We start from the raw sequence: 56,605 nt of genomic DNA, 5'->3' as shown, positions 1-56,605 counted from the left end.
CCGAGGCATCCGGAGATCGCGCAGAATGGCGCCGAGTTGATGAGAGCGGCCAGGATGGTCGGCGGACGCTTCACGGGCGTTCGGTATGCGGGAGGGATGCCCAGATGGAACCGTTCGTGCCGAAGTTTCAGGGGCGGCGATGGGTGGACGGCATGCGGGTCCTGCATGTGTACGTGCTGCCTCGGGCCGGCGTGGACGATGAACTACTTGAGATGGCTCAGGCGTGTCGGCCGCATCTGACCAGCTACCCGATCGACCCGCAGTACGGCAGCGACCCGACGGATGCCGGGGTGCTGCATCTGACTGCGGAGATGCTTGCTGACGTTCCGTCGGCCGAGTACGACGAGGCGGCACGGGCGGAGGTCGCGGAAGCTCTGCGCTCCGAGCTGGCTGACGTGCCTGCGTTTTCGGCGGAAGCGGGGCCACCCATCGGGAATGTAGCGGGTGCGGTGTTGGATGTGTGGCCGGAGGAGGAAACGCTGGCCCTCATCGAGAAGATCAGGACAGCGGTCCGCAAGACCCGCGGCGACAAGGCGCTCCAGCACTCCAGTGGGCGCCCGCACATCTCGCTGGGCTACAGCTACGGCTCCGCGTCGTCCGACCCGCTCAACACGGACCTGCGCCTCCTGGTGAGGCCGCGCCGAGCCACCCTGCACGTCGACCGGGTACACCTGCTGGACGTGGCGTGGACGTTCGACGAAGACCTCGGGGGATGGCGCATGTCGTGGGAGCCGGTAGCGGAGATCCCATTGGGGCGCTGACGGCCCTGGCGAGGGCAAGGTCCCAGCTCGGGCTGGTGGGCGAGGCTTCGCCTGCACGTTCGAGCAGTCGCCGGCCGGGGCGTCGGTACGAGCGGGCTTCCCGGAATTGATCATCGTGCATCTTGGAGTGCCCGGTTGACTGCGTCGCCCGTTGCGGCCACGGATAGCGCCACAAGCTGTCCCACCAGGACCGTGGCTGCTGATCGGCCCGCGTTGTGGCAGCTGTGGGAGCTCCGGTAGACAAGCGGTAGGACGAGCACTGCTGGACAGGGGGAACGGATGCCCGACTGGTTCAACCGGAAGGCGTTGCGGTGGGAGCGGCAGCTGGCGTGGCGTGCGCAGGTAGCCGTGGCGACCCGTGCACCGTTCCTCAAAAGTGCCCACGGGGTCGACCCGGATTCGCACATCGGGGAGGTGGTGTACGACAGCAAGGCAGTGATCACGGCCTTGCGGGAGCCGGCCACCGGCATCAATCCCAGCAGGCAGCTCGTCCCGACGCTCATTGAAGCCGCGGCGGCGGTCACCAAGCTCGGTGACCTGTGGCCGTCCTGGATCGACTATTGCAACGGTCGCTCGAAGCACGTCCACTCCACGCTGGCCGCCACGACCGAGGAGTGCCGCTGCGCGATACAGGCGATAGGGGACGCGCGATGAGCACAGGGTGGCTGCTGCTTGTTGCTCTCGTAGTGGTCGCGCTCGGCTGCTTTGTGGCCGCTGCATACCGTGCGGCGGCGAGGACGGCGCGGGCGGACACTCGGCAGGATCTGATCAAGCTGAGCAGCGTCCCGCAAATGGCCACGACATTGACGGCGACGAGCGGCCAGCCGGCGTATGCCTTCACGGCCCCTTTCGCAGAGGGCCGGTCGCACCCTTTTGGCTGGCTGTGGTGGCGGGTCGAGCGCGCGGCCGACGGCACGCCGCGGCAGGAGATGGGGTGGGCGCTGACCTATCGCAGGGCCCGGAAGGCTGCGGGCCTGCCGCTTTCGATCCGGGCGCAGCATACGGAGATCACCGTGGCTCTGGGGCACGGAGCCCAGAGGGCCAACGACTGATACCCGGGTACTTTCTCACCCGTCCCATCGGGCGGATCGCCGGCACTTCTAGCCGAGGGTTCACCTCTTTCGGGTCTGGCCGGGCAGGCTCGACCGGACCTGTGGTGTGGTGGCTACCGGGGTGCGCGTGCAACGCTGGGCCGTGCCGGGATGTAGTGGGCGTCGGGTGCCGGTGCCGTGTGCAAGTTCTGTGGCCAGGCCGGCGAGCATTGAAGCCGGCGCGTGTGGTGAGGTGTGCAGCGCCCAGATGGGATGGTCGACGCTTGGGCCCGCCCAGAGGGTCCAGGTGGCGAGGACGCTGCTCGGCTTCTGAGCAGCGAAGGCGTCGAATAGAACTCCCGCGTCCCTTGACGGGTTCGTCCAGCGGATCCAGCGCCCGTCGACCGTGTGCGTCCAGCCTGCCTCCACGAGCGGCTTGGTGGCGGCGGTGACGGACTTCTCGTCCACGGCGTCGCCGACGGTGGTGTCCCATCCGTCACCGTCGGCGAGGTGGTCCAGCAGTTCCTGCACCATGGGGGCGGGGGTTGCGCCGGTCGCGGTGAGGTGCCACATGAAGTCTGAGACGGACGTCTCGTAGGCGGCTACGGTCCAGGCGGTCTCGTGGGCGGGGGTGTCGTGGATGCGCTCGATGCGCAGGGTCTGGGATTCGTGGATGGCGTGGGTGACCTCGTCTGACCAGGTGCGCCACTTCGACCATTCGCCGTGGGCGTCGAGGAATTCGTCAAGAAGGGCGTCATGGTCACCGGGATCGGCGGCGTAGGCGGGTACGGTCTCCGGCTCCGGGCTGGGCGGCTCGGCCTCGGCGGGAGGTGCGTTGAGGGAGGTCCGGGCTTCGGCAGCGGCGTGCTCGGTGTCGGTCATCGGCGCGGGGCCGGGGCGCATGGTGTCGCCGTGGAGCTGCTCGAAGGCGACCAGCGCCTGGGCGGGTGAGCCGAAGGTGTGTTCCACCTGTCGCCGACGGTCCTCGCCGTGGAGATGGACGCTCTTGCCGCTGTCGAGGTAGGTCCCGACCGCGACCGTGGTGCGGCCGTCCAGGGCGTGGGCGTGAATGAGGAGGCGACCGTGACGGATGTCGTCAAAGATCGCCTGTGCCTCGGCGAAGATCTCCCGGAGCTGGGCAAGGGTGCTCCAGGGCTTTGCGTCGGTGGCCAACGCCCACTCACCGTCGATGGCTTCCCGGAGCCCGGGCGCGATCTCGACGCTGATCCCTTCGGCGATCAGCTCCCGGGCGGCATCCGCAGCCCAGTAAGGCTCGTCGTGGTCGATGCGGGCCAGGACCAAGGTGTTCTTGGCCACGACATGCCAGTTGGCGGCCTCCAGACCGACGTGGGGGATGTGGGCCTGGGTGCCGGTCAGAGTGGCCGTCACCGCGCTGGGGTGCGTGGGGTGGGGGGCGAGGCGGACGTGGGCGTCAATGGAGGGGGGTGTCACCAGGGAGTGCTCTTTCTGCCGGTGGCCGGGCAAAGGGAGCCGGCCAGCGGCGGGCTTGGGTCAGCGGACGATGCGTGCTGCGGGCGGAGCCGTGGTCCGTGGTGGACCGGCCCGGGGCGCCGCCATGCCCCTGGTGCGTGCGGGCCTGCTCTCCGGCGCGGGTGAGGTGGCGTGCTGCCAGCGGGTGCGTACGGCGGACAGGTCGGCGAGCGCGCGGCGGCTGCCAACGACGAGCTGGTACGGCATGGTGGCCGGGTCCTCGGTGAACGCCCCGATGCGCCGACCGGTGTGGTGGGCGACCCCGAGGAGGGAACGCTGGAGGACCCGCTCGCCCCAGCACTCCGGGGAGCCGACCGGTCCGGCGAGGAGGTCGAGCAGCTCACTTGGCTCGGCCCCGGCGCCAAGGAGGCCGCGGTGCTGCGCCTCCCATAGGACCGTCACGGGGTCGACGGGGGTGTCGCGCCGTGTCAGGGCGACCAGGCACTGCCACAGCCCGGCATGCAGCGGGTGCGTGAAGTCGTCAGGCTGCAGCCACCGCATGGTCGTCACTTCGTTGGGGTGGGCGGTGGCGGTGGCGAGCAGCAGGCGTTCCTCGTCGAGAGCCTCTTCTCCGCCCCGGGCGGGGGCGGCGGTGGTGCGGGGGTGCGCGGGAGGGAGCCGGGGTGCGGGGCGAACTGGGCGGCGAGTTCGTCGAGATAGCGGCCCAGGGCATCGGCCTGCGCGAGGACGACATCGGCCGGGTCCGGCAGCGTGGTGTCCGTGGCGACCTGGCACAGCCGGTCGGCGTGCTCGCGCAGCGTGCGGCGGGCGTGATCGGCTCGGATCATGCCCGCATACGCCGCGGCGTGCTGGCGCCGGGGGCAGCTTTGGATGAGCGTGTGCATGTAGGAGGCGGTCAGCCCCGGCGCCTCGGGCCGCGCCTTGGCCAGAACCGCGCTGAGCCAGGCCGTGTCCTTCGCGTGCTGTTTCGGGTCGGGGGCCGGCACGCTGAGCAGGGCGGTGAACAGGGCGCCGTGGGCGTGGTTGCCGAAGTGGTGTGGCTCCAGGTGGCCGATGGTCTTCAGTCGGTGTGGTTCGAGCAGGAGGGCGCCGAGCAGGGCTTGTTCGGCGTAGTGCACGGGTTGTGGCGGTGGCAGGTCGTCCAGGTCGTTGCCCTCGTACGGGTCGGCGGGGTGGGGCATTAGGCGGCCAGGGTGAAGTCGTTGGGGGTGAGGGTCTTGCCGAGGTGCGGGGCGAGGAGGTGGGCTGCGAGGCGGGGCGGTACGGCGTTGCCGATCTGGCTGAAGACTTGGCCCTTGTTGCCGGCCCAGGGGTAGTCGGCGGGGAAGGTCTGCAGAACTCCCGCTTCCTGTGCGGTGATCCGGATGGGCGCCGGGACTGCGGGCGATTCCGCGTCGCCAGCAGGCGGGGCGACGGGTTCGGCGACCCAGGTGCATTCGTTCGAGCGGTGCCCGAAGAACAGCGTTCCCGCGGGCTCGGACATGGGCCGGACGGTGGCATGGGCCTGGTTGTTGCTCCGCAACGACCACGACCAGTCAGCCTCCGACACGGGACGACCTCTGGCCTGTCCGCCCTGAGCGCTGGGCTGGGCGGCAGGCTTGGTTCCTGCCCGGCCGGAGTACTGGATGGGGGTGTCCGGGTGGGGTGTCCAGGTGCCGCGGTCGCGGGCTGTGGACAGTGCCTTGCGGGAGCCGGAGGGGAAGGGCTCTGCGCCGCCGCCGGGTCCGCCGCCGGCGCAGACGGTGGGTACGGGCCGGTCGGTCGCTCCCCAGCCCAGGGCCTGCGCCATGCTGACCCAACGGGTGCGGCCCGGCCCGAACAGCCCCTCGGGCTCTTCGGATCTGGCGTGGGTTGGCGGGGGTGGCTGGGCGGTGCGGACTCTGGAGGCGAGCAGGATCGCCCTCCTCCTCGTCTGGGGCACCCCGTAGTCGGCGGCGTTGAGGATGCCGGTCCACACGGAGAACCCCCAGCGGCGCAGGACCACTGCGTACTGCTTCCACAGCGGGAGGACGTCCGGTACCTCCTCCATGGCGACCCACTCGGGTTCGCCGACTGCGTGCAGGGCGTGGAGGTGAGTGAGCGTGAAGGGGGGTGAGTGAGGTACCGGCACACCCTGCAAGGCCGGTTTGTTGGGCCGGTAGACGCCCCGGTCCTGATCACGAGCAAGGCACCCGCGTCCGTACCGGCGGATCATGGTGAGCTGCGACGAGCCGGGTCATCTGGTTGTCTACGTCGTCTAGGCGGTGAGGCCCTGACCTGCGCAAACTCCGCTTCGGGCGTGGCCGGTGGGCACACTCCGACGGCTCTTCCTGACCCGGCTGTAAAGATCGCGTCAAAGAGTCGGTAGCGTGGCCGGGTGAGTGAGAAGACCCTGCAGCACCGGATCGATGGTCCTGACGACGCCCCCGTCCTCGTACTGGGCGCCGCGCTCGGTACCACCTGGCACATGTGGGACCGGCAAATCCCCGAGCTGACCCGTCACTGGCGCGTCATCCGTTTCGACCTGCCCGGACACGGCGGGTCCCCCGCCCACGCGGCGTCCTCCATCGCCGAGCTGGCCGACCGGCTGATGGCCACCCTCGATGCCCTGGGCGTGGACCGCTTCGGCTACGCGGGCTGCAACATCGGCGGGGCCATCGGCACCCAGCTCGCGCTCACCCGGCCGCACCAGGTCACCTCGCTGGCCCTGGTCTCCACGTCACCGCGCTACGGCACCGCCGACTCCTGGCGCCAGCGCGGCGTGGTCATCCGCACCAACGGACTCGACCCGATCGCCCGCACCGCGCCCGAGCACTGGTTCACCCAGACCTTCGCCGACGCCCAGCCCGCCATCGTCGAATGGGCCGTCCAGATGGTGCGGACCACCGACCCCGGCTGCTACATCGCCGCCTGTGAGGCGCTGGCGTCCTACGACGTACGCTCCTCCCTCGGCCGGGTCGGCGTGCCCACTCTCGTCGTCGTCGGCTCCGAGGACCAGGTCACCCCGACCACCGACGCCCGCACCCTCGTCGCGGGCATACCCGACGCGAGCCTGGCGCTGGTGCCCGGCACGTCCCACCTGGTGCCCGTCGAGCAGCCCTCGGCCGTCACCGAACTCCTCATCCGGCACTTCTCCACCGCCTGGCACGACAAGCCGGGCCCCGGCAGTCAGGCCGCGATCGGCGCCTCCGCCCCCAAGCCCCAGCTCGCACCCCCGCCGCCCCCGCAGGCGCCGCCCGCCGCCATAGAGTCCGGCTTCTCGGGGGCGGAGCTGGACCGCGGCGCCACCTACGAGGCGGGCATCAAGGTCCGCCGGGAGGTGCTCGGCGACGCCCATGTCGACCGGGTCGAGGCGGCCGCCGACGACTTTACCGGCGAATTCCACGACTTCCTCACCCGCTACGCCTGGGGCGAGACCTGGACCCGGCCGGGCCTGGACCGCCGCACCCGCAGCATCGTCACGCTCACCGCGCTGGTCGCCCGCGGCCACCACGACGAACTGGCGCTGCACACCCGCGCGGCCCTGCGCAACGGCCTGACGCCGATGGAGATCAAGGAAGTGCTGCTGCACACCGCCGTCTACTGCGGCGTCCCGGCGGCGAACTCCGCCTTCGCGGTCGCCCAGCGGGTGATCCGCGAGGAGACGACACCGGAGGGCTGAGCGGGCGGCGGCGCACGCGCGGCGTTCCGGCGGCCGACAGCCGTACCCGCCGCGCCGCCGTGCGTGCCACACCGGGCCCTGCCCCACGGCAAGATGGCGGGTATGGAACTCACGAAGAAGACCCATGCCTGTGTCCGGCTGGAGAAGGACGGGCGGACGCTGGTCATCGACCCGGGTGTGTTCAGCGAGGAGGACGCGGCCGTCGGTGCGGACGCGATCCTGGTCACCCACGAGCACGCCGACCACTTCCACGAGGACCGGCTGCGGGCGGGCATGGAGGCGAATCCGGGCGCCGAGATCTGGACCCTGGCCAGCGTCGCCGAGCAGCTCTCGGCCGCGTTCCCCGGCCGGGTGCACACCGTCGGTGAGGGCGACACCTTCACCGCCGCCGGATTCGACGTGGAGGTGCACGGCCAGCTGCACGCCGTCATCCACCCCGACATCCCGCGCGTGACCAATGTCGGCTACCTCATCGACGGCGGCACGGTCTTCCATCCGGGCGACGCCCTGACCGTCCCCGAGGGCCGCAGCGTCGACACCCTGCTGCTGCCCGTGCACGCCCCGTGGAACAAGGTCGCCGAGATCATCGACTACGTCCGCGAGGTCGCGCCGCGGCGGGCCGTCGACATCCACGACAGCCTGCTCCAGGACCACGCCCGCCCGATCTACGACTCCCTGATCGACAAACTGGGCGGCACCGCGCACGGGCGCCTCACCCCCGGCACCGGCACCACACTCGGCTGAGGGCCGCACTGTCGGTCCCCCGCTGTAGGTTTACAGACATGCGCATCGCGACCTGGAACGTCAATTCGATCACCGCCCGTCTCCCGAGGCTGCTGGCCTGGCTGGAGAGCTCCGGCACGGATGTGCTGTGCCTCCAGGAGACCAAGTGCACCGCCGAGCAGTTCCCGCGCGAGGCGCTGCGCGAGCTGGGCTACGAGGCCGCAGTGCACGCCGACGGCCGCTGGAACGGCGTGGCCCTGCTGTCCAGGGTGGGGCTGGAGGACGTCGTCACGGGGCTGCCCGGCGGCCCGGAGTACGACGGCGTGCAGGAGCCGCGGGCCGTCTCGGCGACCTGCGGCCCGGCCCGGGTGTGGTCGGTCTACGTCCCCAACGGCCGCGAGGTCGACCATGCGCACTACACCTACAAACTCGGCTGGTTCGAGGCGCTGAAGACGGCGGTCGCCGAGGACGCGGCGGGCCCCCGCCCGTTCGCGGTCCTCGGCGACTACAACGTCGCACCGACGGACGAGGACGTCTGGGACCCGGCCGTCTTCGTGGGCGCCACCCATGTCACGCCCGCCGAGCGGGCCGCGCTGGCCGCCCTGCGCGAGGCAGGCCTGTCGGACGTCGTCCCGCGTCCTCTCAAGTACGACCGTCCGTACACCTATTGGGACTACCGCCAGCTCGCCTTCCCCAAGAACCGCGGGATGCGCATCGACCTGGTCTACGGCAACGAGCCGTTCGCCAAGGCCGTGTCGGACGCCTATGTGGACCGCGAGGAGCGCAAGGGCAAGGGCGCCTCGGACCATGCGCCGGTCGTGGTGGATCTCGACGTCTAGGAGGCCGGCCGGCCGTCAGCGGCGCCCCGGAACCAGCTCCCGGAGGTCCAGCGCGTCGCCGAGCGCCCGGAGTCCGGTGTCGCCGGGGTGGAGATGGTCCCCGCTGTCATAGGCGGGCAGCATCCGCTGCGGCTGCCTCGGATCGCGCAGGACGGCGTCGAAGTCCGGCGTCGCGTCGAAGGCACCGCCGTTGCCGCGTACGAAGGCGTTGACGGCCTGGCGGCCGGCCTCGACGCCCGGGGTGCAGTCGGGGTAGCCCGCACAGGGCGCCACGGTCGCCACCAGGACCCGCGTCTCCGGGAAGGCCGTGCCGCTGATGTCCGCGGTGCGGTCCCTGCTGCCCGCCGCGCTCAGATACGACAGCCGGATCGCTGAACGCCTCGGCCCCCGCCGGGACCCGGACCCCGGTGCGGCCCGCCGCCGAAGGTCAGCGGGATCGGCGTGCGCTCCGCCGTCGCCCCCGCGCCGCGCACCGCGATACTGGCCGCCGCGATCTTCACGGGCGCGGCGGCGAAGGTGTTGGCCAGCCGTATCCGTGCCCGCGGGCCGCCCGCGCCGCTGTGCACCACCAGCCGCAGCGTGCGGTCCGTCCAGGGGCCGACCGCCCGGTAGCCCGCCGTGCTCGCCGCCCAACTCCCGGTCCGGCCGCGCCCGGTGTCCCGCACGGCCACCGCAAACACATGCAGCGCCCCCGCCCCGGACGCCGTCGGCAGTACCACCGACCGCACCGCCCGTTCGGCCCGCAGCGGGACGGTCACCGCGTACAGCCGCGCCGTGGCGGCCGACTGCCCGCCCGTGGCGTTGTTGAGGTGCGGCAGCGCCACCGCCTTGGTGCCGAGGGGCCCCGACCGCCAGTCGGGCGCGGTGAGTTCATAGCCGCCGCGTGAGCCGTCGCGGTAGCGGACGGTGCCGGTTCCGGTGGCCGCGCCGCCCGTACCGGCGACCAGGAAGGTGAGCGCCTCGCCCCGGCCGCGCAGCGCGACCTGCTGGCCGCGGGCCACCACATTGTCCGGCGCGCCGGCCGCCGTGCGCGGCAGGGCCAGCCGGGCCCCGTCGAGCGTCAGCACGCTCCCTGGCGCCCAGCCGGCGGCCGCCAGGTCCTGCGCGGACAGCGAGCGGCCCGCCCCGTCGAAGTCGGCCGCGTCCGGTCGGGCGTCGTCACTGACCGCCCGGTTGTCGAAGAGCGCCGACAGCGGCAGTGGGCGGGGCCCGGCGGGCGCGGCACGGGCCGGGCCGGCCGCGGTGGCGGGCAGCGCCGCCGCGGCGAGCAGCAGGAGCAGGGCGGTGGCCGCTCGTCGTGGACGCATCGGTCGGTATCCCTCCGGGTGGCGCCAACGGGCAGGGAGAGTCGCGGTCCCGCCGGAACCGCGAGGGGCGGGGGGCTCCCGTGGACCCGGCGGATCCGATCCGGGCGCCATGAAGTTAGGGACGCGTCGGGGGAGCGTCAAGGTGACGAACGGGCCATGTCCGCGCCGCGCGCCTGTGGCCCCGGCCACAGGTCGGGTGGGACCCTGCACACCATGAACATGTCTTTCCTGGACCGGTGGCGCAGGCGTCAGCAGGGGCACCGGTCCGTACCGCTCGCCGAGTCGGTGCGGGCCGACCCCGAGAGCGTCGTGGAGCTGCTGTCCGAGTGCGGGCTGCTGCGGGCCCAGGCCGCCACGGCGGGGGTGGAACTGGACGACTCCGTACGGTCGTTGGAGGCGCTGGACCAGCTGCAGCCCGTATGGCGGGACGATCCGGAGGTGCTGCCCTGGCTCGGCAACGACGCCGGTCTCTACCTCGGTACGGTGCTGGTCCGCACGGTGCGCGGCGCCGTGTGGCACGTCTGGCCGGACGGTCAGCCGGTGGTCCGGCTGGCGTCCGGCCGGGAGATCGATGTGGTGGCGGCGGGCCATGAGTGGGCCGATTCCGGCGCCCCCGAGCTGTCCCAGCTCTATGCCGAGGTCTCCGAGTCCTGACGGACGCGGCAGGCGCCGGCCGGGGCCGCGGCGGAACGCGCCCGCCGCGGTCCGCAGAGCTGCCCGCCCCGAGCCGCCGGGAGTTCCGCCGTAACCCTGAATTATGCTCCCATCTCTGTGCGTACGTGCGTGTCAGTGGGGAAGTGCCCCATTCGCCCCGGTAAGTTGCGGGTTCCGCGCTGTACGGATGAGAGTGGGCAGGTCTGCACATGGCCGGTGATGCGCTGATTGAACTGCGCGGGGTCAACAAGCACTACGGAACGCTGCATGTCCTCCAGGACATCGACCTCACCGTCGGCCGCGGCGAGGTGGTCGTGGTCATCGGGCCCTCCGGGGGCGGCAAGTCCACCCTGTGCCGGGCCATCAACCGTCTGGAAACCGTGGAGTCGGGCACCATCACGCTGGACGGCCGGCCGCTGCCCGAAGAGGGCCGGGCGCTGGCCCAGTTGCGTGCCGAGGTCGGGATGGTCTTCCAGTCCTTCAACCTCTTCGCCCACAAGACCGTACTGGCCAATGTGATGCTCGCGCCGATAAAGGTCCACAAGACGAAGAAGGACGAGGCCGCGCGGCGCGCCCGCGAACTCCTGGACCGCGTCGGGCTCGCCTCCCAGGCCGAGAAGTACCCGGCGCAGCTCTCCGGCGGCCAGCAGCAGCGCGTCGCGATCGCCCGCGCCCTCGCCATGGAACCCAAGGCGCTGCTCTTCGACGAGCCGACCTCCGCCCTCGACCCGGAGATGATCAATGAGGTGCTGGAAGTCATGCGGCAGCTCGCCCGGGACGGTATGACGATGGTCGTGGTCACCCATGAGATGGGCTTCGCCCGCTCCGCCGCCAACCGCGTGGTGTTCATGGCCGACGGCCGCATCGTCGAGGACCGCACCCCGGAGGACTTCTTCACCGCGCCGCGCAGCGAGCGGGCCAAGGACTTCCTCTCCAAGATCCTCAAGCACTGAACGGGGGCGCCGCGATGCCGCACCGTCACTCCTCGCCCCCGCGCCGCGCCCTGGTGGCGCTGGTGCTCGCCGTGCTCGCGCTGGTCCTCGCCGGCTGCGGCCGGGAGGGCAGCCCGCCGGTCAAGGGCCCCAAAGGCAGCGAACTCCCGCAGTACCCGGTCGCCAAGAACTTCCGGCTGCCCGCCTCCCCGACCTGGGTGCAGGCCAAGCGCCGCGGCCATCTCGTCATCGGCGTCAAGGAGGACCAGCCCTACCTCGGCGAGAAGGACCCGGCCTCCGGCCAGTACACCGGCTTCGACATCGAGATCGCCAAGATGATGTCCGCCGCGCTCGGCTTCCCGCCCCACACCATCGAGTTCAAGACGATCGCCTCGGCCAACCGCGAGACCGCCCTGCAGAACGGCCAGATCGACCTGTACGTCGGCACGTACACCATCAACGACAAACGCAAGAAGCTGGTGGGCTTCGCCGGCCCCTACTACATGGCCGGGCAGTCGCTGCTGGTGCGCGCCGACGAGAACGACATCCACGGCCCCCAGGACCTGGCCGGCAAACGCGTCTGCTCGGCGGCCGGCTCGACGCCCTACCAGCGCATCCAGGCCGAGTACCCCAAGGCGGTCCTGGTGTCCTACGACACCTACTCGGTGTGTGTGGACAACCTGCTCACGTACCAGGTCGACGCGGTCACCACCGACGACGCGATCCTGCTGGGCTACGCCGCCAAGGTGCCCGACGAACTGAAGGTGGTCGGCAAGCCGTTCTCCAAGGAGCCGTACGGCATCGGCGTCCCCCGCGGCGACCACGCGCTGCGCTTCGCCCTCGACGACGCCCTCGCCGCGAACGAGAAGAACGGCAACTGGAAGAAGGCCTACGACGCGACCCTCGGCCTGTCCGGAGTGCCCGCCCCCAAGCCGCCCCCGATCGACCGCTACCCGGCGTCCTGAGCCGCCAAGGAACCGACCGATGAACGTTCTTCTCGACAACCTCTCCCTCTACGGGCAGGGCCTGCTGGGTACCGTCGAACTCACCGTCTACGCCTCGCTGCTGGCCCTCGTCCTCGGCTTTCTGATGGCTGCCTTCCGCGTCGCACCGGTCGGCTCGCTGCGGGCCGTCGGCACGGTGTGGGTGAATGTGCTGCGCAACACCCCGCTGACGCTGCTGTTCTTCGCGGTGGTGCTGGGGCTGCCGCGCTTCGGTCTGGTGCTGCCCTTCAAGCTGTTCGCCGTCCTCGCGCTGGGCTGCTACACCTCGGCCTTCATCTGCGAGGCGGTGCGCTCCGGCATCAACACCGTGCCGACCGGACAGGGCGAGGCGGCGCGCAGCCTGGGGATGTCCTTTCCACAGACCCTCGGCGACATCGTGCTGCCGCAGGCCTTCCGGTCCGTCATCCCGCCCATCGGCTCCACGCTGATCGCGCTCGCCAAGAACTCCGCGATCGCCGGCGCCTTCAGTGTCGTCGAACTGCTCGGGGTCTACAAGCCGCTCAGTGAGATGGGCTACAGCATCATCTGGACCTTCGTCTGGATCGCCGTCGGCTATCTGCTCGTCACCCTGACCATCAGCGCGATCTTCCACGTGCTGGAGAAGCGCTACGGAGTGGCCCGATGACCACCGCCCTCTACGACGTCCCGGGCCCGCGGGCCCGGCAGCGGCACCGGCTCTACGGCATCGCCTCGACGGTGGCGATCCTCGCGGTGCTCGCCTGGATCGTCTCTCTCCTCTTCACCACCGGCCAGTTCACCGCGGCGAAATGGACTCCCTTCACCTACAAGGGAATTCAGGACCTGCTGCTCACCGGACTCGGCAACACCCTGCGGGCCTTCGGCTTCGCGGCCGTGCTGTCGCTGGCGTTCGGCGCGGTGTTCGCGACCGGCCGGCTCTCCGTGCACCGGGCCGTGCGCCGGCTGAGCGCCGTGGTGGTGGAGTTCTTCCGGGCCATGCCCGTGCTGGTCATGATCTTCTTCATCTATGTGGCGCTGAAGGCGGAGCCGCTGGTCGCCCTGGTCGCCGGGCTGACCCTCTACAACGGCTCGGTGCTCGCCGAGGTCTTCCGCAGCGGCATCAACGCCGTCGACCGCGGCCAGCGGGAGGCCGCCTATGCGCTGGGGATGCGCAAGACGCAGGTCATGACGCAGGTCCTGGCGCCGCAGGCGGTCCGGGCGATGCTGCCGGCCATCATCAGTCAGCTGGTGGTCGCCCTGAAGGACACCTCGCTCGGCTACCTCATCACCTACGAGGAGTTCCTGCACGCCGGCAAGCTCATCGCCTCCAACCTCGATTACGACCTGCCGTTCATCCCCGTCGTCATGATCATCTCGCCGATCTACATCGGGATGTGCATGCTGCTGTCCTGGCTGGCCAACTGGGTCGCCAGACGCCAGCGCCGCAACCCGAAGGTCGAGGCCGTCGAGGTCGCCGCCCCGGAGCCGGGCACCCTGCTGCCGGGAGGCCCCCGCCCACCGTCGGTGTGAGCGCATGGCCGGCCACGCGCTCAGATCTGTAGCCGCGAGGGGACGTGGGCGGGCACATCGTCGGCGTGCTCCAGCGCTGCGGCAATGGCGACACGGACCCCGGCGGTCGACGTGGCCAGCGACATGCTCGGTGCCCCGAGGTTGATGTCCAGGGCGGCAATCTCCGGGAGGTGGGGCAGATGGAGCCATCCGGTGCGCGGTGGGAGGCCGTGGGTGGCCACGTATCGCAGCACGCCGTACATGAGGTGGTTGCACATCAACGTGCCTGGCGCGTCCGAGATGTCAGAGGGGATGCCGGCCGCACGCATCGCCAGGACCATCGCCCGCAGGGGGAGAGTCGACCAGTACGCGACGGGGCCGTCAGGATCGGTGAGGTCGCCTTCCCACACCCGCCCGCTGTTGTCGGCGACCCCGTAGCGGGCGGAGTCATTGAAGTTCTGGGCGATGCGCTCGACAGTGATCATGGACCTTCCGCCGTACTCGCCCAGCATCACCACCAGGTCCGGAGCAGTCCGGTCGATGGCGTCGGCGACGACGTCGATGCAGTCGGACCATCTGCTCGGTGCCACCAGCCCGGTGATCGCAGCACCCTTGAGTTCCGTACCGTCGAGTGCTTCGGCGACGCCTTGCGCAGGGTTCACCGGTGTCGCGCCATACCGCTCGAAGCCGGATACCAGTACCTTGGTCACTCGTCACACTCCGTGCCATCGGCTTGGCCGAGCGAGACTGACACCCGCACGCGTCGGTGTGAAGACGACCAAGCCCGGACCTCTGCAACAGCGTGACGGTCAGCCGCGTCCCCAGCCGAAGCGGCCGCGCTGCCCTGGCGCGCTGCTGCGTCGGCACCGCTCCAGCCCTTTCCGGCTCAGCGACAACGCCCGATGGATTCAGGGTATTTCCCGAGAGTGTTCCACGCGACCGCGACCGCGACCGCGACCGCGACCGTGACCGTGACCGCGGGCGCAGTCGCTGCGAAGCGGGCGGTCCCTGGTTGGCCGGTTGAGCGTCCGGGCGGGCAGCCGAATCGATGGTGATCAGGTCCTGGACCGAGCGGACGAGTCGGCCCCGTTTCGCCAGGCCCGGGCCATTCGGAACACCGCTTCCCGGGTGGGGGGCGGTCCGGGTGCCCGGGGCTTTTGGCGCATGCACACTACTCGCGCACCGGCACCGACACATAGGACGGATCGTCCGCCGGGGAGGAGAACGTCAGTCGGGCGCCGCTGGGGTTGTGCTCGATGTACAGCGGGTCGACGGTGTCCACGACGACCGCGAGGCGGTGGCCGGCCGGTACGTCGTAGGCCGTGGAGAACAGGTCCAGGTCCACGCCGAAGGGCTGGTTCGGGGTCTTGTCGTGGAAGGTGTACGGCGCGTGGGTGACCAGCTTGCCGATGCCGAGCGGGCCCACGTCGTAGAGGTAGGCGATGGCGGTGCCGCTCTCCGCGGTGCTGGTGAGGGTGGTGTGCAGCCGGGTGGTGCCGCGGACGCGCTGCCCGGTCCCGTAACGCTCCGACTGCCAGACGGCGGCCACCGAGCGCGGCAGCAGCGGGATCGAGGCCATCGGCGGCAGCCGGAAGAACTGGTCCATCATGCTGGAGAGGATGACCAGCCCGCCGTCGGCGCCGGAGTCCCAGTTGGTGTTGATCTGCTTGCTGCCGTCGAGCTCGATGCGCCGCTGTGCGGACGGGACGTCCTTCCAGCTCTTGTAGCCCTCGTACGCGCCGGTGGAACGGGACTTGAGCAGCACCGGCGACTCCCGGTTGACACCGTTGTCCGCGCCCTTGAGGTAGTGGTCGAACCACCGCTGGGTGTCGGTCCAGGTGTCGTTGGGCAGCCCGAACAGCCCGAGCCCTTCGGCCGTGGCATGGTCACCGGGGCGGAATTCCAGCCGCTTGGGGCCGGTCAGCTTCTCGTAGAAATCGGCGGTCTGGTTGGGCGGGAAGATCGAATCGCCCCAGGCGTTGCCCAGCATGATGGCGGCGCCATTGGCGTTGATCTTGTCGAGGTAGGTGGCGGGGGAGCGCTTGCGCCCCCACGCGATCAGGTCCTTCTCCTTGTCCAGGTTCGAGGCGAGGAAGTCCTTCATGATCGTGCGGAATTCGGGGCTGGGGCGTCCGGTCAGCGCGCCCGTGGCGCCCAGGAACTCCGCGGCCTGCCGGTGCTCGGTGCGGCCGCTGTAGATCGAGCCGACGAGGTCGCCCCAGCCGCTGAGCGCCGCGACCGCCTTGATCCGCTTGTCGAACGCGGAGGCCAGCAGGCTGATCCCGGCACCGTAGGAGACCCCGGCCATCCCGACCTTCCGTGGATCGGCCGGGGTGTGGGCCAGCGCCCAGTCGATGACCTTCGAGGCGTCGGCGACGTCCTTCGGGCCGGCGGTCTCGATCTCCCCGCCGGACTGCCAGAACCCGCGCGAGTTGTATCCGACGACCACGTAGCCCTTGTCGGCCAGCTTCTTGGCCTGCGCCATGTACTCGATCTGCGGCATCGACCAGCTGGTGGGCAGCACGATGACCGGGTAGCGCCGGGTGCCGTCCGCATCGGACGGAGTGAAGACATTCGCCTTGAGGGTGATCCCGCCGTCGCCCTCGATGTCGACGAACCGCACCGGGGCCGAACTGTCCGAGGACGCTGTGGCGGGGGCCGATCGCGGCGTGGCCGCCTGCGCCGGTGCGACGGTGAGAACCGTGGTGGCCAGCAGCGCTGCCGAAACGGTGCCGACCGCGGCGCGCTGGGTCGTACGGGAGGGCCTCATCTTCTGCTCCAGATCTCGATGCGGGCCCGCCGCACGCTGTCACGGGACAGGAGGGGGCGTACGGCGGGCCCGAGTTGACTGGAGAGTAAGGTCCACTCCTTACCTCTGGTAACCCATCGGTAGGTTACGGCTGGGTAACGCCCTTGGGGCGGGCGGGAGTCGGGAGGCGGAGAGGGGTGGAGGGGCGGAGGAGAATCGCGGCGACCGAGGTGCCGACCGAAGGAAGGAGGGGGAGCGGTGCCCCAGACACCGTTCGACGAGAGCGAGCGCCTGGTGTGGGCGGGGAACGCGGCGGCCTACGAGGCCGGGTTCGCCAAGTTGTGCGCCCACATGGTGCCGTTGCTGCTGGACGCCGCGGGGGTGCGCGCGGGCGCCCGGGTGCTGGACGCCGGGACGGGGACCGGCTCGGCCGCCGCGGCAGCCGGTGCGCGCGGGGCGCGGGTGACCGCCGTGGACGCCGAGCCCGATATGGCGCGGCGCGCCGCACATACGGTGCCCGGCGCCCGCGTTCTGGTGGCCGCGCTGCCGCAACTTCCGTTCACGGAAGGTTACTTCGATGCCGTCGTCGGCAACTTCGTGCTCCATCACGGCGGGCGGCCGCGGGCGGCCCTCGACGAGCTGCGCCGGGTGACGCGGCCGGGCGGCCGGATCGCGCTGACGGTCTGGGCGGCCCCCGCCGCGGCGGGGCAGGCGCTGCTCGGCCGGGCCGTGGCGGCCGCCGGGGTGGCCCGTCCGCCGTCGCTGCCCGCGCTCGCCCCCGAGGAGGACTTCCCCCGCACTCCCGCCGGCCTCACCGGTCTGTTGCGGGACGCGGGCCTGACGGAGGCGGACTGTGCGCCGCTGTCCTGGGAGCACCGCACGACACCGCAGGAGTGGTGGAGCGGACCCGCGGCAGGAGTGGCGACGATCGGCCAGGTCGTGCTCAGCCGGGGCCCGGCCGTCACCGAGCGCATCCGGCACCACTTCGACCTGCTGGCGCAGGAGTTCACCGCCACGGACGGCGCTCTGGTACTGCCCCACACGGCGCTGCTGGCGTCGGGGCGGGTGGCCGGATAGCGGGGGTGGGCATCCGGCGGCGGGCCCGCCGCCGGTGTGAGCGGGCGGCGGGGCCGGGCCTGCCGTGGGTCAGGTGCCGCTCATCAGCTCGCCGAGGCCGGTGCGCAGATCGTCCGCGTTCATCACCGGCTGCAGCGAGACCTGCGCGTTCAGGTCCATGAAGAACGATTCCAGGAGCGTCGGCATCTGCCATGACTCCTGCATGTCGAAGTAGAAGAAGGCGGTCCGCTCGCCGTCGTCGAGGGTGAAGTAGGCCGCCTCCGGCTTCAGGGCGGCGAGGGCCGACTCCATGATCTTCGACAGACCGCCGTTGCGGATCACTTCGTTGCCTGTCTCGGTGGGTATGCGGGCCTTCAGAACCATCCTCATCGGGCTCATTCCTCGCGTCGATCGCGTGGGGTGGGGGATCGCGGCGGTGAACCGGGAGGGCCGGGCGCTCGGCGGGTACGCGGCGGGCCCGTGGCGCACCGCTCGTTCGTCTGTGTCGCTGTCTGCTCTCAGGGTCTCACGCCCTCGCCCGCAGCGGGGAGCTCCGGCTGCCGGGCGCCCGGCAGCCGGAGCCCGGGGCCCTCAGGAAAGGGTCGGCAGCGGCTCGGCGCGGCCGCTGGGAGGGACCTCCTCGGCCGGCGGTACCGGCCCGGGCGGGGTGCCGTCGCCGAACGGCCGGCCGCCCAACTCCTCGCGGTGGTGCGGCAGCAGCCAGCCGCCGAGGTCCGGCCCCAGCGGGACGATGCCGGTCGGGTTGAGGTGGGTGTGCACCCGGTAGTAGTGCTGCTTGATGTGGTGGAAGTCGACGGTGTCGCCGAAGCCGGGCGTCTGGAAGAGGTCCTTGGCGTAGGCCCACAGCACCGGGTCCTCGGCCAGCTTGAAACCGTTGCACTTGAAGTGGCCGTGGTAGACGGCGTCGAACCGGACCAGCGTCGTGAACAGCCGGATGTCGGCTTCCGTGAGGGTGTCGCCCACGAGATAGCGCCGCTCGGCCAGCCGCTCGGACAGCAGGTCCAGGCGCCGGAAGAGATCGTGGAAGGCGGCCTCGTACTCGCCCTGCCCGGTGGCGAAACCGGCCCGGTACACGCCGTTGTTGACGTCCCGGTACACACCCGCCATCACGACGTCGATCTCCTCGCGCAGCGGCTCCGGGTACAGATCGGGCGCGCCGGGCCGGTGCAGCGCCGTCCACTGGGTCGCGAGGTCCAGGGTGATCTGCTGGAAGTCGTTGGTGACCAGCTGCCCGGTGGGGATGTCGACGACGGCGGGGACGCTGACGCCGCCCGGGTAGCCCTTCTCGCGGGCGTCGTAGGCCTCGCTGAGGAAGCGGATGCCGAGGACCGGGTCGCGGCCGTCGGGGTCCAGGGTGAAGCGCCAGCTGCGGTGGTCCTGGATCGGGTCGGTCAGGGCGAGCGAGAGCGCGTCCTCCAGGCCGAGCAGCCGCCGCGAGATGACGGCGCGGCTCGCCCAGGGACAGGCGCGGCTGACCACCAGCCGGTAGCGGCCGGCCTCGACCGGCCAGCCGTCACGGCCGTCGGCGGTGATCCGGTCCGCGAAGTGGCTCCTGGAGCGCTTGAACGGTTTGCTGCCGTAGCCGGTGTTGCCGCCGTCCCCGGTGGCACCGTCGCTGCTGGGATGGGACATCACCGACTCCTTCCGTCTGCGGTTGCCCGGCGCCTCAGGACGCGGTTCTCCTCACGAGCCTTCCCGGCCCGGCGCGGATATCCCGTCTCCCGTCTCATCCGAGGCGGGTGAGATCGGGCCGCAGCCGGTGCCAGACCGGGTGCCGCAGCCGGCCCGCCGACGTCCAGCCGGTGAAGGCGACCTCGGCGACGAGCCGGGGCTCGGCCCAGTGCGGCCCCGCGATGTCCACGGGGTTCACGAACGGCGACCGGTCGAGCGGAATGACGCCCAGATACTGCGCCAGCTCCTGACGCTCCCGTGCGGACAGCCCCGACCCGACGGACCCGACATAGCGCAGCCCCGCCGGCTCCGCGACACCCGCCAGGACGGAACCGGGCAGCCCGGCCAGCACTCCGTGGCCCTCCGTCCAGCCCCCGATGACCACGTCGAGGGTCTGCAGATGCTTCGTCTTGCGCCACTCGGGTGATCGCACGCCGGGCAGATACGCGCTGGTCAGCCGCTTGGCCACCACCCCTTCGAGGCCGCCTTGCAGCGAGGCCTCCCACGCCTGCTGTCCATGGCCCTCGACATACGCCGGCGCCGACCAGTTCGGGCCGCGCAGCCCCAGCCCGGACAGGATCGAACGGCGCTCGTAATACGGCGCACCGAGCAGCGAGCCGGCCAGATACATGATGTCGAAGAGGACCAGATGCACCGGGTGCTCCATCGCCAGCCGGGCGGTGCGCCGCGGATTGACCACGCCCATCCGGCGCTGCAACAGCCCGAAGTCCGGCCGTCCGCGGGAGTCCAGCACCACCACCTCCCCGTCGAGCACCGCCGGCCGGCCGCGCAGCTGCGCACCCAGCGGGCCCAGCTCCGGGTAGGTCGCGGTCGCGTCGTTGCCCGCCCGGGTGATCAGGCGGATGGTTCCGTCGCCCGCGGTGTTGACGATGCAGCGCGCGCCGTCCCACTTGGCCTCGAAGGCCCAGACCGTCTCCTCGCCCGCGGCGGGCAGCGGGCCGACCGTGGCCAGCATCGGCCGGATCAGGGGATACGGGGCCGAGCCACGCTCGGCGGTGGGGGCCATGGTTCGATGATCGCGGGATACCGGGGCGTTCGCAGATCGGCGGGCGGCCGCCCGGCCCACGGGGCCCGGACCGGCCGTGATCCCGGCGCACCGGCCCCGACTCCCGGCCCCACCCGCCGACCGCCCCGACGCCCTGCCCCTACCGCCGTTCCCCGCCGCGCGTCGTCCCACCCGCGGGGAGCCGCTCCTCGCCCTCCGTGTTCACATGCGGCAGGATCCGGTCCAGCCACCGGGGCGTCCACCAGGCCGCCGGGCCCAGCAGCGTCATCACCGCGGGCACCAGCAGCAGGCGCACCACGGTGGCGTCGATCAGGACGCTCACGGCCAGACCGAGGCCCAGCATCTTCACCACGATGTTGTCGCTGACGAGGAAGGCCGCGAACACGCTCACCATGATCAGCGCGGCACAGGTGATCACCCGGGCGGTGATCTCCAGCGCGTGCGCCACGCTCGCCTTGGCATCGCCGGTCCGCAGCCATGCCTCGTGCACCCGCGAGAGCAGGAAGATCTCGTAGTCCATGCTCAGCCCGAAGACGATCGCGAACATCATCATCGGGACATAGCTCTCGATGGGCACCGTGCCCGAGACCCCGAGCGCCGGACCGCCCCAGCCCCACTGGAAGACCGCCACCACCACCCCGTACGAGGCGGCGATCGACAGGACGTTGAGCACCGCGGCCTTCACCGCCACCAGCAGGCCCCGGAAGACGATCAGGATCAGCATGAACGCGAGGGCGACCACCACCGCGATGATCAGCGGCAGCCGGCTGGCGACGATGTCCAGGAAGTCGACCTGGCCGGCGGTCGTGCCCGTCACATAGCCGTCCGCGTCGGTGCCCTTCACCGCCTGCGGCAGGACCTCGCGCTCCAGGCGCTTGACCAGGTCGGTGGTGTCCCCGCTCTGCGGGGCCTGGGTGGAGTACGCGGTCCCGGTGAGCACCGCGCCGTCCGGGGTGGCCTTCAGCGGGGTGATGAGGGCCGCGCCGGGGACATCGGTGAGCGCCTTCCGGGCCTGCGTCGCCAGCATCGGGCGGTCCGCCTGCGGGACCGCGGACTCGTCGATGACCAGGGTCAGCGGACCGTTGGAGCCGGGCCCGAACGCCGAGGACATCAGGTCGAAGGCCCGCCGGTCGGTGAACGACTTGGGGTCGGCGCCGTCACCGATGTGCCCGAGCTGGATCGAGAAGACCGGGATGGCCAGGACGACCACCACCAGCACCCCGCCGGCCAGGTACCACCACGGGCGGCGCTCCACCCGCTGGGCGTACCGGTGCCAGGTGCCGCGCGCCTCCTCGCCCGGCGGGGCGTCGGTCTCGGCGATGGGGCGGCGGACGTGCAGCCGGTCGATCCGGCGCCCGATCAGTCCGAGCAGCGCCGGGACGAGGGTGAGCGCGCCGAGCACCGCGGAGACCACGGTGAGGGCGGCCGCCACCCCGAGTTTGCCGATGAAGGAGAGCTGGGAGACCCACAGCCCCATCAGCGCGATGATGACGGTGCAGCCGGACACCAGCACCGCCCGGCCGCTGGTGGCCACCGCCCGGCCCGCGGCGGTGACCGGGTCCGCGCCGTCCATCAGGTTCTGCCGGTGCCGGGTGAGCAGGAACAGCGCGTAGTCGATGCCGACGCCGAGACCGATCATCGTGGCCAGCGTGGGCGAGACGGTGGCGAAGACGGAGACGGCGGCCAGCAGCCCCAGGCACGCCACCCCGCACAGGGCCCCGATCAGCGCGGTCAGCAGCGGCACCCCGGCCGCCAGCACACTGCCGAAGCCGACCAGCAGCACCAGGATCGCCACCGCGAAGCCGATGATCTCGCTGGTCCGGTCGTCGGGCGCCGGCCGGGCCAGCTCGCCCAGCGGCCCGCCGTACTCCACCTCCACGCCCGCCGAGCGCAGCGGGCCGACCGCCGCGTCGACGCCGTTGAGGTAGACCGGCTTCAGGGTGGACGGCTGCACGCTGAAGCGCACCGTGATGTACGCGGTGCGTCCGTCGGTGGAGAGCGGGCCGACGTTCGGAGTGCCGGCCGGCGGCTTGGCGGGCGCCGCGCCGGGTGCGGGCAGCGGGTTCTGTGCGGAGAGCACCTCCGGCAGTTTCCCGAGGGCGGTGACGGCGCCGTCGATCTGGCTGCGGACGGCGGTCAGCGGCCGGTCCGCGTCGTGCAGCACGACCTGGCTGCTGTAGCCGCCGGCCTTCGGCTCGTGCGCCTTGAGCACATCGCGTCCTCGTGTCGACTGGACGCCGGGCAGCGCGAAGTCATCGGAGTACTCACCGCCGTAGGCATGTTGCAGCACCTGCAGGCCGGCCAGGGCGGCCAGCCACAGCACGATGACCACGACGAAATGGCGGGCGCACCACTCCCCGATGCGGCACAGCGCCCCCCGGGGACGAGGGGCGCCGGACGCGGCAGGGGCGCCCGGGGTCTTCGGCAACGACATGGTGCTCCCGAATGAACGCCGGCCCTCCTGGCACATGCGGACAGTCAGCATTCAACGGCGGTTCGTGCGCCGCGGCACGTCCACCGGGGATCCGGGTGTCGGCCGAACGGGTGCACGGCGGTGCGGGAGGCAGCCCGGCAGGAGAACGCGTGGGCGTCTGCATACCGGTCTGCATACCGCTGGGCCGTGCGCTGCCTCCTTCGTTCCGCAGCGTTGGGTCCGCCAGGTCAGCCATACTGCGCCCGCTCTGGTGGTGTCGTGGTCGAGGTCATCCGGCCGGCGTCACGATTCTGGAGGCACCGAGCACCCGCCCGTGCGCGTCAAGCGCCCTGACCTGGAAGTACGGGCCCGGGTTCGCTGTCGCGAGCGCGGTCTCGAACCCGGTGCGGGGGGCGCGTCCGACGACCCGCAGGGAGCGGGGATGGGGTCCGGCGAGCAGTTGCCACCCTCTGGTCTCCGTGGATCCGTTCCACGAGGCGTGGACGACGCTGCGTCCGCCCCTGGCTCGTGCCGCTGCACTCGGTGGGTAGTACGGCTTGCCGACCCATCGGTTGCGGAAGGCACGGTAGGAGATGTCGGAGCCCGGCATCTTTGCGTCGTAGAGAAGGTTTTGCTCGCCGTTGTTCTGGGAGTTCCCCGGATAGGCGTACTCCGAGTAGTAGGAATTCTGCCCCCACCCGATGAACTGGTTCCCGTGGGGGAGGGCCTGCGTGTTCCCTTGGGAGGCGGAGAACAAGGGCGGTGCGTGGTAATAGGTCTGGTCGACGGTCGCCCGGCGGTGCGCGAAGTCAAGGTTGAGGATCAGGCCGTGTGACTCCTGCTCCGGTGTGCCGTCCGGCTGGCTGCAGCAGCCGTCGTCGAACATGCTGATCCGGCGCCCCGGCCGGAACCTGGCGTCGTGCTGCCAGAAGAAGTCCGCGTTCGGACCGAAGGTGAAGGCGCTCTTCTTTCCGCCGAGTTGCCAGCGGATCCGGCCGTTCCTTCTGAAGATGTCGTAGACCGCCCACATGTTGCGTGTCGAGATCAGCAGTTCACCGTTGGGTCCCTCATCGATCGAGTTCATGTGGTAGGCGTCCCACACCCCTCCGGATGACGACGCATCGGAGGCGGGCACCTCGGAGTCGGCCGGATTGACGTGATCGAGAATGTCCCATGAGAAGACGAGTTCCCCGGTGGCGAGGTCGACCTCCTGCACCTCGCTGTCCAGGATGGCGCCGTCCTGCGGACCGCCGTAGGGCCTGAGGTCCATGGGCACCGGCTTGGTCGCGATGAACAGTGCGGTTCCTCTGCGGGTCAGGGTGAATTCGTGCTCGTCCGGATGGAAGCCGTGACGGGCGAAAACAGTTCTGACCAGTTTGTAGTGGCTGTCGTAGATGTAGTAGCACCCGCCCGGTTCGGGGGCACCGCCCGGCAGGTTGGTGTACGCGGGCGGAATCGCGATGGATCCCTGCCACCAGGTCAGCACGGGCTCCGCCCTGCGGTTCCGGTGGTTGTAGTACGTCTGCACCTTGAAGTCGGCGTTCTGCAGGCTCGTCGAGGGCAGCGGCCGGAACCAGACCGGCTGACCGGAGTTGTCGGAAATCAGCGCTCCGGTCTGGCCGATCATCGGGCTGCTGATGGTGTACGGGCCGACGAAGATTTTCCCGGGTGCCGTCCCCCGGCGCTGTGCGGTCACGCTGACCCGCATGGGACGAAGCCGCGGCGCGGAGACGAAGCTCCACACGCCGGGGCCCGAAGTGATCAGCTCCGGTGCAGGGGGGCTCCCCGTCGGAGGCGCCGGCTCGGTCGCACACAAGCGGGGCCCTGGCGGCGAACTCGCTTCGGCGGGAACCACACAGCCCGCGAAGGCGAGCCCCACGGCCAGCGTGCCGGAACCTGCGGTGCGGCTCATCCGCCTCATGGCGCCAGCCCACGGCTTTCCCTCTGCCATCATCACTCCATCGCGAGGTGCCACATTCATCAGCCGCCCGGGAACGTCCGTCAGCACGCTTCGAAGCCGGGAGAGCTGCACTTGCCGGTGACGCTAAGCACTGCGGTCAGCCGCTGCCCGCTGGAGGCCCGGTCCGGTGGGCCGTTCACCCGGATACCCGGCGTGTCGGTGCCGTCGGGACGGCACGGTCCCGCACTGCGGGCGCTCGGTCCGGGCAGTAGGCAGCGCAGCGACCGACACGGTGTCATCACCCGCTCCGGCCGGCTGCCTTCGGACCTCTCCCTGATGACGCGACATACGGCTCACACCATCCCAACGGGCCATCAGACCGGCGCCTGGGCAGGCGCGAACGGACCGTCGGTGCCTACGGTCACGGAGCGTCGGTCCCGGCATCGAGCCTGCCTGGGCGTATGGCCGGGAGAAGGACGACAGGAAGCGGGCACAGGTGCGGTCATCAGCAAGGAGTGAAGCCGCCGGGCACACCACTCCGCTCCGGCGAGGCGTCCGCCGCTTCCTTCCGACGGAAGGAAGCCGGCGGGTGGGCAGTCGGAGGGGACGCGTCGGATGGTCGAGCAGGCCGGCGGCTGCTGTGCTGCTGGCGATGGTCCTCACCGGGTGCGGGTCCGTCACGCCCTTGGAGGACTCCGACGGTTCCGGGGCAACCACGGGCAACGGCGACGTGGTCGGCACTCCCACCCCGCTGCGCAACGTGCCCCGCGAACTGTCCACCGTGGCCGACGGGAAACTGGTCGTCTACCGCATGCCGGGCATGCAGGGAAACCGGATCAAGGCAACCGCCATGCTGTTCACTCCCCGAAAATCTCCTCCGCCCGGCGGCTGGCCGCTTTTCGTTTGGGGTCACGGGACCGTCGGATGGGCACCGGAGTGCGCACCGAGCGTCCAGCTCCAGGAACACAAAAAATGGGCCGACGGGCCGAACGCCGCGTTGTTGGCGGCCGTCCTGAAGATGGGAATTGCTGTCGTGGCCCCGGACTACGAGGGGCTGGGGCCGACGGCAGCCGGCGTCACGGCCGGACACGGCTATTACCATCTTTCGAGCGAGGGCAAGTCAATGGTCTTCGCCGCGGTTGCCGCGAAACGATATCTCGGCGGCAACGCGTCCGGGAAATGGGTACCGGCTGGCTGGTCCGAAGGAGGGTTCGCTGCGCTCGCCGCCGCGTACTACTCCCGGTTGTCCAAGAAGGCAGAGCCCGCTCTGGAATACCGGGGCACGATTGCCCTCGCCCCCGTCCCGGACGTCCCCGCCATGAACAAGCTGCTGTGGCGGGACATCGCGAACGCGTCCAAACCCGGGACCCGGCCCACGGATCGGCAGATCGATCAGCTGGTCTTCGCCAATGCGGAAACCATCTACTTCACGAAAACCCAACGCCGTGCGGGCTATCGCATCGACCCCGGACAGATCTACGGCCAGAATATGCTGAAATTCTATCAGCAGGACTGGCGGACGTGTCTGGACGATCTGAATGCAATGGTCAAGCGTAATATCAAAAACTACCTGAATTCCTCGCCTTCGCACCGTTTGGATTCCTATCCGGGGATCCGTGGAGACGGCCCGAACTCGCTGCCGGAGAACAGGCGATTCTACGAACAGAACCAAGGGAAGCTCGAGAACTCGACACTGCCGGGCTCGGTCCTCTGGCTCTATGGCGCCGATGACATCACCAGCCCGAGCGCGGTCACGTACCACGTCGTCAACAAGATGCTGGCCAACGCCAACGACATCAACCTCGCCGTTTTCGAGGGGGCCGGCCACTATGACGTCCCCACGGTCGGCCTCCCGCTGATTCAGGCACGCCTGCGGCAGCTCTTCCCGGTGAACCCATGAGCGGCCGCCCTTCGCCGTAGCCGCCCGGCCCTTCCTGCTTCCCGTACGGCTCCGTACGATTCCTTATGATCGTTCGCGGCACGGCACGAGGTGAGGACGGATCCGCTGATGAATGGTCCCCGGGCGTCGGGTGAGTTCCGCAGGTCCCGCAGCCGGCCGGCCCGTCGCAGCCGTCCGGGTGCCCGGGCGGGGGCCGTCCGATGAGCCGGGCGGTGCTGGTGACCGGGGCCTCGCGGGGGATCGGCCGGGCGGTCGCGGAGATCTTCGCCGCGCACGGGGACCGTGTCGCGCTGCATTACGCGTCGCGGCGGGAGGCGGCCCAGGAGGCGTTCGCGGGGCTGGCGGGCAGCGGGCACGTCCTGGTGCAGGGGGACGTGGGCACGCCGGAGGGGGCGGCGGCGCTGGTCGAGGCGGCCGTGGACGGGCTGGGCGGCGTCGATGTGCTCGTCAACAACGCGGCGGCCAACGAGCCGCATCCGCTGGACCGTACGTCCTTCGAGGAGTGGCAGCGGCTCTGGCGGCGGCTGGTGGACGTGAATCTGCTGGGGGCGGCGCATCTGACGCACTGCGCGGCGCGGAACATGATCGAGCGTGAGGTGAGCGGGCGGATCGTCAACATCGGGTCGCGGGGCGCGTTCCGGGGGGAGCCGGACCACCCGGCCTATGGCGCGACGAAGGCGGCGCTGCAGGCGATGGGGCAGTCGCTGGCGGTCCATCTGGCGCCGTACGGCATCGGCGTGGCCTCCGTGGCGCCCGGCTTCGTCGCGACGGAGCGGGTCGCGGACCGGCTGACAGAGGAGGTGCGGCAGCAGAGCCCGTTCGGCCGGGTCGCCTCGCCGCAGGAGGTGGCGTCCGCCGTGCACTACCTCGCCTCGCCGGAGGCCGTCTGGGTCTCCGGGGCGGTGCTCGACGTCAACGGGGCGTCGTATCTGCGCTGAGCGAAGCCGGGGGAGCCGGGGAAAGCCGAGCGGCGTCGGAGACGCCGGGACGTGCCGGGAAAGGGGAAGCCCCGGCCGAACGGGGGAATTCGGCCGGGGCGGCTCGGGGGTGCGGGATGCCGGCGGCTGCCGGCGTTCCTGCCGCGCGGTGGTGGGCCGGCTTCCCGGGGGAAGGGCCCTCGGGCACCGTCGTGCGGCCCCGCTTCCAATTGAACGATAAACCATGGGGTGAGCTTCCGGCATGCCGGGTGACGGCTCTCACCCTTCGCCGCCGGTCGCCGTGGCCGGCCGGCAGCACCGGCCGGCGGGGACCTCACCCCCCGTGCGGCCGCCGTCGGGGGCCGGGGCGTCACGGCTCGATGCGGAGCGGACGGAAGCCGTCGTCCAGCAGGCGTGGCAGATACCACTCCAGCGCCTGGACGGTCTGGGCGCGCTCGCCGCCGCCGTCGTGCGACAGGACGATCGCGCCGGGACGGACCTCGTCCAGGACGGTGTCGGCGATGATCCCGGCACCGGGAGTCGTCCAGTCCTGTGAGTCGACCGCCCAGCCGACGGGTGACATGCCCAGGTCGTTGCAGATGCTCAGCGACGGGTCGTCCCACGCTCCGTACGGGGCGCGAGCCAGGTCCGGGGCGCTGCCGAGGACGTCCTCGATCAGGCTGCTGGTGCGGCCGAGTTCGCTGCGGACGGCGCCCGGCGGCAGCGTGGTGAGCTGCGGATGGGTCCAGGTGTGGTTGCCGACGGCGTGCCCCTCGTCGGCGATGACCTGCAACAGGCCCGGGAAGGCGACGGCGTTCTCCCCGATGACGAAGAACGTGGCACGGGCACCGTGGCGGTGCAGGATCCGCAGGATCTCGGGGGTGTGGCGGGGGTGCGGCCCGTCGTCGAAGGTGAGGAAGACCTCGCGGCGGCCGGCGGACAGCGTGAAGGCGACATCGGGGTGCGGCGGCGAGGCACCCGGACCGGAACGGGAGGTCTCGCCGGCCATCGGGCGCAGCCGGTAGCCGTCCGGGACGCCGCCCGTGGCGGGTCGCCCGGCGCTCTGCCGGGGCCCGGCGCCGGCGGCACGGGGCGCCGGCGGGCCGGTGCGGTGCGGGCCGCCCCTCTCCGCGGCTCCGGACGGGAACAGCAGGCGGCCGGCGGAGAGCGCACCGAGCACGAGCGCGGCCTTGAACCACGCCCGCCGGCCACTTGTGTGCTCATCGGATGTCACCCTTCACGTGCTCTCACGCGCCCTCCGGGGGCCGCGGGAGCGACACCGCGGCGGGCGGGTTCCGTACCCGATCGGCCCGCACGGCCGGGCCGGCCGCCGTCGCCCGCACCGTCGCCCGCACCGCGGCACGGCTCCGCGAGCCTCCCCGGCCCCTCGCCGGGCGGCCCCTAGCTTGTCCGCCTATGAGCCATTTCTCCCTGCCGAAGCGGATGATGGTGGGCCGTCCACTGGACAGTGCGCGGCTCGGCGAGACGCTGCTGCCCAAGCGGCTCGCGCTCCCGATCTTCTGCAGCGACCCGCTGTCCTCGGTCGCCTACGCCACCGAGGAAATCCTGCTGGTGGCCGGCCTCGGCGGGGTCGCCCTGCTCTCGTTGACCTGGTACGCCGCGGCCGCCATCGTGCTGGTGCTGGTGGTCGTCGTGGCGTCCTACCGGCAGACCTGTTACGCCTATCCCGGGGGCGGCGGCGCCTACATCGTCAGCGCGCGCAACCTCGGCCGGAACGCCGCACTGACCGCGGCCAGCGCGCTGCTGGTGGACTATGTGCTGACCGTCGCGGTGTCCGTGGTGTCCGGCGTTGCCGCGATCACCTCCGCGATTCCGTCGCTGGGCGGCCATGACGTGGCGCTGTCCGTGGGGTTCGTGGCGCTGCTGGCGCTGATGAATCTGCGCGGCGTACGGGAGTCGGGGCGCGTCTTCGCCGTCCCCACCTACGGATTCGTCTTCTTCGTCTATCTGATGTTCGGGTGCGCGGCGGTACGGATGGCCACCGGCGCGACCCTCCGGGCCGAGTCCGCGGATCTGCCGCTGCACGCCGTGTCGGGCTACTCCGGACTGGCGCTGGTCCTGCTGGGGATGCGGGCGTTCGCCTCCGGCTGCACCGCGCTGACCGGCGTCGAGGCGATCAGCAACGGCGTGCCCGCCTTCCGCCGGCCCAAGAGCCGCAATGCCGCCACCACGCTGCTGATCATGGGGTTCTTCTCCGTCACCATGTTCAGCGGGATCACCGTCCTGGCGATGCTCTACGACGTCCATGTCGCGGCGCAGCCCATTGACCTGGGACTGCCGCCGGACACCACGATGCCCACCGCGCTCGCCCAGATCGCCCGCACCAGCTTCGGCGGCGCCGACACCCTCTTCTATCTGCTGCAGGCCTTCACGGCGGGGGTGCTGATCCTCGCCGCCAACACGGCCTTCAACGGCTTCCCGATGCTGGCGTCGATCCTTGCGTCGGACCGCTTTTTGCCCCGGCAGCTGCGCAACCGAGGCGACCGGCTGGTGTTCTCCAACGGCATCATCCTGCTCGCGCTGGCCGCGATCGGGCTGATCGTCCTGTTCGACGCCCAACTCACCCGCCTCATCCAGCTCTACATCATCGGCGTCTTCGTCTCCTTCACGCTCTCCCAGACCGGGATGGTCCGGCACTGGCGGTCCGCACTGGCGGAACCCGGGCTGCCGCGGCGGGAACGGCGGCGGCACCGGCGCTCCCAGGCGATCAACGCATGCGGTGCGGTGCTCACCGGGGTGGTCCTGGTCATCGTCCTGATCACCAAGTTCGTGCACGGCGCGTGGATCGTGGTGATCGCCATGCCGCTGCTGTTCACGGGGATGCGGTCGGTGCACCGGCACTACCGGCGGGTCGAACGGGAGCTGACGGCCTCGCCCGGTGCCCGGCCCTGGGAGCCGGCCGGCAGCTATGTGATGGTGCTGGTCAACGCCCTGGACGCACCCGCGCTCAAGGCCCTCGGCTACGCCCGGGCGATGCGTCCCACCGCCCTGGACGCGCTGACCGTCGCGGTCGATCCGGACGAGGTGCGCGCTCTGCACGCGCAGTGGGACGCCCATGGCATCGACGTACCGCTCCAGGTGCTCAGCTCGCCCTACCGGGACTACACCCGGCCGGTGCTCGACCACGTCCTGGACGTCTGCCGGCGGCATCCGGGCGGCGCGGTCACGGTCGTGCTGCCCGAACACATCGTCAGCCGCTGGTGGGAGCAGCCGCTGCACAACCAGAGCGCCCTGCGGCTCAGGGTCCGGCTGCTGTTCAGCCCGGGGGTGACCGTGATCAACGTGCCCTACCGGCTGTCGGGCGGGGCGCCGGGGGGCCGGTAGCCACCTCCCGGGCCGGGCCCACCGGCCACCTCCCGGCCCGGACGGCCGGTGCGCCTCACGGGCTGACGGCCAGCACGATGTACGCGGCCAGCAGGGCCAGATGGACACCACCCTGCAACGGGGTGGCCCGGCCGGGAACGACCGTGAGGGTGCCGACGACCACGGTCAGCGCGAGCAGCACCATATGGCTCGCGCCGAGCCCCAGGACCAGGGGAACCGGCAGCCAGACGGTGGCCAGGGCGACCGCGGGGATGGTCAGCCCGATGCTGGCCATCGCCGAGCCGAGAGCCAGATTCAGACTGGTCTGGACCCGGTCGCGGTGCGCCGCGCGGACCGCCGCGAGGGTCTCCGGCAGCAGCACCAGCAGCGCGATCACGATGCCCACGGCGGACGACGGCAGCCCGGCCGCAGCCACCCCCGACTCGATGGTGGGGGACACCGCCTTGGCCAGGCCGACCACCGCGATCAGCGCCAGCGCCAGCAGCCCGAGGCTGGCCAGCGCGGCCCGTGCGGGGGGCGGATCGGCATGGTCGGCCCCCTCGATCACCTCGCCGGAGCTGGTCACCGGCAGGAAGTAGTCCCGGTGCCGGACCGTCTGGGTGGCCACGAACAGGCCGTAGAGGATCAGCGCGGCCAGCGCGGCGAACGCCAGCTGCGGAGCGGAGAACCGCGGCCCCGGCGTGCTGGTGGTGAACGTCGGCAGGACCAGGCTCAGTCCGGCCACCGTGGCGACCGTCGCCAGTGCCGCCCCCGTGCCCTCGGCGTTGAAGACGGCCACCCGGCGCTTCAGCGAGCCGACCAGCAGCGACAGTCCGACGATGCCGTTGCAGGTGATCATCACGGCCGCGAAGACGGTGTCCCGGGCCAGTCCGGCGCTCTTGACGCCGCCGTCGGCCATCAGTGTGACGATCAGCGCCACCTCGATGACGGTCACCGCGACCGCCAGCACCAGCGACCCGAACGGCTCGCCCACCCGGTGCGCGATCACCTCCGCGTGGTGCACCGCGGCCAGCACCGCCCCGGCCAGGAAGCACGACACCAGCACCACCAGCCACACCGGCAGCGTCAGGCCCCAGGTCAGCGCCAGCAGCACCACGGCCAGCACCGGGAGGGCGACGTTCCAGCGCAGGAGGGACGAACGGAGACCGGCGATCATGCCTCCGAGCCTCGCAGACCGGCCGGGCGGCTGCCCCCCCCGGACGGCCCGCCGGGCGACCGCGCGCCGCTCTCAGGCCGCCGCCCGGTGCCCCTTCGGCTCCGCGGCCGCGGTCGCGGCCTTGGTGACATCGGCGACCAGCTCGACGACATCGGGCCCGTACGCCTGCGAGTTGACCACCTTCAGCAGCAGACAGAACTGGCCCTCGGCGCCGTGCTTGCGGGCCAGTCGGGCCCGGTTGCGGACCAGGTGGCGGACCGCGGCCCGGTGGGTGACCGGGCGCTGGCCGGCCGCCAGGAACACCGGACGGTCCCCCTCACCGGCCCGCAGCCGGGCCAGCAGCACATACTCGACGGCGCCGGGCTCCATCCGGTACGCCGAGCCGCCGATGGTGAAGGTGCCGCGGCCCGCGCCGGATTCGTCGCCCGGATGCACCGCGACCCCCGGCAGCAGATTGGCCAGATGGGCCGCCAGCCTGCGGTGCGCGGTCGGGTCGCCGACACAGAACTCGGTGCGTGCGCCGAAGCCCTGCAGCCCGGTGTCGTGCGGAGCGATCTCGGGGTGCGCACCGCAGTTCTCGACCACCGCGGCCAGCCCCAGCAGCGCCAGCGCGTCATGGCGCGGGATGCTCCAGTGCGCCGAGGAGCTGTCCCGGTGGGTGACCAGGACGCACTCCGAACCGTCCGGCAGCCCGAAGAACGCCTGTTCACGGCTCAGCTTGCGGCGGACGGCCGCCGACCGCACGGCCCAGCCGGCGGCCAGGCCCACCAGAAGGGCCGCGGCCGCGGTGGTCAGGAGCTGCAGGGTGTCGTCCATGGCCGGGGAGCGTAGCGGCAGTCCGGGTGCGTGTTCGAGGGCGGGAGGGGTGGCGGGGCGGCTTGTCCCGGTCCGTGCGGGCCTACCGGATCCGTACGCAAACGGGCAGCTGATGCGTACGCAATCGGGCGGCTGATCCGTACGGCCATGGGCGTACCGCCGCCGCGGCACCTCTGTCGGCGCGCTGTGCACACGAGTAGGCTCCGGCCCCTTGCCGCCCCTCGCAGGCCCCTGGAGGAACCCGGTATGACCAGAGTCCGACGCCTCACCGTCCTGGGAGCGGCCGCCGCGCTGGCCGGCTCCATGGTGGCGATTCCCGCCGCGGCCGGCTCCGCCGCGCCGCCGCACCCCGGCCGTGCGGCCCCGCACCGTGCCACCGCACCGCAGAAGGCCCCGGTCGCCGTCGGCTACGGCGGCGCCGTCTCCAGCGTCGACGCGGACGCCTCCGCCGCCGGCATCTCGGTGCTCAGGGCGGGCGGCAACGCCGTCGACGCCGCGGTCGCCACCGCCGCCGCCCTCGGGGTCACCGAGCCCTACTCCTCCGGCATCGGTGGCGGCGGCTACTTCGTGTCCTACGACGCCCGGTCGCACTCCATACGCACCCTCGACGGCCGGGAGACCGCCCCGCGCTCGGCCGGCAAGGACCTCTTCCTGGAGAACGGCACACCGCTGCCCTTCGACCAGGCCGTCACCAGCGGGCTGGGCGTCGGCACCCCGGGCACCCCCGCCACCTGGGACACCGCGCTGCGCACCTGGGGCACCCGGTCCCTGGGCCAGGTGCTGGGCCCCGCCCGCAAGCTGGCCGCCGACGGTTTCACCGTCGATGCGACCTTCCGCCAACAGACCGCGGACAACGAGGCGCGCTTCCGGGACTTCCCGGCGACCGCCGGCCTCTTCCTTCCCGGCGGCAAGCTGCCGGCCGTCGGCTCGACCCTGAAGAACCCGGATCTGGCGCACACCTACGGGAAGTTGGCGACGAAGGGCGTCGGCGCGCTCTACGACGGCGCGCTGGGCCGCGACCTCGTCCGTGCCGTCCGCAAACCGCCGGTGCGCCCCGGCTCCACCCGCCAGGTGCGGCCCGGCAGGCTGACCACGGCCGACCTGCGCGCCTACCGCGCCCTGAGCCAGGCGCCGACGCACACCCGCTACCGCGGCCTCGACGTCTACGGCATGGCACCGTCCTCCTCCGGCGGCACCACCGTCGCCGAGGCGCTCAACATCCTGGAGAAGAGCGATCTCTCCCACCTGAGCGAGAAGCAGTATCTGCACCGGTACCTGGAGGCGAGCCGGATCGCCTTCGCCGACCGCGGCCGCTGGGTCGGCGACCCGGCGCAGGAGGACGTACCGACCAAGGGCCTCACCTCCCAGCGGTTCGCCGACTCCCGGGCCTGCCTGATCCGCGACGACAAGGCCCTGACCAGCCCGCTGGCGCCCGGCGACCCGCGTCACCCCACGCCCTGCGGCAGCGCCGGCAAGGCCGCTCCGACGACGTACGAGGGGCAGAACACCACCCATCTGACCGTCGCCGACAAGTGGGGCAACGTCGTCGCCTACACCCTGACCATCGAACAGACCGGCGGCAGCGGCATCGTCGTCCCGGGCCGCGGCTTCCTGCTCAACAACGAGCTCACCGACTTCTCCTTCGCGCCCGCCGACCCGGCCGTCCATGACCCGAACCTGCCCGGCCCCGGCAAGCGGCCGCGGTCGTCCATCTCGCCGACGATCGTGCTGCGGCACGGCCGGCCGGTGGTGGCGCTCGGCTCGCCCGGCGGCGCGACCATCATCACCACCGTGCTGCAGACCCTGGTCAACCACCTCGACCGGGGGATGCCGCTGGCCGACGCCATCGCCGCGCCGCGTGCCAGCCAGCGCAACGCGGCACAGACCGAACTCGAACCCGCCCTGTGGAACAGCCCGCTGCGCACCCAACTCGAAGCGCTCGGCCACGCCTTCAAGCAGAACCCGGAGATCGGGGCGGCCACCGGCGTCCAGCGGCTGCCGGGCGGCCGCTGGCTGGCCGCGGCCGAGAAGGTACGGCGCGGCGGCGGCTCGGCGATGGTCGTCCACCCGCAGTGACGGCGCCGGCGGGGGCGTCCGGTCCACGCCGCGAGCGGTGGATCCCGGACGACACACCACCGGTACCCGCCCGGCCCCTGTGTGCCGTCCGTGTGTCGTCGATGTGCCGCACCGCGCGGCACCGTTGATGGTGATCGAGGTGGCGATTAGCCTCCTGGGACCGTTCGTTCGAATGAGCGGTCCCAGGGAGGGCACGCAGCGTGAGCGTTGACGAGAGCCAGGACAGCGAGACCGGGACGGCCCCGGCCCGGCACACCGGTGCACCGGCCGGGGAGTTGGAGGGCCTCGCCGAGCAGGCGCGGGCGCTGGCCGAAGGGCGGGTGACCTCGACCGCGCTGGTACGGCGGGCGCTGGAGCGCATCTCGGCCACCCAGGGCACGGTCAACGCCTTCCGGCGGGTGCGGGCCGAGGCGGCGCCGGCGGAGGCCGCGGAGGCCGACCGCAGGCTGGCGGCCGGGGAGCGGCTGCCGCTGCTCGGAGTGCCGGTCGCGGTCAAGGACGACACCGATGTGGCGGGCGAGCCGACCGCGTTCGGCTGCGCCGGCGAGTTCCCGCCCAAGGAGCGCGACGCCGAGGTCGTCCGGCGGCTGCGCGCGGCCGGCGCGATCATCGTCGGCAAGACCAACGCCTGCGAACTGGGGCAGTGGCCGTTCACCGAGGGCCCGGCCTTCGGCAACACCTGTAACCCCTGGAACCTCGCCCACACCCCGGGCGGCTCGTCCGGCGGCTCGGCCGCGGCGGTCGCGGCCGGGCTGGTGCCGGCCGCGCTCGGCACCGACGGCGCCGGCTCGGTCCGCATCCCCGCCGCCTGGTCCCATCTCGTCGGCATCAAACCCCAGCGCGGCCGCATCTCCACCTGGCCGGACCCCGAGTCCTTCCAGGGCATCACCGGCATCGGACCGCTGGCCCGTACCGTCGAGGACGCGGCGCTGCTGCTGGACGTGGCCAGCGGCAACCACGACGGCGATCTGCACCGGCCGCCCGCCATCGCGGCCCGTGAGGCGGCCGGCCGCGACCCGGGCCGGCTGCGGATCGCGCTGTCCTGGAAGGCGGCCCTCACCTTCACCCGCAAACCGCTGCACCCCGATGTCCGGGCCGCGGTGACCGGGCTCGCCCACACCCTGGCGCGCCTGGGGCACTTCGTCGAGGAGGCCGAACCGGACTACGGGCTGGTCGGGCTCGCCTTCGTGCCGCGCGCCACGGCCGGTGTGGGGGAGTGGGCGGACCGGGTCCCCGACCGCGCCCTGCTGGACCGCCGTACCCGGGGAGCGGCGCGGATGGGCCGGCTGCTGGGCGGCCCCGTGCTGCGCCGGGCACGCGCCGTCGAACGGCGCCAACAGTCCCGCATCGGCGCGCTGTTCGGCCCCTACGACGTCCTGCTGACGCCGACCACCGCCACCCCGCCCCCGCGCATCGGCACCCTCGCCAAGCTCAACGGCTGGCGTACGGATCAGGCCATGATCGCTGCCTGCCCGTACGCCTGGCCGTGGAACGTCCTCGGCTGGCCGGGCGTGAGTGTGCCCGCGGGATTCAGCGCCGGCGGTCTGCCGCTGGGGGCCCAGCTGCTCGGTCCGGCCCACGCGGAGCCCCTGCTGATCTCGCTGGCCGCCCAGCTCGAGGACGATCTGCGCTGGCACGAGCGGCGCCCGCCCGGACACCCGGCGCCGCTCGACGGCGTACCGCGCTGAGCCTCAGCCGAGCAGCGCGCGGATGGCCTCGGCGGTGTCGGTCTCGCCGAGCCGCGGGAAGACCTTCTCCACGCTGTTGCGGTGCGCCTCGGGATCCAGGTCGGTCACCGCGTCGGTGGCGACGGTGACGTGGTAGCCGTGCTCGTGCGCGGCACGGGCGGTGGACTCGACCCCGATGCTGGTGGCGATGCCGGCGAGCACGACCTGGGTGACACCGCGGCGGCGCAGCTCCAGGTCCAGGTTCGTGCCGTGGAAGGCGCCCCACTGCTGCTTGGTGACGAGGATGTCGCCGTCCTGCCGGTCGAGCTCGGGCACCAGCTCCGCCCAGTCGGCGGGCGGGGTGCCGCCCGGCCGCGGTGACTCGGTGCGGCCCGGCGCCCCGCCCGTGACGTTCACCAGGACGACGGGCAGCCGGTGGGCCCGGAAGGCGGCGGCCAGCCGGGCGCCGCGCCCGATGACCTCGGCGGAGGGCACCGGGGCACAGGGCAGACCGGCGATGCCCCGCTGCAGGTCGATCAGTATCAGGGCGGAGGTGGCATCGAGAGTGGTGGCGGGCACGGGTGCTCCTTGGGTGGTGACGGATGGTGACGCTATGACGGGTGTGACTGTGGTGGCCGTGGTGGCCGGGGGACCGATGGCCGGATTCAGCCGCCGGCCCCGGTCCGGGAGGTGCCGGGCCGCAGGCTGCGGTCGGCGAGGGTCAGGGCGAGCAGCAGCAGACCGAGCACGACGCCGATCAGGGCGATCTCGTGCAGCCCGGAGTCCGAGGCGCGCTGCCCGTACAGCAGCCCGATGAGGCCGGCCGCGGTGATGGCGCCGAGATACTGGGCGGTGCGCTGGAGCCCGGCGGCCGCACCCACGCCGTCGGCCGGGGCCTGGGCGTAGACGGCGGCCTGGTTGCCGGTCGAGGACAGGCCCTGCGGGATGCCGAACAGCGCCCCGGCACACAGCAGCGCGAGCAGCGGGCCGGTGCCCTGCAACAGGAGGAAGACCCCGCTGCCCAGGGCGAGACAGGCCGCGGCGAGGGTCAGCGGAGCGCGGATGCCCCGCGTCCGGGCGCCTGCGAGCGAGCAGGCCGCGGCCGCCAGGGACATCGGCAGCATGATCAGCCCGGCCTGGAAGGACGACGCGCCGTGCACCTGCTCCAGCCACTGGCTGAAGCCGTACAGCACGCAGTAGATGACGAGATAGGCCAGTCCGTGACGGAGGTAGGTGCGCACCAGCGCGCCGTTACGGGCGAGCATCCGCAGGTCGATGAAGGGCGCGGGGTGGCGCAGCTGCCACCACACCAGGACGCCCGCGAGCACCCCGGCCGGCGCCAGCAGCAGCCACTGCGGGTCCGCCAGCCGCAGCAGGAAGGCCATGGCGCAGGTCAGTGCCGCGGCGAACAGGATGATGCCCAGCGGGTCGAGGGAGCCGGACGATGTCCGGGCGCCTCCGGGCCGGGCGTCCGGCCGGTCGGCGGGGAGCCGGCACAGTGCGCCGAGCAGCGCGAGCAGGGCGAGCGGGACGTTCACCGCGAACACCGCGCGCCAGCCCGCGGTCGCGGCCAGCAGCCCGCCGAGCGTGGGACCGACGGCCGCGCTGCCCAGCGCGGCGAGGGAGAGCCGGCCGAGCACCCGGCGAGGGGTGGGGAGGCCGGTCCGCCGTGACTCGGCGCGCAGGACCGCCATCGCGGCGGGGTAGGCGGCCGCGGTGCCGATCCCGAGCACCACCCGAGAGACGATCAGCAGCGCGAAGCTGGGGGCGCACGCGCCGAGGACGCCCGCCGCGCAGACGGTCAGCGCACCGGCGACGAACACCCGGCGCGGCCCGATGCGGTCGCCGAGCCGCCCCATCGACGGCTGGCCCACCGCGCTGGCGAGGTACATCGCGGAGATCAGCCAGGCGGTGTCGGCGGCGCCGACGTGGAAGTCCTGCCCGATCGCCACCAGCGCGGTGGCGATCATCGTCGAGTTGATGGGGTTCAGCAGCGAGCCGAGCAGCAGGGGCGCCATCAGCCGGGCGCCGAAGGCGGGACCGGAACCGGGGCCCGAGGGGGGCGCCCCGGGGCCGGTCGCCGCACCGGCGTCCTGCGGCGGGGCGACGCCCGCGGGCGGTATGGCCGCCTCCGGTGCCGCGCTGCCCCGTGCGGGGGTGGGGATGTCGTTCATTGCGGCATCAGCCGCCGCATCAGCTCGGTGGCCGTCGCGAGGGTCCGCTGCTCCTCGGGGGTCAGCCGGTCGGCGATGGCCACCGCCAGCCAGTTGTGCTTGGCCTGGCGCACGACGGCGAGCATCCGGCGGCCCTCCTCGGTGAGGGAGAAGACGACCTGGCGGCCGTCCGTCGGATGCGGGCTGCGGGTGAGGACGCCGCGCTCCTCCAGCGCCCCGACGGTCGCCCGCATGGACTGCGGGCGGACCCGTTCGGCGCGGGCCAGGGCGGCGATGGTGGCCTCGCCCTCGGCGTCGATGCGGGAGATCGCCGAGCGCTGGCTCGGGGTGAGCTCGCCGTGCGGCGAGGCGATGCGCATCTGCCGCATGAGCAGGGAGACGGCGGAGCCCAGCTCCGTCGCGAGGCGTTCGAGGTCCTTTTCCGGCATGCCTCCAGCGTAGAATATCGACAGGTGAACTTGCAAGTTTGCCTGTCGATATCCGGTCAATATTCCCGGGAGGCGCACGGGCGCGCCACGGGGGAGATGGTCTTGCCACGGTGCGTGACGGGGCTTACGGTCACCTCCACCCGCGTAGATCCCCGCGCGGGCTGCAGGCTGACGCATCGACAAAGGAGCAGCTCATGGCCGATGTTGTGCGTGCCGCACTGGTCCAGGCCACCTGGACCGGCGACACCGAATCGATGATCGCGAAGCATGAGGAGTACGCCAGAGCGGCGGCCGCGCAGGGCGCGAAGGTGATCGGCTTCCAGGAGGTCTTCAACGCTCCGTACTTCTGCCAGGTGCAGGAGCCCGAGCACTACCGCTGGGCCGAGCCGGTGCCCGACGGCCCGACCGTCCGGCGGATGCAGGACCTGGCCCGCGAGACCGGCATGGTCATCGTCGTCCCCGTCTTCGAGGTCGAACAGTCCGGCTTCTACTACAACACCGCCGCCGTCATCGACGCCGACGGCACCTTCCTGGGCGCCTATCGCAAGCACCACATTCCGCAGGTCAAGGGCTTCTGGGAGAAGTACTACTTCAAGCCGGGCAACATCGGCTGGCCGGTCTTCGACACCGCCGTCGGCAAGGTCGGCGTCTACATCTGCTACGACCGCCACTTCCCGGAGGGCTGGCGGCAGCTGGGCCTCAACGGCGCCCAGCTGGTCTACAACCCCTCCGCCACCTCCCGCGGCCTGTCCGCCTACCTGTGGCAGCTGGAGCAGCCCGCGGCCGCGGTCGCCAACGAGTACTTCATCGCGGCGATCAACCGGGTCGGCGTCGAGGAGTACGGCGACAACGACTTCTACGGCACCAGCTACTTCGTCGACCCCCGGGGACAGTTCGTCGGCGAGCTCGCCAGTGACTCCAAGGAGGAACTGGTCATCCGCGACCTCGACTTCTCCCTGATCGACGAGGTCCGCCAGCAGTGGGCCTTCTACCGCGACCGCCGCCCCGACGCGTACGACGGGCTGGTGCAGCCGTGACCCAGCAGCCCCACGAGCCGGCGAGCCTGCACGCCCGCCACCAGGCCGTCCTGCCCTCCTGGCTCAGCCTCTACTACGAGCGGCCGCTCGAACTCACCCACGGCGAGGGCCGGCACGTCTGGGACTCCGACGGCAACCGCTACCTCGACTTCTTCGGCGGCATCCTCACCACCATGACGGCCCATGCGCTGCCCGAGGTGACCAAGGCCGTCAGCGAGCAGGCCGGCCGCATCATCCACACCTCGACGCTCTATCTCTCCCGCCCCATGGTCGACCTGGCCGAGCGGATCGTGGCGCTGTCCGGCATCCCCGACGCCCGGGTCTTCTTCACCACCTCCGGCACGGAGGCCAACGACGCGGCCCTGCTGCTGGCCACCACGCACCGCCGCTCCAACCAGATCCTGGCGATGCGCAACAGCTACCACGGCCGCTCCTTCTCCACCGTCGGCATCACCGGCAACCAGAGCTGGTCGCCGACCAGCCTCTCGCCGCTGCAGACCCTCTATGTGCACGGCGGGGTGCGCAGCCGCGGCCCGTACGCCGCGATGAGCGACGCCGAGTACACCGCGGCCTGCGTCGCCGACCTGGAGGACATGCTCCAGCAGACCGCGGGCGGCGTCGCCGCGCTGATCGCCGAGCCGGTCCAGGGCATCGGCGGGTTCACCATGCCGCCGGACGGCCTGTACGCCGCCTTCCGCGAGGTGCTCGCCCGGCACGGCATCCTCTGGATCAGCGACGAGGTGCAGACCGGCTGGGGCCGCACCGGCGACCACTTCTGGGGCTGGCAGGCGCACGCCGAGAACGGCCCGCCGGACCTGCTCACCTTCGCCAAGGGCATCGGCAACGGCATGGCCATCGGCGGCGTGGTGGCCCGCGCCGAGGTGATGAACTCGCTCACCGCGAACTCCATCTCCACCTTCGGCGGCAGCCCCGTCACCATGGCCGCGGGCCTCGCCAACCTCAACTACCTGCTCGAACACGATCTCCAGGGCAACGCCCGGCGGGTCGGCGGACTGCTCATCGAACGGCTGCGGGCGGTGACCGCCGGCCTCGACGTCGTACGGGAAGTGCGCGGCCGCGGCCTGATGATCGGCATCGAACTCGTCCGTCCCGGCACCGACGAGCGCGCGCCCGAGGCCGCGTCACTGGTGATGGAGGCCGCCCGGGAGCGCGGTCTGCTGGTCGGCAAGGGAGGCCAGGGCGGCGCCTCGCTGCGCATCGCGCCCCCGATGACGCTGACCGTCGCCGAGGCGGAAGAGGGCGCGGCACTGCTCGCGGACGCCCTCCAGGCGGCCCAGGGGATGCTGACGCCGTCCTAGGTGCGCGCTTGCGGCAGGGCCCGGCCGGGGTCGGTGTCCTCGCTCCGGCTCCGGCCGTGTCCCGGGCCGGGCCCGCGGGCCCGGCCGGACGGGACCGCGCGCACACGGCCTACGCCCGCGCCGCCGACTCCCGGACCGTCTCGGCCACCAGGGTGAGGAAGCGGGTGTGCGCCCGCCGGCTGCACGGGGCCTCCGGGTTCCACGGCAGCAGCCGGGCCCGGGCCTCGATCGCGCGCCAGTGTTCATCGGTGCGCAGCTCCCCGGGCCGCGCGGCGTTGCCCCGCACATCCATCAGCACGATGTCCGGGTCCATCGCCGCGGCGTCCGCCCAGCCGACCGTGGTCCAGTTCAGCCCGGCCCCCGCCGCCGGCTCCAGCAGACCCACCCCGTGTTCGGTCAGTGCCCGCAGCTCCGGCCACGAGCCGGGCCGCGCCAGATGCACCCGCTCGGGACCCGCGGGCGACAGCGCCAGCACCCGCGGCCGTACCGCGCCGCCGGCCGCCTGCCGCAGGGCGTCCTCCGCGGCGTCCAACTCACGTGCGGTGCCGAGGGGTTCGCCGCGGCCCAGCGAGCCGGCGAGCGCCGCGAACCGTTCGCGCACCTCGGCCAGGCTGCGGCCGGGGCCCACCGCGACCGTGGCGAGCGGGACATGCGTCTCCAGCTCCTGCGCCGTCTTCTGCTCCAGCCCGTAGACCTGCTCGCCGTCGTAGGTCACCGCCACCACCAGATCCGGCTCGGCCGCCAGCACGGCGTCCGGGTGCAGCGCGTGGCCCGCGCCGAGGTAGTCGATCTCGGCGAGCGGCAGCTCCCCGCTCTTGGCGGGGTCGGGGGCGGCGCCGTCGTGCGGGGACCCGAACAGCCCCACGGGTCGTATCCCGTGGTCCCACAGCGTCGCCCCCGCCTGTATGTACGCCACGATCCGGTACGGCCGCTCCCCGGCCACCGCGAGTCGCCCCCGGTCGTCGGAGAACTCCCACGGTGTGCTCTGGTCCATGACCTGCCGCCTTCCGCGTCGTCCGTCAGGGTGCCGTACCGCCCGCCCGCGAGGGTCCCCGCCCGCGTCGGCGGATATCTGCCCATCGCGCCACCCCCGCACCCCTCCGGCCCCCGCCGTGCGCGCGTTCAACCGTCCAGCTGATCGTGGGCGCAACACGACCGTCGCCACTGATTCACGGTCACGGTATTGCCACCGTGGGTGACATGCTTCTACGGTCTCCCTCTCGGCCGGAATCTACGGGTGTAGACCGGTGGTGACGTGGCGTCAGCGGAGCGGACCTGCCGAGGGGACGGTGCGCGTCGGGCTCCGCCTTCCGGTGCCACACGGATGTCGTTGATGCGGAAGGGAGCAGGGATGGTGGGACGTACGCTCATCCGGGGCGGACTGGTGATCACCGCCGCCGATGAGATCCACGCCGATGTCCTGGTGGAGGAGGGCCGGATCGCCGCCCTCGCCGCACACGGCAGTCCCGGCGCGGAGAGCTGGGCCGGGGCGGCGGACCGGGTCCTCGACGCCACCGGCAAATATGTCATTCCGGGCGGCGTCGACGCACACACCCACCTGGACTTCCCCTTCGGCGGGACCTTCTCCTCCGACAACTTCGAGACCGGGACCCGCGCCGCGGCCTGGGGCGGCACCACCACCCTCATCGACTTCGCGGTGCAGTCCCGCGGCAAGTCGCTCCGCGACGGCCTGGACACCTGGCACGGCAAGTCCGACGCCCAATGCGCCATCGACTACGCGTTCCACATGATCCTCTCGGACGTCAACGAGCACACCCTCAAGGAGCTGGACCTCCTGGTGGCGGAGGGCGTCACCTCCTTCAAACTGTTCACCGCCTACCCCGGGGTCTTCTACAGCGACGACGGGCAGATCCTGCGGGCCATGCAGCGCTCGGCCGACAACGGCGGGCTGGTGATGATGCACGCCGAGAACGGCATCGCCATCGACGTCCTGGTCGAACAGGCGCTGGCCGAGGGGAAGACCGACCCGCGCTACCACGGCGAGGTCCGCCGGGTCCTCCTCGAGGCCGAGGCCACCCACCGCACCATCCAGCTGGCGCGGGTCGCCGGCGCACCGCTCTACGTCGTCCACGTCTCCGCCGAGGAGGCCCTCGCCGAGATCGCCCAGGCCCGCGACAAGGGGCTGAACGTCTTCGGCGAGACCTGCCCGCAGTATCTGTTCCTGTCCACCGACAACCTCGCCGAGCCGGACTTCGAGGGCGCCAAGTACGTCTGCTCCACACCGCTGCGGCCCCGTGAGCACCAGGAGGCGCTGTGGCGGGGGCTGCGCACCAACGACCTCCAGGTGGTCTCCACCGACCACTGCCCCTTCTGCTTCCAGGGGCAGAAGGAGCTCGGCCGCGGTGACTTCTCCAAGATCCCCAACGGGATGCCGGGTGTGGAGCACCGGATGGACCTCCTCCACCAGGGTGTCGTGGAGGGCCGGATCAGCCGCCGGCGCTGGATCGAGATCGCCTGCGCCACCCCGGCGCGGATGTTCGGCCTCTACCCGAAGAAGGGCACCATCGCCCCCGGTGCCGACGCCGACATCGTCCTCTACGACCCCACCGCCGAGCAGACCCTCTCCGCCGAGACCCACCACATGAACGTCGACTACTCGCCGTACGAGGGCAAGCGGCTCACCGGCCGGGTGGAGACGGTCCTCTCCCGGGGTGAACTCGTCATCGACCGGCGGGAGTTCACCGGGCACGCGGGGCACGGCCAGTACATCCCGCGCGGCACCTGCCAGTACCTCATCTAAGGAGCCCGCCGTGGATTTCGGACTCGTTCTGCAGGCCGACCCGCCCGCTTCCGCCGTCGTCTCCCTGATGCGCCGGGCCGAGCGCAACGGCTTCCGTTACGGCTGGACCTTCGACTCGGCCGTCCTGTGGCAGGAGCCGTTCGTCATCTACAGCCGCATCCTGGACCACACCGAGCGGCTGATCGTCGGCCCGATGGTCACCAACCCCTCCACCCGCACCCCCGAGGTCACCGCCTCCACCTTCGCCACCCTCAACGAGATGTACGGCAACCGCACCGTCTGCGGCATCGGCCGCGGCGACTCCGCGATGCGGGTGGCCGGGCGGCCGCCCAACACCCTGGCCCGGCTGGGCGAGGCGATCGGCGTCATCCGCGACCTCGCCGAGGGACGGGCGGCGGACGTCGGCGGCCACCGGGTCCAGATCCCCTGGATCACGAACGGCAAGCTGCCGGTCTGGATGGGCGCCTACGGTCCCAAGGCCCTCGCGATGGCGGGCGAGCTGGCGGACGGCTTCATCCTCCAGCTCGCCGACCCCTTCCTCACCGAGTGGATGGTCAAGGCCGTACGGCAGGCCGCGGCGGATGCCGGACGCGACCCGGCCGAGGTCACCATCTGCGTCGCCGCACCCGCGTATGTGGGCGACGACCTCGACCACGCCCGCGCGCAGTGCCGCTGGTTCGGCGGCATGGTCGGCAACCACGTCGCCGACCTCGTCGCACGCTACGGCGAGCGCTCCGGGCTGGTCCCGGAGGAGCTGACCGAATACATCAAGGCCCGTGAGGGCTACGACTACGCCCAGCACGGCCGGGCCGGCAGCCCGCACGCCGACTTCGTCCCGGACGCCGTCATCGACCGCTTCTGCCTGCTCGGCCCGGTCGCCGCGCACCGCGAGCGGCTGGAACAGCTCAAGGCGCTGGGCGTGGACCAGTTCGCGGTCTACGCCATGCACGACGCCAAGGAATCCACCATCGACGCCTACGGAACAGAGCTGATTCCCGCGTTCGCCTGAACGGGCGGCGGGGCGCGGCACCTTACGGCCGCGGGACCGGGTGGCGGCGGTGTCCGGCCGCCGGACCGGGCCCCGCGGGCCGACGCCCCGTCCCGCCGCCCGGCCGCCGGCGGCCCGTACCCGGACGAAAGGCCCCCGTATGCCCGCTACCCCCTCACCCGTGCCGCCGGACCTCCCCATAGCGCCGCCCGGGCAGCTCACCGCCCCGGACGGCCGCGTCGAACCCGCACCGGGCGCCATCGCCCTGCACGGCCGCTACGTCAACGACGACCTGCGGCCCGTCCCCCTGGCCGAACGCCGCTGGACCACCTACAACTTCACCGCCCTGTGGGTCGGCATGGCCCACAACATCCCCTCCTGGACGCTCGCCTCCGGCCTGGTCGCGCTCGGCATGGACTGGCTGCAGGCGGTCTTCACCATCGCCCTGGCCAACGTCGTCGTCCTGGTCCCGATGCTGCTCACCGGACACGCGGGCCCCAAGTACGGCATCCCCTTCCCCGTCCTGGCCCGGGCGTCGTTCGGGCTGCGCGGCGCCAACCTGCCCGCGCTGGTGCGTGCCGCCGTGGCCTGCTGCTGGTTCGGCATCCAGACCTGGATCGGCGGCCAGGGCATCTACATCCTGCTGGGCAAGATCTTCGGCGGTGGCTGGGCCGAGGCGGCCTCCGTCGGCGGCTACCCCTGGACCCTCTGGTTCTGCTTCCTGGTCTTCTGGGCCGTCGAACTCGCCATCATCCACCGGGGCATGGAGACCCTGCGCCGCTTCGAGAACTGGGCCGCGCCCTTCGTCCTCGTCGGCGCGCTGGCGCTGCTGGGCTGGATGGCGTACAAGGCGGGCGGCTTCGGTCCGCTCCTGGACCAGCCGAGCGCACTGGGCTGGGGCCACGACTTCTGGAAGGTCTTCTTCCCCTCCCTCATGGGCATGATCGGCTTCTGGGCCACCCTGTCCCTCAACATCCCCGACTTCACCCGCTTCGGCGCCGGACAGCGGGCCCAGGTCTGGGGACAGACCCTGGGCCTGCCGACCACGATGACGGCGTTCGCCCTGCTCTCGGTCCTGGTCACCTCCGGCTCACAGGCGGTGTACGGGACGCCGATCTGGGACCCGGTCGCCCTGGCCGGGAAGTCCGACAGCGTCTTCGGCCTGCTCTTCGCGCTGGTCACGGTCCTGATCGCGACGATCTCCGTCAACATCGCCGCCAATGTGGTCTCGCCCGCCTACGACCTGGCCCATCTGGCGCCGAAGCTCATCACCTTCCGCCGGGGTGCGCTGATCACCGGCGTGGTCGGCGTGGTCATCCTGCCGTGGAAGCTCACCGCCACCCCCGAGCTGTACATCTTCACCTGGCTCGGGGTGGTCGGCGGGCTGCTCGGCACGGTCGCCGGCATCCTCATCGCCGACTACTGGATCATCCGCCGCACCGTCCTGGACCTCGCCGACCTCTACCGTCCCGGCGGCCGCTACTGGTACGCGGCCGGCTGGAACTGGCGGGCCGTCCTCGCCTTCGCCGTCGGCGGACTGCTCGCGGTCGGCGGCTCGTACTCCCGCCCCGGCAAGGGCCCGTTCCCCACCGACGGCCTGATCCCGTTCCTCAGACCACTGGCCGACTACGGCTGGGCGGTCGGCCTGTGCACCGCCCTGGCTCTCTACACGCTGCTCATGACCGCCGCACCCGGACACGGCCGCCGGCCGGCCTGACATCGGCCGTCGGACACCCACCCGGACATCGCACCGGGACACCCCACAGGGAGGAAGCACCGTGCACGGTGAATACAAGGTGCCGGGCGGCAAGCTCGTGGTGGTCGATCTGGAAGTCGTGGACGGCGCGCTGCGTCAGGTGCGGGTCTCCGGGGACTTCTTCCTGGAACCCGACGAGGCACTGTCGGACATCAACCGCTCCCTGGAGGGCGCCGCCGCCGACACCGACGCGCGCGTACTGGCGGCCCGGATCGACGCGGCCCTTCCTGCCGGTGCCGTGCTGTTCGGCTTCAGCAGCGAGGCCGTGGGAATCGCCGTGCGCCGCGCGCTCGCGGGTGCCACGGACTGGACGGACCACGACTGGCAGATCCTTCACGACGGCCCCCAACACCCCGCGCTCCACATGGCGTTGGACGAGGTCCTGACGACCGAGGTCGCGACGGGCCGCCGCCCGCCGACGCTGCGGGTATGGGAATGGGACCGCCCCGCCGTGATCATCGGCAGCTTCCAGTCGCTGCGCAACGAGGTCGACCCCGGCGGAGCCGAGAAACACGGCGTGACGGTCGTGCGGCGGATCTCCGGCGGCGGCGCCATGTTCGTGGAGCCGCAGAGCACCATCACGTACTCGCTGAGCGTGCCGCAGACGCTGGTGCAGGGGCTGTCGTTCGCCGAGAGCTACGCCTACCTGGACGACTGGGTGCTGGGCGCGCTCGGCGACATGGGCATCACGGCTTGGTACAAGCCGCTCAACGACATCGCGACGGACGCCGGGAAGATCGCGGGGGCGGCGCAGAAACGGGTGGTGACGGGCGCGGGGGCGGTGCTGCACCACGTCACGATGGCGTACGACATCGATGCGGAGAAGATGGTCGAGGTGCTGCGGATCGGCCGGGAGAAGCTGTCGGACAAGGGCATCGCCAGCGCCAGGAAGCGGGTGGATCCGCTGCGCCGCCAGACCGGACTGCCGCGCGCCGAGGTCATCGACCGGATGATCGCGTCGTTCCGGGCACGCTTCGGCGGGTCGGACGGCACGGTCTCGGACGCGGAACTGACCCGTGCCCGGCAGCTGGCCGCGGACAAGTTCAGCTCCCGGGAGTGGACGGCGCGCGTGCCCTGACAGGGGTGGGGGAAGGCCGGCGGAAGGAATCCTCAGCGGCCCGCCGTCAGCCCCTCCAGCAGTCTCGGCAGGGCCGTGCCGATCGGCTCGCGGATCACCTCGTCGGCGCGGTCGTCGTATGGGGTCGGCTCGGAGTTGACGATGATCAGCCGGGCGCCGTGGTCGGCCGCCACCCCGGCGAGCGAGGCGGCGGGCTGTACCTGGAGCGTGCTGCCGACGGCAAGGAAGACCTCGGCCGCCTTCGCCACACCCAGGGCCGTGCCGAGCACCTGCGGATCCAGCCGCTCGCCGAACATCACCGTCGCCGACTTCAGAATCCCGCCGCACACCGGACACGCCGGATCGGGCTCGCCCGCGGCCACCCGCTCCAGAGCCTCCGCCATGGACGACCGCGCATGACAGCGGGTGCAGACGACCGCCCGTACGGTGCCGTGCAGTTCGAGGACCTTGCGTGCGGGCACTCCGGCGAGCTGATGCAGCCCGTCCACGTTCTGCGTGATCACCCGCACCGGCGTCCCGGACCGCTCCAGCCGGGCCACCGCCTCGTGCCCGGCATTCGGCCGCGCCCGGAACGCCGGGCTCTCCTGCCGCATCCGCCACGAGCGCCGCCGGATCTCCGGATCGCTCATGTACACGTCGTAGGTGACGAGCTTCTCCGCCTCCGGATCCCGCCGCCACAGCCCGTTCGGCCCGCGATAGTCGGGGATCCCGGAGTCGGTGGAGATCCCCGCCCCGGTGAGGATCGCGACGAGGGGGCGGCGGGGCGACTGGTCGGGGGACACATCGGTGCCGGTCATGGGGCCGAGGGTACGCAGCGGGGCGGATGGGGGCGAGTGGGTAGTGATGCCGTGTCCCCGTACGGTGATGACGCCCCGACCCACACCGGAGGAATCACATGAACTCGGAGCTGCCGGACCTCGATCCGCCGTCTGCGGCCGATGAGATCGGGCTGCGGGAGCGTGGGCAGTTCACCTCCCTCCTCCAGTGAGGGACGGCCCCGCCCCACCCCGCCCGTGACGTCCGAGCCCCGCCCCTCCGCACCGATCGAGGAGTCACCGTGTTCACCACCCGCCCGACCCTCCAAGGCACCTTCGGGATGGCCTCCACCACGCACTGGCTGGCGTCGCAGTCCGCGATGGCCGTCCTGGAGGACGGCGGCAACGCCTTTGACGCGGCGGTGGCCGCGGGGTTCGTGCTGCATGTCGTGGAGCCGCATCTGAACGGGCCGGCGGGCGAGGCGCCGATCATCCTGGCGCCCGCTGACGGGCCGGTGCGGGTGCTGTGCGGCCAGGGCCCGGCGCCGGCCGGTGCGAGCGTGGCGCACTACACCGCCCTCGGCCTCGACCTGGTGCCCGGCACCGGGCCGCTGGCCGCCGCGGTCCCCGGTGCCTTCGACGCCTGGATGCTGCTGCTGCGCGACCACGGCAGCAAATCCCTCGCCGAGGTGCTGCGGTACGCCATCGAGTACGCCGAACACGGCCATCCCGCCGTCGAGCGGATCGGCGAGGCCGTCGAGACGGTCCGTGCGCTCTTCGAGACGGAGTGGACCTCCTCCGCCGAGATCTACCTCCCGGGCGGGAAGTCCGTCGCCCCCGGCGGGCTGCTCAGGAACCGTCCGCTGGCGGCCACCTGGCGGCGGCTGATCGCGGAGGCGGAGGCCGCGTCGGCCGGCCGCGAGGCGCAGCTCGACGCCGCCCGCCGCATCTGGCGTGAAGGGTTCATCGGCGAGGCACTCGCCGCCTTCGCGGCCCGCCCGGCCATGGACACCTCCGGTGAACGCCATGCCGGCACCCTCACCGGCGACGACCTGGCGGCCTTCTCCGCCACGTACGAAGCACCGGTCACCCACGACTGGAACGGCTGGACCGTCGCCAAGGCGGGCGGCTGGTCCCAGGGCCCCGTCTTCCTCCAGCAACTCGCCCTGCTGCCATCGGAGTTGCCCGCATACGGCAGCCCCGAGTACGTCCATCTGCTCATCGAGGGCGGCAAGCTGGCGATGGCCGACCGCGAGGCCTGGTACGGCGACGCCCGGGACGTGCCGCTCGACACCCTCCTCGGCGACGGCTACAACGCCGCGCGCCGGGCCCTCATCGGCGAGCGGGCCTCGTACGAACTGCGGCCCGGCAGTCCGGACGGGCGCACCCCGCGGCTGAGCCGGCACGCGGTGGCGGCCGCGGCGGGTGCGGACGGCTTCGGCGCGACGGGCGGCGGCAGCGGAGCGGGCGAGCCGACCGTCGGGGGTGGGGGAGTGGGCGAGCCGACCGTAGGGGGCGGTGGGTCCGGTGCGGTGCTCACGGGCGCCGCGCCCGGTGCGGTGCCCGCGGAGGTCGCACCGGAGATCGACCGGACCGGCGCCACGCGCGGCGACACCTGCCACATCGATGTCGTCGACCGCTGGGGCAACCTCGTCTCCGCCACGCCCTCCGGCGGCTGGCTGCAGTCCAACCCCGTCGTCCCGGGGCTCGGCTTCCCGCTCGGCACCCGGCTGCAGATGGCCTGGCTGGAGGAGGGCCTGCCGAATTCCCTCACCCCGGGGCGCCGCCCCCGCACCACCCTCACCCCGTCCCTGGCGCTGCGCGACGGGGTCCCGGTGATGGCCTTCGGGACGCCCGGCGGCGATCAGCAGGACCAGTGGCAGGTCCACTTCTTCCTGGCCGTGGCGCTGCGCGGAGCGGTCCGCGGCGGTCTCGACCTGCAGGGCGCCATCGACGCCCCGAACTGGCACCAGGACTCCTTCCCCGGCTCCTTCTTCCCCCGCGGGATGCGGCCGGGGAGCGTGACCGTGGAGTCCCGGATCGGCCGGGGGATCATCGACGAGCTGCGGCGGCGCGGTCACCGGGTCACGGTGGGTGACGACTGGTCCGAGGGGCGGCTGTGTGCCGTGGCCCGGGACCCGGAGAGCGGTGTGCTGTCCGCGGCGGCGAATCCGCGGGGGATGCAGGGGTACGCGGCCGGGCGCTGAGGCGGCCCGGGGCGGTGCGGGGCCCGGGGCGGCGCCCGGAGCGGTTCCGGGCCGTGCCCTCCGCGGCATCCGGAGTTCACCTGCGGTCCAGCCGCCGTGTCAGTGGCTCATGGTTCGATGGATGCATGATCGAGCCAATTCGTACTCATGATTCGGGAGATACCACGGATATCACCGACGCTGTTGCCATGACCCTGTCGCCGGACCTGTCGGGCCTGGACCTGGCCGCCGTCGAGGCCGCCGTCCGCCGCGCCGCTGCCGACGAGATCATGCCGCGCTTCCGCCAGCTCGCCGCCGAGGACATCGTCGAGAAGAACGGCCCGCACGACCTCGTCACGGTCGCCGACCGCCGCGCCGAGGAGCAGCTCACCGCCGCTCTGACGGACCTGCTGCCCGGCTCCCGGGTGGTCGGCGAGGAGGCGGTGCACGCCGACCCCACCGTGCTCGACGCGCTGCACGGCGACGCCCCCGTCTGGATCGTCGACCCGGTCGACGGCACCCGCCAGTTCGTGCACGGCGACCCCGGCTTCGCCACGCTCGTCGCGCTCGCCCACCGCGGCGAGGTGCTCGCGTCGTGGACGTACGCCCCCGCGCTCGGCCTGCTGGCCGTCGCCCGCCGCGGCGCCGGCGCCGAGCTGAACGGCACACCGCTGCACACCGGCAGCCCCGCGCCGGGCGCCGTCCTCGATGTCGCCACCTCCCACTACGACTTCACCGACGACGACCAGAAGCGGGTGCTCGCCACCCTGGACACCGCCGGTATCGCCCCGCGGCCCTGCGGCTCGGCGGGCCTGGAGTATCTGCACATAGCCCGCGGCGAGCTCGACGCCATCGCCTTCAGCTGGGAAAACGCCTGGGATCACGCCGCCGGGCTGCTGCTGGTCCAGGAGGCGGGCGGCACGAGCGGCACGGTTGCCGGGCAGCCCTTCCGGATCGAGGGCGGCAACGCACTGCCCTTCACTGCGGCGCGGGACGCCGAAACGGCGCGGCGTATCCTCGGACTGCTGGCAGCCGCCAACTGATCCTCGCCGATGAGGATCGGACGTGAGGGGAGTGGCGCAGGTGCCGAGGATGCTTGATGCCGTGGTGATCGGGGCGGGCCCCAACGGCCTGACGGCCGCGGCCGAACTCGCCCGCCGGGGCATGTCCGTGGAGGTCTTCGAGGCCTGCGACACCATCGGCGGCGGTGCCCGCACCGAGGAGCTGACCCTCCCCGGTTTCCGCCACGACCCCTGCTCGGCGGTGCACCCCACGGGCGCGGGCTCACCCGCCTTCGCCGCCATGCCGCTGGCGCGCCACGGCCTGGAATGGCTGCACCCCGACCTCCCGATGGCGCACCCCTTCCCGGACGGCACGGCCGCCGTGCTCGCCCACTGCGTCGGTGAGACCGCCATGTCCTTCGGGCCGCGCGACGCCGGCACCTACCGCAGGCTCGTCGCGCCCTTCGTCGGCAAGTGGGAGACGATGGCCCATGACTTCCTGCGCACCCAGTGGCTCGGCCTGCCCCAGGACCCGCTGACCTACGCCCGCTTCGGCCTGGTCGCGATGCAGCCGGTCACCCTGCTCAACCGCCGCTTCCAGGACGAGAAGGCCCGTGCGCTGCTGGCCGGGCTCGGCGCGCACGCCAACGCCCCGCTCGGCGGCTTCGGGACCTCCGGCATGGCCCTGATGTTCGCGCTCGCCGCCCACGCCCACGGCTGGCCGGTGGCCCGCGGCGGCTCCCAGGCCATCTCCGACGCCCTCGCCGGGCTGCTGCGCGCCCATGGCGGTGCGGTGCACACCGACTTCGAGGTCAAGCGGCTGGACGACCTGCCGCCGGCCCGGGCGTACGTCTTCGACACCTCACCGACCGCGCTCGCCCGGATCGCCGGCCTGGGCAACGCCTACCGCGACGTGAAGTACGGCCCCAGCGTCTTCAAGGTCGACTACGCGCTCTCGGGCCCGGTGCCGTGGACGGCCGCGGCGGCCCGCCGCGCCGGCACCGTCCACATCGGCCCCACCAGCGGTGAGATCGCCGCCGCGCTGAACGCCGCCACATACGGCCAGGACCCGTCCCGCCCCTTCCTGATCACCGCTCAGCCCAGCCTGATCGACCCCACCCGCGCCCCCGAGGGCAAGCACACGTTCTGGGCGTACGGCCATGTCCCCCACGGCTGGGAGGGCGACGCCACCGAGGTCGTCGAGCGGCAGATCGAGCGTTTCGCACCCGGCTTCCGCGACCTGGTCCTGGCGCGCGCGGTGGCCGGCCCGCCGCAACTCGCCGCCCGTAACGCCAATTACGTGGGCGGCGACACCGCCACCGGCTCCGCGGCCGGCCTGCGGCTGCTCATCCGCCCCAAGCTCGCCCGCGTCCCGTACGAGACCGCGCACCCCGCCGTCTTCCTCTGCTCGCAGGCCACCCCGCCCGGCCCCGGCGTCCACGGCATGTCCGGCCACTACGCCGCCAAGTCGGTCTGGCGGCGGCTGCGCGGACACCGCCGCTGACGGCGGACACGGCCTAGAAGACTCATGAAGATCTTGGAGTTCTGGCCCCGCCGCGTGAGCGGCGGGGCCAGACTGCTTGTTGTGGTGATGGGGGAATGGGCCGGGGAGACGGTCGGGCCGGATGTGTGGGAGACCTGCCGGGATTTGATCCCGGCGGGGAGTGTGTTCGCTTTCCTGGCCGAGCATCGCAGCACGCTGTTCGAAGCGGAGATGTTCGCGGACATGTACCCGTCGGCGAACGGGCGGCCGAGTATGCCGCCGCAGATCCTGGCCTCGGCGATCACGCTGCAGGCCCTGCACGGGCTGTCGGACTTCGAGACGGTCCAGGAACTGCGGTGCGACCTGAGGTGGAAGGCAGCCTGCGGACTGGGCCTTCATGACATGGCGTTCGATCCGTCGTTGCTGGCCTACTTCCGCCGCCGGCTGGCCCGTTCCGCCCGGCCGAACCGGGTGTTCGAGGCTGTGCGGGAGGTCGTGAAGGCCACCGGTGTCCTCAAGGGCAAGCACCGCCGGGCGCTGGATTCCACCGTGCTGGATGACGCGGTGGCCACCCAGGACACCGTCACCCAGATCATCGCCGCCATCCGGGCGGTGATCCGGGACGTCCCCGGGGCCGGCGAGGTGGTCGCGGTGCACTGCACCGCGCACGACTACAACGACCCGGGCAAGCCGAGGATCGCCTGGAACGACGAGCAGGCCCGTGCCGACCTGGTCGACGCCCTGGTCGGTGACGCGCTGCGGCTGCTGGGCCACCTGCCCGAGCAGCAGCTCGGCGAGAAGGCCGCGAACGCGGTCGGCATCCTGGCCCTGGTCGCGGGCCAGGACGTGGAGCCCGCCGAGGACTCCGACGGCCGCGACGGGCGCTGGCGCATCACCCAAGGCACCGCACAGAACCGGATGGTCTCCACTGTCGACCCCGAAGCCCGGCACGTGCACAAGACCCGCACCCACCAGCAGGACGGCTTCAAGGCCCACCTCGCCATTGAGCCCGAGACCGGGTTATACACCGCCGTCGCCCTGCGGCCCGGAGCCGGTCCCGAGCACCACGAGGCGATGGTCGGAATCGACCTGCTCACCGACGAGGACGAGCCCGTTGACGCCTTCGGTGACACCGCCTACTCCACAGGTGACGCCCGCCACAGCCTCGAAACCGCCGGTCACCGGCTGTTCCTCAAACCCGCACCGCTGCGGCCCGCCGTCCCTGGCGGCTTCACCCTCGACGACTTCGTCATCGACACCGTCGCCGCCACCGTGACCTGCCCCGCCGGACACACCGTCCCTTTATCCGCTCCCGCCGGGCAGTACCACCAGCGCAAAGCCTGGTTCAAGGACGTGTGCGCCGGATGCCCCCTTCGTGAGCGGTGCACCAAGGCCAAGGCCGGGCGGATCCTGACCATCCGTCCGCACCACGATCTGCTCGCCGCCGCCCGCCAGCAGGCCGCCACCGATCCCGACTGGCAGGCCGACTACCGGCGCTGGAGACCACCGGTCGAACGTGCCGTCGCCTGGCTCGTCCACCACGGCAACCGCAAACTCCGCTACCGCGGCACCATCAAGAACGACACCTGGCTCCACACCCGAGCAGCCGCCCTCAACCTTCGCCGACTGATCAACCTCGGACTCAACCGAACCAACGGAACCTGGCACCTCGCCCCGGCCAGCACATAGCCGGAGGGGCCGCCCGGCCTGCGGCCGAACGACCCCTCAGCAAGATCTTCATGAGTCTTCTAGGGTGGGACGCCATGAACACCCCCCGTACCTCTCTCACCGTCGTCCAGGGCGATATCACCGAACAGGCCGTGGACGCCGTGGTCAACGCGGCCAACTCCTCGCTCCTCGGGGGCGGGGGAGTGGACGGCGCGATCCACCGGCGCGGCGGCCCCGAGATCCTGGCCGAGTGCCGCGCGCTGCGCGACGGCCAATACGGCCGCGGCCTGCCCACCGGCCAGGCCGTCGCCACCACGGCCGGCCGGCTGCCGGCGCGCTGGGTCGTTCACACGGTCGGGCCGGTGCACTCCGGCAGCGCGGACCGCAGCCACCTGCTCGCCTCCTGCTATCGCGCATCCCTGCGGGTGGCCGGCGAACTGGGCGCGCGGACGGTCGCCTTCCCGGCGATCTCCACCGGCATCTACCGCTGGCCGCTCGCCGACGGCGCACGCACCGCGGTCACCACCGTGCGTGCCGCGGTCGCCGAGGCCCCCGACGCCTTCGACGAGATCCGCTTCGTCGTGTTCGACGACCAGGCACGGGAGGCGTACGAGGCGGCCCTGACGGAGACCGGCCGCTGACGTGCGGTGATCATCGAGGGTCCCGGGTGCTCCGACCTCCATGTCGGATTCTCGCCAGCCGGAGGGCGCCGACTGGGGAATCCTTGAGGGCATGCACACCGACACCGAGCGCTGCGTGCGCGCCGTGCAGTCCAAGGACGCCCGCTTCGACGGGTGGTTCTACACGGCGGTGCTCACCACCCGAATCTACTGCCGCCCCAGCTGTCCGGTGGTGCCGCCCAAGCCGGAGAACATGCGCTTCTACCCCAGCGCGGCCGCCGCCCAGCAGGCCGGATTCCGGGCCTGCAAGCGGTGCCGGCCGGATGCCAGCCCCGGGTCCCCGCAATGGGACGAGCGGGCCGATCTGGTCGCCCGCGCCATGCGGCTGATCGCCGACGGCATCGTCGACCGCGAGGGCGTCCCCGGCCTCGCCGCCCGGCTCGGCTACAGCACCCGGCAGATCGAACGGCAGCTGCTCGCCGAGCTGGGGGCCGGACCGCTGGCCCTGGCCCGCGCCCAGCGCGCACAGACCGCCCGGCTGCTGGTGGAGACCACCGCACTGCCGATGGCCGAGGTCGCCTTCGCCGCCGGATTCGCCAGCATCCGCACCTTCAACGAGACCGTGCGGGAGGTCTTCGCGCTGTCCCCGACGGAGCTCCGTCAGCGCGCGCGGCCCGGCCCCCGTACGGCGGCGCCCGGCACCCTGGCGCTGCGGCTGCCCTTCCGACAGCCGCTGAACCCCGACAACCTCTTCGGGCACCTCGCGGCGACCGCCGTCCCCGGCGTCGAGGAGTGGCGGGACGGCGCCTACCGCCGCACTCTGCGCC

49 protein-coding genes and 1 pseudogene (1 of these 50 running past the window's edge) are annotated in these 56,605 nt (G+C 72.0%); 29 read left to right on the top strand and 21 right to left on the bottom strand.

What is annotated here, in order from left to right:
• The first annotated feature begins 104 nt into the window (after positions 1 to 104).
• The 3 genes from OIU81_RS06540 (at position 105) to OIU81_RS06530 (ending at position 1,813) form a co-directional block, all read left to right on the top strand.
• Entirely contained in the window at positions 105 to 761 is a 657-nt protein-coding gene (locus tag OIU81_RS06540) for a 2'-5' RNA ligase family protein (RefSeq protein ID WP_329144780.1), read from the top strand.
• A gap of 279 nt (positions 762 to 1,040) precedes the next feature.
• A complete protein-coding gene (locus OIU81_RS06535) occupies positions 1,041 to 1,415 on the top strand; it encodes a hypothetical protein (RefSeq protein WP_329144778.1) in 375 nt (124 codons plus the stop codon).
• Positions 1,412 to 1,813, top strand: a complete 402-nt coding sequence (locus OIU81_RS06530; protein WP_329144776.1) for a hypothetical protein — start codon at positions 1,412 to 1,414, stop codon at positions 1,811 to 1,813. The genes OIU81_RS06535 and OIU81_RS06530 overlap by 4 nt, the downstream gene beginning before the upstream one ends.
• 60 nt (positions 1,814 to 1,873) lie before the next feature.
• Here OIU81_RS06530 and OIU81_RS06525 read toward each other — a convergent pair whose 3' ends face one another.
• The 4 genes and pseudogenes from OIU81_RS06525 to OIU81_RS06510 form a co-directional block, all read right to left on the bottom strand.
• The gene (locus OIU81_RS06525) at positions 1,874 to 3,244 is read right to left on the bottom strand and encodes a DUF317 domain-containing protein (protein WP_329144774.1); all 1,371 of its coding nucleotides are present in this window, start codon (positions 3,242 to 3,244) and stop codon (positions 1,874 to 1,876) included.
• A 60-nt stretch (positions 3,245 to 3,304) separates the two neighbouring features.
• Positions 3,305 to 3,784, bottom strand: a complete 480-nt coding sequence (locus OIU81_RS06520; RefSeq protein WP_329154933.1) for a DnaB-like helicase N-terminal domain-containing protein — start codon at positions 3,782 to 3,784, stop codon at positions 3,305 to 3,307.
• A gap of 5 nt (positions 3,785 to 3,789) precedes the next feature.
• Positions 3,790 to 4,425, bottom strand: a complete 636-nt coding sequence (locus OIU81_RS06515) for a DnaB-like helicase N-terminal domain-containing protein (RefSeq protein ID WP_329144772.1) — start codon at positions 4,423 to 4,425, stop codon at positions 3,790 to 3,792.
• A pseudogene (locus OIU81_RS06510) lies at positions 4,425 to 5,324 on the bottom strand (DNA cytosine methyltransferase); the annotation flags it as partial. The gene OIU81_RS06515 and the pseudogene OIU81_RS06510, both read right to left, overlap by 1 nt.
• Positions 5,325 to 5,600: 276 nt before the next feature.
• Between OIU81_RS06510 and pcaDC the strand changes: the two are divergent.
• From pcaDC to OIU81_RS06495, 3 genes are all read left to right on the top strand, one after another.
• Positions 5,601 to 6,884: a bifunctional 3-oxoadipate enol-lactonase/4-carboxymuconolactone decarboxylase PcaDC gene (gene pcaDC, locus OIU81_RS06505; protein ID WP_329144770.1), complete on the top strand. Its 1,284-nt coding sequence runs from the start codon at positions 5,601 to 5,603 to the stop codon at positions 6,882 to 6,884.
• Between the two features lie 102 nt (positions 6,885 to 6,986).
• Entirely contained in the window at positions 6,987 to 7,628 is a 642-nt protein-coding gene (locus OIU81_RS06500) for an MBL fold metallo-hydrolase (protein WP_329144768.1), read from the top strand.
• A 38-nt stretch (positions 7,629 to 7,666) separates the two neighbouring features.
• A complete protein-coding gene (locus OIU81_RS06495) occupies positions 7,667 to 8,446 on the top strand; it encodes an exodeoxyribonuclease III (RefSeq protein WP_329144765.1) in 780 nt (259 codons plus the stop codon).
• 15 nt (positions 8,447 to 8,461) lie between these two features.
• On the opposite strand, the gene OIU81_RS06490 is transcribed toward OIU81_RS06495, so the two are convergent.
• Together OIU81_RS06490 and OIU81_RS06485 are read right to left on the bottom strand one after the other, a co-directional pair.
• On the bottom strand, positions 8,462 to 8,728 hold the full coding sequence (locus tag OIU81_RS06490; RefSeq protein ID WP_443073935.1) for a hypothetical protein: 267 nt from the start codon (positions 8,726 to 8,728) through the stop codon (positions 8,462 to 8,464).
• A gap of 68 nt (positions 8,729 to 8,796) precedes the next feature.
• Entirely contained in the window at positions 8,797 to 9,753 is a 957-nt protein-coding gene (locus tag OIU81_RS06485; RefSeq protein ID WP_443073934.1) for a hypothetical protein, read from the bottom strand.
• A gap of 213 nt (positions 9,754 to 9,966) precedes the next feature.
• On the opposite strand from OIU81_RS06485, the gene OIU81_RS06480 reads away from it, so the two are divergent.
• The 5 genes from OIU81_RS06480 to OIU81_RS06460 all read left to right on the top strand — a co-directional run bounded on the left by OIU81_RS06480 (position 9,967) and on the right by OIU81_RS06460 (position 13,831).
• Positions 9,967 to 10,407 carry a DUF6278 family protein gene (locus OIU81_RS06480; protein WP_329144763.1) on the top strand — a complete coding sequence of 147 codons (441 nt, stop codon included), beginning with the start codon at positions 9,967 to 9,969 and terminating at the stop codon, positions 10,405 to 10,407.
• A 209-nt stretch (positions 10,408 to 10,616) separates the two neighbouring features.
• The gene (locus OIU81_RS06475; RefSeq protein ID WP_329144761.1) at positions 10,617 to 11,360 is read left to right on the top strand and encodes an amino acid ABC transporter ATP-binding protein; all 744 of its coding nucleotides are present in this window, start codon (positions 10,617 to 10,619) and stop codon (positions 11,358 to 11,360) included.
• Positions 11,361 to 11,374: 14 nt separating this feature from the next.
• Positions 11,375 to 12,304: a glutamate ABC transporter substrate-binding protein gene (locus OIU81_RS06470; protein WP_329144759.1), complete on the top strand. Its 930-nt coding sequence runs from the start codon at positions 11,375 to 11,377 to the stop codon at positions 12,302 to 12,304.
• A 19-nt stretch (positions 12,305 to 12,323) separates the two neighbouring features.
• Entirely contained in the window at positions 12,324 to 12,968 is a 645-nt protein-coding gene (locus OIU81_RS06465) for an amino acid ABC transporter permease (protein WP_329144757.1), read from the top strand.
• Positions 12,965 to 13,831 (top strand): amino acid ABC transporter permease, encoded by an 867-nt coding sequence (locus tag OIU81_RS06460; RefSeq protein ID WP_329144755.1) that lies wholly within the window; start codon positions 12,965 to 12,967, stop codon positions 13,829 to 13,831. Before OIU81_RS06465 ends, OIU81_RS06460 begins: the two co-directional genes overlap by 4 nt.
• A 20-nt stretch (positions 13,832 to 13,851) precedes the next feature.
• Here the strand turns inward: OIU81_RS06460 and pcp are convergent, their stop codons facing one another.
• Positions 13,852 to 14,520, bottom strand: coding sequence for a pyroglutamyl-peptidase I (gene pcp, locus OIU81_RS06455; RefSeq protein ID WP_329144754.1), 669 nt, complete (start codon positions 14,518 to 14,520; stop codon positions 13,852 to 13,854).
• A 461-nt stretch (positions 14,521 to 14,981) separates the two neighbouring features.
• Positions 14,982 to 16,580 (bottom strand): alpha/beta fold hydrolase, encoded by a 1,599-nt coding sequence (locus OIU81_RS06450; RefSeq protein ID WP_329144753.1) that lies wholly within the window; start codon positions 16,578 to 16,580, stop codon positions 14,982 to 14,984.
• Between the two features lie 237 nt (positions 16,581 to 16,817).
• Between OIU81_RS06450 and OIU81_RS06445 the strand changes: the two genes are divergently transcribed.
• Positions 16,818 to 17,636 carry a class I SAM-dependent methyltransferase gene (locus OIU81_RS06445; RefSeq protein ID WP_329144751.1) on the top strand — a complete coding sequence of 273 codons (819 nt, stop codon included), beginning with the start codon at positions 16,818 to 16,820 and terminating at the stop codon, positions 17,634 to 17,636.
• A gap of 69 nt (positions 17,637 to 17,705) precedes the next feature.
• On the opposite strand, the gene OIU81_RS06440 is transcribed toward OIU81_RS06445, so the two are convergent.
• The 5 genes from OIU81_RS06440 to OIU81_RS06420 form a co-directional block, all read right to left on the bottom strand.
• Positions 17,706 to 18,005 (bottom strand): hypothetical protein, encoded by a 300-nt coding sequence (locus OIU81_RS06440; RefSeq protein ID WP_329144749.1) that lies wholly within the window; start codon positions 18,003 to 18,005, stop codon positions 17,706 to 17,708.
• A 201-nt stretch (positions 18,006 to 18,206) separates the two neighbouring features.
• Positions 18,207 to 19,268, bottom strand: a complete 1,062-nt coding sequence (locus tag OIU81_RS06435; protein WP_329144747.1) for a glutathione S-transferase family protein — start codon at positions 19,266 to 19,268, stop codon at positions 18,207 to 18,209.
• Positions 19,269 to 19,362: 94 nt separating this feature from the next.
• Positions 19,363 to 20,334: a non-homologous end-joining DNA ligase gene (gene ligD, locus OIU81_RS06430; RefSeq protein ID WP_329144745.1), complete on the bottom strand. Its 972-nt coding sequence runs from the start codon at positions 20,332 to 20,334 to the stop codon at positions 19,363 to 19,365.
• Positions 20,335 to 20,473: 139 nt separating this feature from the next.
• Positions 20,474 to 22,768 carry an MMPL family transporter gene (locus OIU81_RS06425; RefSeq protein WP_329144743.1) on the bottom strand — a complete coding sequence of 765 codons (2,295 nt, stop codon included), beginning with the start codon at positions 22,766 to 22,768 and terminating at the stop codon, positions 20,474 to 20,476.
• Positions 22,769 to 23,036: 268 nt separating this feature from the next.
• Entirely contained in the window at positions 23,037 to 24,443 is a 1,407-nt protein-coding gene (locus OIU81_RS06420; RefSeq protein WP_329144741.1) for an arylsulfotransferase family protein, read from the bottom strand.
• 844 nt (positions 24,444 to 25,287) lie between these two features.
• Here OIU81_RS06420 and OIU81_RS06415 point away from each other — a divergent pair.
• On the top strand, positions 25,288 to 26,547 hold the full coding sequence (locus tag OIU81_RS06415; RefSeq protein ID WP_329144740.1) for an alpha/beta hydrolase family protein: 1,260 nt from the start codon (positions 25,288 to 25,290) through the stop codon (positions 26,545 to 26,547).
• A 200-nt stretch (positions 26,548 to 26,747) separates the two neighbouring features.
• Positions 26,748 to 27,485, top strand: a complete 738-nt coding sequence (locus tag OIU81_RS06410; protein WP_329144738.1) for an SDR family NAD(P)-dependent oxidoreductase — start codon at positions 26,748 to 26,750, stop codon at positions 27,483 to 27,485.
• Between the two features lie 349 nt (positions 27,486 to 27,834).
• On the opposite strand, the gene OIU81_RS06405 is transcribed toward OIU81_RS06410, so the two are convergent.
• Complete coding sequence (locus OIU81_RS06405; RefSeq protein WP_329144736.1) at positions 27,835 to 28,698, bottom strand: polysaccharide deacetylase family protein; 864 nt, start codon at positions 28,696 to 28,698, stop codon at positions 27,835 to 27,837.
• A 182-nt stretch (positions 28,699 to 28,880) separates the two neighbouring features.
• Between OIU81_RS06405 and OIU81_RS06400 the strand changes: the two genes are divergently transcribed.
• A complete protein-coding gene (locus OIU81_RS06400) occupies positions 28,881 to 30,809 on the top strand; it encodes an APC family permease (protein ID WP_329144734.1) in 1,929 nt (642 codons plus the stop codon).
• A 55-nt stretch (positions 30,810 to 30,864) separates the two neighbouring features.
• On the opposite strand, the gene OIU81_RS06395 is transcribed toward OIU81_RS06400, so the two are convergent.
• A complete protein-coding gene (locus OIU81_RS06395; protein ID WP_329144731.1) occupies positions 30,865 to 31,965 on the bottom strand; it encodes a calcium:proton antiporter in 1,101 nt (366 codons plus the stop codon).
• Between the two features lie 72 nt (positions 31,966 to 32,037).
• Positions 32,038 to 32,781 carry a hypothetical protein gene (locus tag OIU81_RS06390; protein WP_329144729.1) on the bottom strand — a complete coding sequence of 248 codons (744 nt, stop codon included), beginning with the start codon at positions 32,779 to 32,781 and terminating at the stop codon, positions 32,038 to 32,040.
• 246 nt (positions 32,782 to 33,027) lie between these two features.
• On the opposite strand from OIU81_RS06390, the gene ggt reads away from it, so the two are divergent.
• Positions 33,028 to 34,857, top strand: coding sequence for a gamma-glutamyltransferase (gene ggt / locus OIU81_RS06385; RefSeq protein ID WP_329144727.1), 1,830 nt, complete (start codon positions 33,028 to 33,030; stop codon positions 34,855 to 34,857).
• 200 nt (positions 34,858 to 35,057) lie between these two features.
• On the top strand, positions 35,058 to 36,545 hold the full coding sequence (locus OIU81_RS06380) for an amidase (protein WP_329144724.1): 1,488 nt from the start codon (positions 35,058 to 35,060) through the stop codon (positions 36,543 to 36,545).
• A gap of 3 nt (positions 36,546 to 36,548) precedes the next feature.
• On the opposite strand, the gene OIU81_RS06375 is transcribed toward OIU81_RS06380, so the two are convergent.
• From OIU81_RS06375 to OIU81_RS06365, 3 genes are all read right to left on the bottom strand, one after another.
• Positions 36,549 to 37,103 (bottom strand): isochorismatase family protein, encoded by a 555-nt coding sequence (locus OIU81_RS06375; protein WP_329144722.1) that lies wholly within the window; start codon positions 37,101 to 37,103, stop codon positions 36,549 to 36,551.
• Between the two features lie 86 nt (positions 37,104 to 37,189).
• A complete protein-coding gene (locus OIU81_RS06370; RefSeq protein WP_329144720.1) occupies positions 37,190 to 38,698 on the bottom strand; it encodes an MFS transporter in 1,509 nt (502 codons plus the stop codon).
• Entirely contained in the window at positions 38,695 to 39,126 is a 432-nt protein-coding gene (locus tag OIU81_RS06365; protein ID WP_329144718.1) for a MarR family winged helix-turn-helix transcriptional regulator, read from the bottom strand. The genes OIU81_RS06370 and OIU81_RS06365 overlap by 4 nt, the downstream gene beginning before the upstream one ends.
• Positions 39,127 to 39,320: 194 nt before the next feature.
• On the opposite strand from OIU81_RS06365, the gene OIU81_RS06360 reads away from it, so the two are divergent.
• Together OIU81_RS06360 and OIU81_RS06355 are read left to right on the top strand one after the other, a co-directional pair.
• Positions 39,321 to 40,163 (top strand): nitrilase-related carbon-nitrogen hydrolase, encoded by an 843-nt coding sequence (locus OIU81_RS06360; RefSeq protein WP_329144716.1) that lies wholly within the window; start codon positions 39,321 to 39,323, stop codon positions 40,161 to 40,163.
• A complete protein-coding gene (locus OIU81_RS06355; protein ID WP_329144714.1) occupies positions 40,160 to 41,482 on the top strand; it encodes an aspartate aminotransferase family protein in 1,323 nt (440 codons plus the stop codon). Before OIU81_RS06360 ends, OIU81_RS06355 begins: the two co-directional genes overlap by 4 nt.
• A gap of 109 nt (positions 41,483 to 41,591) precedes the next feature.
• Here the strand turns inward: OIU81_RS06355 and OIU81_RS06350 are convergent, their stop codons facing one another.
• Complete coding sequence (locus tag OIU81_RS06350) at positions 41,592 to 42,476, bottom strand: ABC transporter substrate-binding protein (protein ID WP_329144712.1); 885 nt, start codon at positions 42,474 to 42,476, stop codon at positions 41,592 to 41,594.
• 357 nt (positions 42,477 to 42,833) lie between these two features.
• Between OIU81_RS06350 and hydA the strand changes: the two genes are divergently transcribed.
• From hydA to OIU81_RS06330, 4 genes are all read left to right on the top strand, one after another.
• Positions 42,834 to 44,243, top strand: a complete 1,410-nt coding sequence (gene hydA / locus OIU81_RS06345; protein WP_329144710.1) for a dihydropyrimidinase — start codon at positions 42,834 to 42,836, stop codon at positions 44,241 to 44,243.
• 10 nt (positions 44,244 to 44,253) lie between these two features.
• Entirely contained in the window at positions 44,254 to 45,252 is a 999-nt protein-coding gene (locus OIU81_RS06340) for a TIGR03842 family LLM class F420-dependent oxidoreductase (RefSeq protein ID WP_329144708.1), read from the top strand.
• Positions 45,253 to 45,391: 139 nt separating this feature from the next.
• Positions 45,392 to 46,948, top strand: coding sequence for an NCS1 family nucleobase:cation symporter-1 (locus tag OIU81_RS06335; protein WP_329144706.1), 1,557 nt, complete (start codon positions 45,392 to 45,394; stop codon positions 46,946 to 46,948).
• Between the two features lie 61 nt (positions 46,949 to 47,009).
• Positions 47,010 to 48,065, top strand: a complete 1,056-nt coding sequence (locus tag OIU81_RS06330; protein ID WP_329144704.1) for a lipoate--protein ligase family protein — start codon at positions 47,010 to 47,012, stop codon at positions 48,063 to 48,065.
• A 32-nt stretch (positions 48,066 to 48,097) separates the two neighbouring features.
• Here OIU81_RS06330 and OIU81_RS06325 read toward each other — a convergent pair whose 3' ends face one another.
• Positions 48,098 to 48,862 carry an SIR2 family NAD-dependent protein deacylase gene (locus OIU81_RS06325; protein ID WP_329144702.1) on the bottom strand — a complete coding sequence of 255 codons (765 nt, stop codon included), beginning with the start codon at positions 48,860 to 48,862 and terminating at the stop codon, positions 48,098 to 48,100.
• Positions 48,863 to 49,122: 260 nt separating this feature from the next.
• On the opposite strand from OIU81_RS06325, the gene OIU81_RS06320 reads away from it, so the two are divergent.
• The 6 genes from OIU81_RS06320 to OIU81_RS06295 all read left to right on the top strand — a co-directional run.
• Positions 49,123 to 51,027 carry a gamma-glutamyltransferase family protein gene (locus OIU81_RS06320; protein WP_329144700.1) on the top strand — a complete coding sequence of 635 codons (1,905 nt, stop codon included), beginning with the start codon at positions 49,123 to 49,125 and terminating at the stop codon, positions 51,025 to 51,027.
• Between the two features lie 188 nt (positions 51,028 to 51,215).
• On the top strand, positions 51,216 to 52,049 hold the full coding sequence (locus OIU81_RS06315; RefSeq protein ID WP_329144698.1) for an inositol monophosphatase family protein: 834 nt from the start codon (positions 51,216 to 51,218) through the stop codon (positions 52,047 to 52,049).
• A gap of 49 nt (positions 52,050 to 52,098) precedes the next feature.
• A complete protein-coding gene (locus OIU81_RS06310; protein WP_329144696.1) occupies positions 52,099 to 53,511 on the top strand; it encodes a phytoene desaturase family protein in 1,413 nt (470 codons plus the stop codon).
• A gap of 87 nt (positions 53,512 to 53,598) precedes the next feature.
• Entirely contained in the window at positions 53,599 to 55,179 is a 1,581-nt protein-coding gene (locus OIU81_RS06305) for an IS1182 family transposase (protein ID WP_329154932.1), read from the top strand.
• A gap of 74 nt (positions 55,180 to 55,253) precedes the next feature.
• Positions 55,254 to 55,799 carry an O-acetyl-ADP-ribose deacetylase gene (locus tag OIU81_RS06300; protein ID WP_329144694.1) on the top strand — a complete coding sequence of 182 codons (546 nt, stop codon included), beginning with the start codon at positions 55,254 to 55,256 and terminating at the stop codon, positions 55,797 to 55,799.
• A gap of 91 nt (positions 55,800 to 55,890) precedes the next feature.
• Positions 55,891 to 56,605 carry the 5' end (the start) of an AlkA N-terminal domain-containing protein gene (locus tag OIU81_RS06295; RefSeq protein WP_329154930.1) on the top strand. Its footprint extends 758 nt past the window's final position, so only the first 715 of its 1,473 coding nucleotides appear in the window; its start codon is at positions 55,891 to 55,893; the stop codon falls past the right edge of the window.

The sequence above is a fragment of the Streptomyces sp. NBC_01454 genome (assembly GCF_036227565.1).
Taxonomy (GTDB): Bacteria; Actinomycetota; Actinomycetes; order Streptomycetales; family Streptomycetaceae; genus Streptomyces.
Note: the sequence above shows the minus strand (reverse complement) of the source record. Positions and strands in the feature narration are given on the sequence as shown.

What these genes read in the sequence shown, in the direction of transcription:
- OIU81_RS06540 (WP_329144780.1), top strand. Translation starts at nt 105, where the DNA reads ATGGAACCGTTCGTGCCGAAGTTTCAGGGGCGGCGATGGGTGGACGGC.
- OIU81_RS06535 (WP_329144778.1), top strand. Translation starts at nt 1,041, where the DNA reads ATGCCCGACTGGTTCAACCGGAAGGCGTTGCGGTGGGAGCGGCAGCTG.
- OIU81_RS06530 (WP_329144776.1), top strand. Translation starts at nt 1,412, where the DNA reads ATGAGCACAGGGTGGCTGCTGCTTGTTGCTCTCGTAGTGGTCGCGCTC.
- OIU81_RS06520 (WP_329154933.1), bottom strand. Translation starts at nt 3,784, where the DNA reads ATGCGGTGGCTGCAGCCTGACGACTTCACGCACCCGCTGCATGCCGGG.
- OIU81_RS06515 (WP_329144772.1), bottom strand. Translation starts at nt 4,425, where the DNA reads ATGCCCCACCCCGCCGACCCGTACGAGGGCAACGACCTGGACGACCTG.
- OIU81_RS06500 (WP_329144768.1), top strand. Translation starts at nt 6,987, where the DNA reads ATGGAACTCACGAAGAAGACCCATGCCTGTGTCCGGCTGGAGAAGGAC.
- OIU81_RS06495 (WP_329144765.1), top strand. Translation starts at nt 7,667, where the DNA reads ATGCGCATCGCGACCTGGAACGTCAATTCGATCACCGCCCGTCTCCCG.
- OIU81_RS06485 (WP_443073934.1), bottom strand. Translation starts at nt 9,753, where the DNA reads ATGCGTCCACGACGAGCGGCCACCGCCCTGCTCCTGCTGCTCGCCGCG.
- OIU81_RS06480 (WP_329144763.1), top strand. Translation starts at nt 9,967, where the DNA reads ATGAACATGTCTTTCCTGGACCGGTGGCGCAGGCGTCAGCAGGGGCAC.
- OIU81_RS06475 (WP_329144761.1), top strand. Translation starts at nt 10,617, where the DNA reads ATGGCCGGTGATGCGCTGATTGAACTGCGCGGGGTCAACAAGCACTAC.
- OIU81_RS06470 (WP_329144759.1), top strand. Translation starts at nt 11,375, where the DNA reads ATGCCGCACCGTCACTCCTCGCCCCCGCGCCGCGCCCTGGTGGCGCTG.
- OIU81_RS06465 (WP_329144757.1), top strand. Translation starts at nt 12,324, where the DNA reads ATGAACGTTCTTCTCGACAACCTCTCCCTCTACGGGCAGGGCCTGCTG.
- OIU81_RS06460 (WP_329144755.1), top strand. Translation starts at nt 12,965, where the DNA reads ATGACCACCGCCCTCTACGACGTCCCGGGCCCGCGGGCCCGGCAGCGG.
- OIU81_RS06450 (WP_329144753.1), bottom strand. Translation starts at nt 16,580, where the DNA reads ATGAGGCCCTCCCGTACGACCCAGCGCGCCGCGGTCGGCACCGTTTCG.
- OIU81_RS06440 (WP_329144749.1), bottom strand. Translation starts at nt 18,005, where the DNA reads ATGAGGATGGTTCTGAAGGCCCGCATACCCACCGAGACAGGCAACGAA.
- OIU81_RS06435 (WP_329144747.1), bottom strand. Translation starts at nt 19,268, where the DNA reads ATGTCCCATCCCAGCAGCGACGGTGCCACCGGGGACGGCGGCAACACC.
- ligD (WP_329144745.1), bottom strand. Translation starts at nt 20,334, where the DNA reads ATGGCCCCCACCGCCGAGCGTGGCTCGGCCCCGTATCCCCTGATCCGG.
- OIU81_RS06425 (WP_329144743.1), bottom strand. Translation starts at nt 22,768, where the DNA reads ATGTCGTTGCCGAAGACCCCGGGCGCCCCTGCCGCGTCCGGCGCCCCT.
- OIU81_RS06410 (WP_329144738.1), top strand. Translation starts at nt 26,748, where the DNA reads ATGAGCCGGGCGGTGCTGGTGACCGGGGCCTCGCGGGGGATCGGCCGG.
- OIU81_RS06400 (WP_329144734.1), top strand. Translation starts at nt 28,881, where the DNA reads ATGAGCCATTTCTCCCTGCCGAAGCGGATGATGGTGGGCCGTCCACTG.
- OIU81_RS06395 (WP_329144731.1), bottom strand. Translation starts at nt 31,965, where the DNA reads ATGATCGCCGGTCTCCGTTCGTCCCTCCTGCGCTGGAACGTCGCCCTC.
- OIU81_RS06390 (WP_329144729.1), bottom strand. Translation starts at nt 32,781, where the DNA reads ATGGACGACACCCTGCAGCTCCTGACCACCGCGGCCGCGGCCCTTCTG.
- ggt (WP_329144727.1), top strand. Translation starts at nt 33,028, where the DNA reads ATGACCAGAGTCCGACGCCTCACCGTCCTGGGAGCGGCCGCCGCGCTG.
- OIU81_RS06370 (WP_329144720.1), bottom strand. Translation starts at nt 38,698, where the DNA reads ATGAACGACATCCCCACCCCCGCACGGGGCAGCGCGGCACCGGAGGCG.
- OIU81_RS06365 (WP_329144718.1), bottom strand. Translation starts at nt 39,126, where the DNA reads ATGCCGGAAAAGGACCTCGAACGCCTCGCGACGGAGCTGGGCTCCGCC.
- OIU81_RS06360 (WP_329144716.1), top strand. Translation starts at nt 39,321, where the DNA reads ATGGCCGATGTTGTGCGTGCCGCACTGGTCCAGGCCACCTGGACCGGC.
- OIU81_RS06350 (WP_329144712.1), bottom strand. Translation starts at nt 42,476, where the DNA reads ATGGACCAGAGCACACCGTGGGAGTTCTCCGACGACCGGGGGCGACTC.
- hydA (WP_329144710.1), top strand. Translation starts at nt 42,834, where the DNA reads ATGGTGGGACGTACGCTCATCCGGGGCGGACTGGTGATCACCGCCGCC.
- OIU81_RS06335 (WP_329144706.1), top strand. Translation starts at nt 45,392, where the DNA reads ATGCCCGCTACCCCCTCACCCGTGCCGCCGGACCTCCCCATAGCGCCG.
- OIU81_RS06325 (WP_329144702.1), bottom strand. Translation starts at nt 48,862, where the DNA reads ATGACCGGCACCGATGTGTCCCCCGACCAGTCGCCCCGCCGCCCCCTC.
- OIU81_RS06315 (WP_329144698.1), top strand. Translation starts at nt 51,216, where the DNA reads ATGACCCTGTCGCCGGACCTGTCGGGCCTGGACCTGGCCGCCGTCGAG.
- OIU81_RS06310 (WP_329144696.1), top strand. Translation starts at nt 52,099, where the DNA reads ATGCTTGATGCCGTGGTGATCGGGGCGGGCCCCAACGGCCTGACGGCC.
- OIU81_RS06305 (WP_329154932.1), top strand. Translation starts at nt 53,599, where the DNA reads ATGGGGGAATGGGCCGGGGAGACGGTCGGGCCGGATGTGTGGGAGACC.
- OIU81_RS06300 (WP_329144694.1), top strand. Translation starts at nt 55,254, where the DNA reads ATGAACACCCCCCGTACCTCTCTCACCGTCGTCCAGGGCGATATCACC.